Annotated in this window: 53 protein-coding genes, 1 tRNA gene and 1 pseudogene (1 of these 55 running past the window's edge); 25 read left to right on the top strand and 30 right to left on the bottom strand. The window is 73.9% G+C overall.

The genetic code is table 11. From position 1 onward, the window contains the following. Window positions 1-1423, bottom strand: a 1423-nt coding sequence (locus tag HPT28_RS02655) for an ATP-binding protein (protein WP_374226908.1), incomplete at its 3' end; no start/stop codon positions are given. Between the two features lie 266 nt (window positions 1424-1689). Continuing rightward, window positions 1690-2370, bottom strand: coding sequence for an alpha-ketoglutarate-dependent dioxygenase AlkB (locus tag HPT28_RS02660; protein ID WP_219088812.1), 681 nt, complete (start codon window positions 2368-2370; stop codon window positions 1690-1692). Window positions 2371-2464: 94 nt separating this feature from the next. Here HPT28_RS02660 and HPT28_RS02665 point away from each other — a divergent pair, with 94 nt between their 5' ends. Beyond that, window positions 2465-3280 carry a tyrosine-protein phosphatase gene (locus tag HPT28_RS02665; RefSeq protein WP_219088814.1) on the top strand — a complete coding sequence of 272 codons (816 nt, stop codon included), beginning with the start codon at window positions 2465-2467 and terminating at the stop codon, window positions 3278-3280. A gap of 79 nt (window positions 3281-3359) precedes the next feature. On the opposite strand, the gene HPT28_RS02670 is transcribed toward HPT28_RS02665, so the two are convergent. The 11 genes from HPT28_RS02670 to HPT28_RS02720 all read right to left on the bottom strand — a co-directional run bounded on the left by HPT28_RS02670 (window position 3360) and on the right by HPT28_RS02720 (window position 15210). After that, window positions 3360-4424, bottom strand: coding sequence for a polyprenyl synthetase family protein (locus tag HPT28_RS02670; RefSeq protein WP_219089093.1), 1065 nt, complete (start codon window positions 4422-4424; stop codon window positions 3360-3362). A 5-nt stretch (window positions 4425-4429) separates the two neighbouring features. Then, a complete protein-coding gene (gene hpnE / locus HPT28_RS02675) occupies window positions 4430-5911 on the bottom strand; it encodes a hydroxysqualene dehydroxylase HpnE (RefSeq protein ID WP_219088815.1) in 1482 nt (493 codons plus the stop codon). After that, a complete protein-coding gene (hpnD, locus tag HPT28_RS02680; protein ID WP_219088817.1) occupies window positions 5908-6936 on the bottom strand; it encodes a presqualene diphosphate synthase HpnD in 1029 nt (342 codons plus the stop codon). Before hpnD ends, hpnE begins: the two co-directional genes overlap by 4 nt. Next, entirely contained in the window at window positions 6933-7916 is a 984-nt protein-coding gene (gene hpnC, locus HPT28_RS02685; RefSeq protein ID WP_219088819.1) for a squalene synthase HpnC, read from the bottom strand. The genes hpnD and hpnC overlap by 4 nt, the downstream gene beginning before the upstream one ends. Before the next feature lie 248 nt (window positions 7917-8164). Continuing rightward, a complete protein-coding gene (locus HPT28_RS02690) occupies window positions 8165-8980 on the bottom strand; it encodes an ABC transporter ATP-binding protein (protein ID WP_219088821.1) in 816 nt (271 codons plus the stop codon). After that, window positions 8967-9911 (bottom strand): ABC transporter permease, encoded by a 945-nt coding sequence (locus HPT28_RS02695; protein ID WP_219088822.1) that lies wholly within the window; start codon window positions 9909-9911, stop codon window positions 8967-8969. The genes HPT28_RS02690 and HPT28_RS02695 overlap by 14 nt, the downstream gene beginning before the upstream one ends. A 63-nt stretch (window positions 9912-9974) precedes the next feature. Further along, window positions 9975-10856: a glycosyltransferase family 2 protein gene (locus HPT28_RS02700; protein ID WP_219089096.1), complete on the bottom strand. Its 882-nt coding sequence runs from the start codon at window positions 10854-10856 to the stop codon at window positions 9975-9977. A 17-nt stretch (window positions 10857-10873) separates the two neighbouring features. Then, window positions 10874-11656, bottom strand: coding sequence for a CDP-alcohol phosphatidyltransferase family protein (locus HPT28_RS02705; RefSeq protein ID WP_219088824.1), 783 nt, complete (start codon window positions 11654-11656; stop codon window positions 10874-10876). Further along, on the bottom strand, window positions 11634-12695 hold the full coding sequence (locus HPT28_RS02710; protein ID WP_219088826.1) for an iron-containing alcohol dehydrogenase family protein: 1062 nt from the start codon (window positions 12693-12695) through the stop codon (window positions 11634-11636). The genes HPT28_RS02705 and HPT28_RS02710 overlap by 23 nt, the downstream gene beginning before the upstream one ends. Then, window positions 12683-13417: a sugar phosphate nucleotidyltransferase gene (locus HPT28_RS02715; protein ID WP_219088827.1), complete on the bottom strand. Its 735-nt coding sequence runs from the start codon at window positions 13415-13417 to the stop codon at window positions 12683-12685. Before HPT28_RS02715 ends, HPT28_RS02710 begins: the two co-directional genes overlap by 13 nt. Continuing rightward, window positions 13414-15210: a DUF5941 domain-containing protein gene (locus HPT28_RS02720; RefSeq protein WP_219089097.1), complete on the bottom strand. Its 1797-nt coding sequence runs from the start codon at window positions 15208-15210 to the stop codon at window positions 13414-13416. Before HPT28_RS02720 ends, HPT28_RS02715 begins: the two co-directional genes overlap by 4 nt. 423 nt (window positions 15211-15633) lie before the next feature. Here HPT28_RS02720 and HPT28_RS02725 point away from each other — a divergent pair, with 423 nt between their 5' ends. After that, window positions 15634-16566, top strand: coding sequence for a cation diffusion facilitator family transporter (locus HPT28_RS02725; protein WP_219088829.1), 933 nt, complete (start codon window positions 15634-15636; stop codon window positions 16564-16566). Window positions 16567-16619: 53 nt separating this feature from the next. Beyond that, window positions 16620-17180, top strand: a complete 561-nt coding sequence (idi, locus tag HPT28_RS02730; protein WP_219088831.1) for an isopentenyl-diphosphate Delta-isomerase — start codon at window positions 16620-16622, stop codon at window positions 17178-17180. A gap of 101 nt (window positions 17181-17281) precedes the next feature. Here idi and HPT28_RS02735 read toward each other — a convergent pair whose 3' ends face one another. Further along, window positions 17282-17752, bottom strand: coding sequence for an ATP-binding protein (locus HPT28_RS02735; RefSeq protein ID WP_219089099.1), 471 nt, complete (start codon window positions 17750-17752; stop codon window positions 17282-17284). A 298-nt stretch (window positions 17753-18050) separates the two neighbouring features. Between HPT28_RS02735 and HPT28_RS02740 the strand changes: the two genes are divergently transcribed. The 3 genes from HPT28_RS02740 to HPT28_RS02750 all read left to right on the top strand — a co-directional run bounded on the left by HPT28_RS02740 (window position 18051) and on the right by HPT28_RS02750 (window position 22167). After that, window positions 18051-18851 (top strand): enoyl-CoA hydratase/isomerase family protein, encoded by an 801-nt coding sequence (locus HPT28_RS02740; protein ID WP_219088833.1) that lies wholly within the window; start codon window positions 18051-18053, stop codon window positions 18849-18851. A 24-nt stretch (window positions 18852-18875) separates the two neighbouring features. Further along, a complete protein-coding gene (locus HPT28_RS02745) occupies window positions 18876-19736 on the top strand; it encodes a hypothetical protein (protein ID WP_219088834.1) in 861 nt (286 codons plus the stop codon). Between the two features lie 61 nt (window positions 19737-19797). After that, window positions 19798-22167, top strand: coding sequence for a Tex family protein (locus HPT28_RS02750; protein ID WP_308119048.1), 2370 nt, complete (start codon window positions 19798-19800; stop codon window positions 22165-22167). 73 nt (window positions 22168-22240) lie between these two features. Here the strand turns inward: HPT28_RS02750 and HPT28_RS02755 are convergent, their stop codons facing one another. After that, entirely contained in the window at window positions 22241-22912 is a 672-nt protein-coding gene (locus HPT28_RS02755; protein ID WP_219088838.1) for a nitroreductase family protein, read from the bottom strand. A gap of 325 nt (window positions 22913-23237) precedes the next feature. Between HPT28_RS02755 and HPT28_RS02760 the strand changes: the two genes are divergently transcribed. Both HPT28_RS02760 and sph read left to right on the top strand, forming a co-directional pair. Then, window positions 23238-24878, top strand: a complete 1641-nt coding sequence (locus HPT28_RS02760) for an ABC-F family ATP-binding cassette domain-containing protein (RefSeq protein WP_219088840.1) — start codon at window positions 23238-23240, stop codon at window positions 24876-24878. Window positions 24879-25056: 178 nt separating this feature from the next. Then, window positions 25057-26046, top strand: a complete 990-nt coding sequence (gene sph / locus HPT28_RS02765; protein ID WP_308119049.1) for a sphingomyelin phosphodiesterase — start codon at window positions 25057-25059, stop codon at window positions 26044-26046. A gap of 354 nt (window positions 26047-26400) precedes the next feature. Here the strand turns inward: sph and HPT28_RS02770 are convergent, their stop codons facing one another. Both HPT28_RS02770 and HPT28_RS02775 read right to left on the bottom strand, forming a co-directional pair. Continuing rightward, window positions 26401-27282 (bottom strand): AraC family transcriptional regulator, encoded by an 882-nt coding sequence (locus HPT28_RS02770; RefSeq protein WP_219088842.1) that lies wholly within the window; start codon window positions 27280-27282, stop codon window positions 26401-26403. A gap of 132 nt (window positions 27283-27414) precedes the next feature. Continuing rightward, a complete protein-coding gene (locus HPT28_RS02775) occupies window positions 27415-27954 on the bottom strand; it encodes a YbhB/YbcL family Raf kinase inhibitor-like protein (RefSeq protein WP_219088844.1) in 540 nt (179 codons plus the stop codon). 606 nt (window positions 27955-28560) lie between these two features. Between HPT28_RS02775 and HPT28_RS02780 the strand changes: the two genes are divergently transcribed. After that, the gene (locus HPT28_RS02780; protein ID WP_219088845.1) at window positions 28561-29343 is read left to right on the top strand and encodes a MerR family transcriptional regulator; all 783 of its coding nucleotides are present in this window, start codon (window positions 28561-28563) and stop codon (window positions 29341-29343) included. Here the strand turns inward: HPT28_RS02780 and HPT28_RS02785 are convergent. From HPT28_RS02785 to HPT28_RS02805, 5 genes are all read right to left on the bottom strand, one after another. Continuing rightward, window positions 29333-31516 (bottom strand): 3-hydroxyacyl-CoA dehydrogenase NAD-binding domain-containing protein, encoded by a 2184-nt coding sequence (locus HPT28_RS02785; protein ID WP_219088847.1) that lies wholly within the window; start codon window positions 31514-31516, stop codon window positions 29333-29335. The two genes, HPT28_RS02780 and HPT28_RS02785, sit on opposite strands and share 11 nt — an antisense overlap. Before the next feature lie 50 nt (window positions 31517-31566). Next, window positions 31567-32781, bottom strand: coding sequence for an acetyl-CoA C-acetyltransferase (locus HPT28_RS02790; RefSeq protein ID WP_219088849.1), 1215 nt, complete (start codon window positions 32779-32781; stop codon window positions 31567-31569). Between the two features lie 136 nt (window positions 32782-32917). Next, complete coding sequence (locus HPT28_RS02795; RefSeq protein ID WP_219089101.1) at window positions 32918-34060, bottom strand: acyl-CoA dehydrogenase family protein; 1143 nt, start codon at window positions 34058-34060, stop codon at window positions 32918-32920. A 17-nt stretch (window positions 34061-34077) separates the two neighbouring features. Next, the gene (locus tag HPT28_RS02800; protein ID WP_219088851.1) at window positions 34078-35211 is read right to left on the bottom strand and encodes a CaiB/BaiF CoA-transferase family protein; all 1134 of its coding nucleotides are present in this window, start codon (window positions 35209-35211) and stop codon (window positions 34078-34080) included. A gap of 134 nt (window positions 35212-35345) precedes the next feature. Beyond that, window positions 35346-35726, bottom strand: coding sequence for an MmcQ/YjbR family DNA-binding protein (locus HPT28_RS02805; RefSeq protein ID WP_219088853.1), 381 nt, complete (start codon window positions 35724-35726; stop codon window positions 35346-35348). 64 nt (window positions 35727-35790) lie between these two features. Between HPT28_RS02805 and HPT28_RS02810 the strand changes: the two genes are divergently transcribed. Next, window positions 35791-36963, top strand: a complete 1173-nt coding sequence (locus tag HPT28_RS02810; RefSeq protein WP_219088855.1) for a trans-acting enoyl reductase family protein — start codon at window positions 35791-35793, stop codon at window positions 36961-36963. Between the two features lie 47 nt (window positions 36964-37010). On the opposite strand, the gene HPT28_RS02815 is transcribed toward HPT28_RS02810, so the two are convergent. From HPT28_RS02815 to HPT28_RS02830, 4 genes are all read right to left on the bottom strand, one after another. Then, the gene (locus HPT28_RS02815) at window positions 37011-37703 is read right to left on the bottom strand and encodes an endonuclease V (protein WP_308119050.1); all 693 of its coding nucleotides are present in this window, start codon (window positions 37701-37703) and stop codon (window positions 37011-37013) included. An 11-nt stretch (window positions 37704-37714) separates the two neighbouring features. Next, window positions 37715-38809, bottom strand: coding sequence for a DUF2332 domain-containing protein (locus HPT28_RS02820; protein ID WP_219088858.1), 1095 nt, complete (start codon window positions 38807-38809; stop codon window positions 37715-37717). Between the two features lie 137 nt (window positions 38810-38946). Beyond that, window positions 38947-39591: a DUF1707 domain-containing protein gene (locus HPT28_RS02825; protein WP_219088860.1), complete on the bottom strand. Its 645-nt coding sequence runs from the start codon at window positions 39589-39591 to the stop codon at window positions 38947-38949. A 71-nt stretch (window positions 39592-39662) separates the two neighbouring features. Next, window positions 39663-40028, bottom strand: a complete 366-nt coding sequence (locus HPT28_RS02830) for a hypothetical protein (RefSeq protein ID WP_219088862.1) — start codon at window positions 40026-40028, stop codon at window positions 39663-39665. 117 nt (window positions 40029-40145) lie between these two features. Here HPT28_RS02830 and HPT28_RS02835 point away from each other — a divergent pair, with 117 nt between their 5' ends. Together HPT28_RS02835 and HPT28_RS02840 are read left to right on the top strand one after the other, a co-directional pair. Continuing rightward, window positions 40146-41012, top strand: coding sequence for an Fpg/Nei family DNA glycosylase (locus tag HPT28_RS02835; RefSeq protein WP_219088864.1), 867 nt, complete (start codon window positions 40146-40148; stop codon window positions 41010-41012). Between the two features lie 15 nt (window positions 41013-41027). Further along, window positions 41028-41447 carry a (2Fe-2S) ferredoxin domain-containing protein gene (locus HPT28_RS02840; protein WP_219088865.1) on the top strand — a complete coding sequence of 140 codons (420 nt, stop codon included), beginning with the start codon at window positions 41028-41030 and terminating at the stop codon, window positions 41445-41447. Window positions 41448-41989: 542 nt separating this feature from the next. Here the strand turns inward: HPT28_RS02840 and HPT28_RS02845 are convergent. Further along, on the bottom strand, window positions 41990-42892 hold the full coding sequence (locus HPT28_RS02845) for a universal stress protein (RefSeq protein WP_219088867.1): 903 nt from the start codon (window positions 42890-42892) through the stop codon (window positions 41990-41992). A gap of 211 nt (window positions 42893-43103) precedes the next feature. On the opposite strand from HPT28_RS02845, the pseudogene HPT28_RS02850 reads away from it, so the two are divergent. The 5 genes and pseudogenes from HPT28_RS02850 to HPT28_RS02870 form a co-directional block, all read left to right on the top strand. Next, a pseudogene (locus HPT28_RS02850) lies at window positions 43104-43379 on the top strand (MarR family transcriptional regulator); the annotation flags it as partial. Window positions 43380-43754: 375 nt separating this feature from the next. Further along, window positions 43755-44138: a hypothetical protein gene (locus tag HPT28_RS02855; protein ID WP_219088868.1), complete on the top strand. Its 384-nt coding sequence runs from the start codon at window positions 43755-43757 to the stop codon at window positions 44136-44138. Further along, the gene (locus HPT28_RS02860; RefSeq protein ID WP_219088869.1) at window positions 44135-44893 is read left to right on the top strand and encodes a transcriptional regulator; all 759 of its coding nucleotides are present in this window, start codon (window positions 44135-44137) and stop codon (window positions 44891-44893) included. Before HPT28_RS02855 ends, HPT28_RS02860 begins: the two co-directional genes overlap by 4 nt. A gap of 79 nt (window positions 44894-44972) precedes the next feature. Next, window positions 44973-45440: a roadblock/LC7 domain-containing protein gene (locus HPT28_RS02865; protein ID WP_306824569.1), complete on the top strand. Its 468-nt coding sequence runs from the start codon at window positions 44973-44975 to the stop codon at window positions 45438-45440. 2 nt (window positions 45441-45442) lie between these two features. Continuing rightward, window positions 45443-45817, top strand: coding sequence for a hypothetical protein (locus tag HPT28_RS02870; RefSeq protein WP_219088871.1), 375 nt, complete (start codon window positions 45443-45445; stop codon window positions 45815-45817). Between the two features lie 106 nt (window positions 45818-45923). On the opposite strand, the gene HPT28_RS02875 is transcribed toward HPT28_RS02870, so the two are convergent. After that, window positions 45924-46008 (bottom strand) — tRNA-Leu (locus tag HPT28_RS02875). Window positions 46009-46265: 257 nt separating this feature from the next. On the opposite strand from HPT28_RS02875, the gene HPT28_RS02880 reads away from it, so the two are divergent. Then, complete coding sequence (locus tag HPT28_RS02880; RefSeq protein ID WP_219088872.1) at window positions 46266-46715, top strand: phage holin family protein; 450 nt, start codon at window positions 46266-46268, stop codon at window positions 46713-46715. Between the two features lie 88 nt (window positions 46716-46803). Continuing rightward, complete coding sequence (locus tag HPT28_RS27560) at window positions 46804-47844, top strand: DUF2382 domain-containing protein (protein ID WP_219088873.1); 1041 nt, start codon at window positions 46804-46806, stop codon at window positions 47842-47844. A gap of 70 nt (window positions 47845-47914) precedes the next feature. On the opposite strand, the gene HPT28_RS02890 is transcribed toward HPT28_RS27560, so the two are convergent. Then, the gene (locus HPT28_RS02890) at window positions 47915-48415 is read right to left on the bottom strand and encodes a hypothetical protein (RefSeq protein ID WP_219088875.1); all 501 of its coding nucleotides are present in this window, start codon (window positions 48413-48415) and stop codon (window positions 47915-47917) included. A gap of 65 nt (window positions 48416-48480) precedes the next feature. After that, a complete protein-coding gene (locus HPT28_RS02895; protein WP_219089102.1) occupies window positions 48481-49539 on the bottom strand; it encodes a bile acid:sodium symporter family protein in 1059 nt (352 codons plus the stop codon). A gap of 279 nt (window positions 49540-49818) precedes the next feature. On the opposite strand from HPT28_RS02895, the gene HPT28_RS02900 reads away from it, so the two are divergent. The 6 genes from HPT28_RS02900 to HPT28_RS02925 all read left to right on the top strand — a co-directional run. After that, window positions 49819-51678: a long-chain fatty acid--CoA ligase gene (locus HPT28_RS02900; RefSeq protein WP_219088876.1), complete on the top strand. Its 1860-nt coding sequence runs from the start codon at window positions 49819-49821 to the stop codon at window positions 51676-51678. A 124-nt stretch (window positions 51679-51802) separates the two neighbouring features. Then, window positions 51803-52690 (top strand): hypothetical protein, encoded by an 888-nt coding sequence (locus HPT28_RS02905; RefSeq protein ID WP_219088878.1) that lies wholly within the window; start codon window positions 51803-51805, stop codon window positions 52688-52690. A gap of 178 nt (window positions 52691-52868) precedes the next feature. Continuing rightward, window positions 52869-53705 (top strand): aldo/keto reductase, encoded by an 837-nt coding sequence (locus HPT28_RS02910; protein ID WP_219088880.1) that lies wholly within the window; start codon window positions 52869-52871, stop codon window positions 53703-53705. A gap of 270 nt (window positions 53706-53975) precedes the next feature. Then, a complete protein-coding gene (locus tag HPT28_RS02915) occupies window positions 53976-54560 on the top strand; it encodes a sigma-70 family RNA polymerase sigma factor (RefSeq protein ID WP_219088882.1) in 585 nt (194 codons plus the stop codon). Continuing rightward, entirely contained in the window at window positions 54557-55312 is a 756-nt protein-coding gene (locus HPT28_RS02920) for an anti-sigma factor domain-containing protein (RefSeq protein ID WP_219088884.1), read from the top strand. The genes HPT28_RS02915 and HPT28_RS02920 overlap by 4 nt, the downstream gene beginning before the upstream one ends. 57 nt (window positions 55313-55369) lie before the next feature. Continuing rightward, window positions 55370-56102, top strand: the 5' portion of a protein-coding gene (locus HPT28_RS02925; protein ID WP_219088886.1) for a deoxyribodipyrimidine photo-lyase. It continues 614 nt past the right edge of the window; only the first 733 of its 1347 coding nucleotides appear in the window; its start codon is at window positions 55370-55372; its stop codon lies off the right edge, out of view.

Genomic DNA, 56102 nt, shown 5'->3' on the forward strand with positions numbered 1-56102 from the left:
GAGCAGCGTGATGCTCGGGCGTGGGGCGGGGCGCGGGGGGCCCGGGCGCGGGGGCCTCCGCGGCGGGGGCGCGGCCCGGCGCGGTGAGGGGCGCGGCGTCCGTCCGGGCCGGGTCGAGTGGGAGAAGCTCGTCGTCCTGGGAGTCGTCGGCCGGGTCCCCGAGCAGGACCTTCGGCAGGACGAGCACGGCCTGGACGCCACCGTAGATGTTGGCCTGGAGCTGTACCGCGATCCCGTGGCGCCGCGCGAGCTGGGAGACGACGAACAGGCCGATCCGGCCGTCCTGGAGGAGGTGGCCGATGTCGATGTGCTCCGGGTCGCCGAGGAGCGCGTTCATGCGGGCCAGCTCGGCGCCCGTCATGCCCAGCCCGCGGTCCTCGACCTCGATCGCGAGGCCCGAGGTGACGTACTGGGCGCGCAGCAGGACGGAGCTCTGGGGGGCGGAGAACACCGTGGCGTTCTCGATGAGTTCGGCGAGCAGATGGATGACGTCGGCCACGGCGTGCCCGCGCACGGTGCCCTGGATCGGCGGGACGAGCTTGACCCGCGGGTACTGCTCGACCTCGGCGATCGCCGAGCGCAGCACCTCGGTGGCCGTCACCGGGCGCGTCCACTGGCGGCGGGACACCGCGCCGCCGAGCACGGCCAGGTTCTCCGCGTGCCGCCGCACCCGGGTGGCCAGGTGGTCGACGTGGAAGAGCCCCTTGAGGAGGTCGGGGTCCTCGACGTCGTTCTCCAACTCGTCGAGGATCTCGATCTCGCGGTGGACGAGGGACTGCAGCCGCCGGGCGAGGTTGACGAACACCTCGACCTTCTCCTCGCTGCCCGGCTCGCCGCCCCGGGAGAGCACCGCGGCCTCCACGACGGCCGCCTCCGCCGTGCGCTGGGCCAGGGTGACCTCGTGGGCCAGCAGGCCGAGGGCGTCCCCCGGGGGCTCGGGCAGCGGCGGGAGGTCGGGGCGGACGGGCCGCTCGCCCCGTTCCAGCCGGGCGAGCAGGCGGTGCAGGGCCGCCTGGTTGCGAGCCGCCGCGCGGCGCAGGGCCGCGTACCGCCCCGCGGTGTCGCGGGCCTGGGTCCAGGCGGCGTAGGCGCCGCCCATGATGATGAGCGAGCAGAGCAGCACGCCGACGCCGAGCGCGCTCCAGACCGTCGCGGCACCCGGGCCCGCAGCTCCGAGAAGGTCACCGGCCCGCAGCAGCCAGCCGATGACGAGGGCGGCGGCGACGGCGGTGAGCCCGGCCGGGAGTACGGCGAGCCCCAGCAGCCGCCGCGCCTCCGGGGTCTCCGGGGTCTCCCGTGCCGTCCGTCCCCGGCCGGGCCCGCGCCCGTGCCGGGCCGTGCGGCCAGGCCGGGGTGCGGCGGCCTCCGCGGAGGCCTGGGCCGGGCCGTGGTGGGCCGGCCGGGACACGGGAGCGGCTGACACGGAAGAGGAAAGTCCCATTCCGTTTCGGGCCGCGTAGCGCGGGAGTTCAGGCATCACAGTCCTCTGGCAGTCAGGGGATCCCGTGCCCGCGGGGGAAGTTCGTCACCCCACCGGCGACCGGCGCCCCTCACGCTAATAGCCGTCAGCGGGTGCCACGGGCTCAGTCGGCACAATCGCCACCCCTCGCCAACCCTTCCGGGTGAAGGTCCTGGACGTCCGTTCGGGCAGGCCGGAAGCAGGTTCAACGACCGGCGCCCAGACGGAGGTCAGCGGCGGCGCACCGTGACGTTGAGCCTGCCGCGCAGCCCGAGGGCGGCCGGCGCGGTGCCGGGCCTGGTCCGGGGGACGCCGTGGTAGGCGTGGCGCGACGGCCCCCCGAACACGAAGGCGTCCCCGCTGACCAGCTCCACGTCCGTCCAGGGCCCGCCCCGGCCGGAGGGAGTGGTGCCGTCCCGCCCCTCGGAGTGGGGCAACCCGAACCGGAAGACACAGGTGTCACCGAGGCTGAACGAGACCACCGGGGCGTCGGAGCGTTCGTCGGTGTCCCGGTGCATCCCCATCCGGGCCGACGCGTCGTAGAAGTTGACCAGTGCGACGTCGTAGGCCGTGTCCACCACGTCCGTGTCCCGCCCGTAGGCCCGGGCCACCGCCGCCCGCGCCCACTCCCCCAGCCACGGCGGGAAGGGCTTCACCGGCGCGCCGTCCCCGTCGACGACCGTACGGGCGTACCCGTAGGGGTACCAGTGCCAGCCCAGGCTGAGCTGCCGCACGGACATGCGGCCGCCCCGCGGCATCCGGACCGTCCGCAGCCCGGCGGGCGGCCTCGCCCAGGCGCGGCAGGCGGCCAGCAGCTCCGCCTGGGCGTCCTCGTCCAGCCAGCCGGGCAGATGGACGGCCCCCGGCGCCACCTCGGACGCCGGGCGGGGGAAGAGTCCGCCACCGGTCACCCGGCCAGCCTACGGCGCATGACCCCTGACCGGGCACGATCCGATTACCGTATCGTCGGGTGTCGCCGCCCCCGGTACCCGTAAAGGAGCGCCTGTGACGTCCGAAGCCCTTGAGCCCGTCCTCGCCGGAGTCCGCAATTTCCGCGATGTCGGCGGCCTGCCGACCACGGACGGACGCCGGGTCCGCCACGGCGTGCTCTACCGCAGCGGCCACCTCGCGCGGGCCACGGCCGAGGACGCGGAGTTCCTCGCCGGCCTCGGACTGCGCACCGTCTACGACTTCCGCAACGAGGCCGACCAGGTGCTCGACGGCCTGGACGTCGCCCTGCCCGGCGTGCGCAACGTGAACATACCCCTCACCGACCCCGCGCACGGCGCGGAGTTCTGGCAGCTCGTCCGGGAGGGCGCGGTGGAGCTGCTGCGCGCGGAGCTGGCCGACGGCCAAGCGGTGCTGCGGATGCAGGCGTCCTACCGGGACATCGTCCGCAGCCGGACCGCCGAGCACAGCCGGGTGCTGCACGACCTCGCCGGGGGCGGCGTCCCGGTGCTCATGCACTGCGCGGCCGGGAAGGACCGGGCGGGTCTGTCCGTCGCGATCACCCTGATGGCCCTCGGCGTCGAGCGGGAGGCCATCGAGGCGGACTACCTGCTCTCCAACGATCCGCACCGGCGCTATCCGATGCACCGCGGCGGCGCGAACGGCCAGCCGGGCCACAGCGGGGGGCAGAAGAGCATCGACCCCGAGGTGCGGGAACTGCTGAAGCCCTTCTTCGACGCGCGGGTCGAGTACCTCGCCGCCGCCTACGCCACGATCACCGAGGAATGGGGCGACGTCGACACCTACCTGCGCAGCGGCCTCCGGCTCAGTGACGAGACCCGCGCCGCCCTGCGCGCACGCCTCCTGGACTGAGCGCCGGGGCGAGGACACCGGCCCCGGCTCAGCCGGGGCCGGGTGGGCCGGCGCTCCGGCCTGCGCGCCGGTGCCGGTTTCAGCGGCTGCGTTCGATCACGAAGTCCGCGAGCGCCACGAACTGCGCCCGCACCCCGGGGGCCATCGCGACGCCGTCCAGGGCCCGCACGGCCACGGCGTGCTGCCGCCGCGCCTCGGCCTCGGCCCAGGCGCGTCCCCCGGCCTCCTCGATGAGTGCCGCCCGGGTGGCGAACTCCGTCTCGTCGAAGTCCTCGAACTCGGCCTGGGACTTCTTCGCGTCCGCCGTCAGCAGCTCCCCCAGCCGTTCGGCCGCGACCCCGGGCGCGGCCAGCGCCGCCGCGACCGGCATGGACTTCTTGCGCCGGCGCAGGTCGCTCCAGGCGAGCTTGCCGGTCGCGAGCGGATCGCCCCAGATGCCCAGGACGTCGTCGACCGCCTGGAAGGCCAGCCCCAGGTGGTAGCCGTAGGCGTGCAGGGCGTCGGCCGCGGCCTCGTCGCCACCGCCGAGCACGGCTCCGACGGAGCAGGCGCAGGCCAGCAGCGCGCCCGTCTTGTTGCCCTCCATCTCCAGGCACTCGGTGACGTCGACGCGCTCGCGGTGCTCGAAGGAGATGTCCTGCGCCTGGCCGTCGATCAGGGCGCGGCTGGCCGTGGTCAGCCGCCGGGCGGCGCGCGCGGCCTCCGCGGTGCCCAGCTCCAGCAGGACCTCCTGGGCCAGGGCGAACAGCGCGTCCCCGACGAGGACGGCCAGCGCGGGCCCGTGCACCTTCCAGACGGTGTCGCGGTGACGGCGCTGCTCGTCGCCGTCCATCAGGTCGTCGTGCAACAGGGAGAAGTTGTGGACCAGCTCGACCGCCACGGCGCCGGGGATCGCGGCCTCGGGCGCCGCGCCGACCGCCTCCGCTGACAGCAGGGCCAGGGCCGGGCGAACGGCCTTGCCACCGTCGCCCTCCGAGGGGCGGCCCTGCGCGTCGATCCAGCCGAAGTGGTAGGCGGCGACCGTGTCCATCGGGGCCGCGAGACGCCCCACGGCAGCCCGCAGATCCGCCAGGGGGAGCGTGCGTCCACGGCCGAGCAGGGCGGTCACTCCTGCGGTGTCGATGCCGGCGTCGGCCGGTTGCACCGGGTTCACATGGTCTCCTTAGCGTTCAGCGGTCTTCCCGCCGGGGACTCCCAGGGGGTGTCACCGGCCGGCCGCCCCAGGCGGTCCAGGGCCTCACGTGCGGCGGCGTGGCCGCTGCGTACCGCACTCTCCATGGTCGCGGGCCACCCGGTGGCGCACCATGCGCCCGCCAGGTATACACCCGGCGCACGGGTGTGCGGGGTGGGCCTGAGACGCTCGACGCCCGGGGCGGGTGCGAAGGTGGCCTCCCGTTCACGGGTGACGAAGAAGTCCCGCACCCCGGCGCCGCGCGCTCCGGGCAGCAGCCGGGACAGCTCCGGCAGGTACCGCTCGCGCAGCGCGGCCACAGGCTCGTCGATCTCGTCGTGCACCGCGGACTGGGACAGTGCCAGGTACTGCCCGCCACCGGGCGGGAGCCCGGAGGCTTCGGTCCGGTCGAAGACCCACTGGACGGGGCTGCCGATCGCGGCGAAGAAGGGGCGGCGCAGCACCGGGCGGTCGTAGACGACGTGGACGTTGAGAATCGGCGCGGCGCCGATCCGCTCCAGCCGCCCGGGGACGTCGAGGGCTCCCGGGGGCAGCAGGGCGCCGGCCTGGTCGGGCGGGACGGCCAGCACCACGGTGCCGGCCGCGGGCACGGCCTCCCGCGCGCCCTGGCGGGCGCCCACCGCCTCCCAGGCACCGTCGGCACCGGGGCGCAGGGCCGCGATCCGGGTGCCGGTGAGGACCCGGACGCCGGCGCGTCCCAGGGCGCGGCGGGCGAGGGTGTCGTGCAGTCGGCCGAGCGGTACCCGGGCCCAGCCGAGGTCCGCGGCCCCGGGGGCGGTGAGGAGCCCGGTGCGGAAGACCATGGCGGCCAGGGCGAGTGAGACGTGCTCGGCGCGGGCGTTGAGCGTGGCGACGCCCACGAGGTCCCACAGGGCCCGCACGCTGCGGGCGGACTGGCCGCGCGCCCGCAGCCAGGAGCCGAAGTCCACGGCGTCCAGCGCCGGGTCGGCCGGGTCGAGGCCGCGCAGGGCGAGGGCCGCGCGTGCCGCGGCGATCCGTTCGGCGGGGCTGAGGTGCGGGTAGGTGGCCAGAGAGGCCGTCAGATGGAGTGGCACGGGTGCGGCGCTGCGGCGGATGCGGCCGAGGCGGTGCCGGGCCCGGCCGGCGTCCAGGACGGGGATGTCCAGCCGCCGTTGCAGGGGCGCGAGCGCCCGTGCTCCCACCCGTTCCAGCAGCCCCTGGTAGGCCGTGCAGCAGCGCAGGTAGACGTGCTGGCCGTTGTCCACGCTCAGCTCTCCGGCCGGGGACGAGCGACGGAAGGAGAAGGCCAGCCCGCCCAGCCGGGGACGCGACTCGACCAGAGTGGTCCGCAGACCCGCCTCGGCGAGCCTGAGGGCCGCGGTGATCCCGGCGAGACCGCCGCCGACGACGGTGGCACGCCCGCTCTCCGCTCCCTGGCACGCGTCGGCTTCGGCAGGGCCCGGGCGCGTGGAGCTCACGCGGGGCCCCCACCGGGCAGCCGGGCGAGCCGTCGGCGGACGGCCAGGCTGTCGACTCCGGACAGCCCGCGGGCGACGGCGAGCGCCTTGCGCCGGGTGGGCACGCTGACCCGCCCGCGCAGCACGGCCTCCGGGTCGGCGGTGATCCGGTCCAGCAGGGCCCGGTAGATGCCGGCCATCGCGGCCACGCAGGCCCCGGAGCGCCGGTCGAGCAGCGGCAGCAGCCGGTAACCCTCGGCGAAGAGCCTGCGGGCGCGCCGGGCCTGGTACTGGACGAGCCCGGCCAGGTCGGCGCCGGGCGGGACTGTGGCCGAGCCGAACACGCCGACACAGCCGAAGTCGGCCAGCTCCTCCTGCGGCAGGTAGCTGCGGCCGAACTGGGCGTCCTCGCGCAGATCGCGGAGGATGTTGGTGAGCTGGAGGGCGAGGCCGAGGGTGTCGGCGTAGTGGGCGGCCTTCGCGGCCTCCGGCGAGCCCGGTGTCGTCGTGCCGAAGACGCCGAGGGACAGCCGGCCGATGGCGCCGGCCACGCAGCGGCAGTAGTCGCTCAGGTCGTCCCAGGTGCGGTAGGTGCGCTCGCGGACGTCCATGAGGACGCCGTCGATGAGCTCGTCGAAGGCGTCCAGCGGCACGGGGTAGCGTCGGGCGGCGTCGGCCAGTGCGACGGCGACGGGGTCGGTGTCGTCCTCGGCCACCTCGCCCGCCCGGACGCGGGCCAGCAGGGTGCGGGTGCCGTGGAGCCGCGCGGTCTTGGTGTCGGTGTCCAGTTCGCCGTCGCCGATGTCGTCCACGCGGCGGGCCAGGGCGTACAGGGCGGACATCGCGCGCCGTTTGGGCGCGGGCAGGAGCCGGATGCCGAAGGCGAAGTTGCGGGCCTGCTGGACGGTGACGGCCTCGCAGTAGCCGTAGGCGGCGCGCACGGGCGGCGATCCGCTCTCCGGCGCCCCGGTCGCGGGCGGGCCCGCGGCGGGTCCGGGATCCCCGGCGGGGGTGCGGGTGGGCTGGGGCGTGGGTGTCGCGGTCATCTCAGGTTTCCTCGCCGGGCGGCGGCCAGGACCGCCGTCGTCTCGCGCAGCAGGGTCGGGCGCCCGGCCGTGGGCGGCCCGGCCAGGACGTCGTGGCGGGCCGCGGCGATGGCGCGCAGCGCGGCCCGGCCGCCGCCGGTGAATCCGGCGAGCAGGAGGCGCAGCCGGCCGTGGACGCTGGCCACGAGCGGGATGCCCTCGTCCAGGAGGGCGCGCGAGCGGTCCGCCTCGACGGCGACGAGCGTCCGCACCGCGGCGCCCGCGCTGGGGGCGGCGAGGTCGCGCTCGCGGACGCCGAAGCGGTCCATGTCCTCGGCGGGCAGGTAGACCCGGTCGCGGCGCAGGTCCTCGGCGACGTCCTGGAGGTGCTCGACGATCTGCAGGGCCGTGCAGACGGCGTCGGAACGGCGGACGCGTTCGGGGCTGGTGGTACCGGTGACGGCGAGGACGAGCCGGCCGACGGGGTTGGCGGAGAGCGCGCAGTAGTCCAGCAGCTCCTGCCAGGTGGCGTAGCGGCTCCGGCGCTGGTCGAGCCGGTTGGCCTCGATGAGGTCGAGGAGGGGCGCGTGGGGCAGGGCGCCGCGCCGGGCGGCGGGCAGCAGGGCGCGCAGCAGCGGGTGCCGCGGCCCGGGCTCCCCGGCTTTGGCGGAGTGGAGCCGGAGCACGTCGGCCTCGACGGCGTCGAGCAGGGCGAGCCGGTCCTCGGAGTGCTCGGGCGGGACGCCCAGCAGCCGGGCGTCGGCGCCGCCGGGGGCCAGGTCGCCGTCGCCGATGTCGTCGACGAGCCGGGCGTAGCCGTAGACGGCCATGAGGTCCGCGCGCCAGGCGCCGGGCAGGAAGCCGGGGGCGACCGGGAAGTTCTCCCGGGCCGACTTGGCCAAGAGCCCCACCGCGACGTCGGCGTCCGCGGGCGTCGTGGCGGGCGCGTCGGTGCCGGTGGCGCGGTCGCGGGACCCCGCCGCGTTCGGAACCGTCACCATGGGCTGCCAGCCGCCATTGCCGTCACGACTCCGTTTCTAACTCAATAACCTGATCATCGTCATATCGGACACGCCATACCGGTGCCCCGATCCGATCACCTTATGTCGTATGTGCCGCTCCTCCGGCAGCACCCCCGACCAGGGGGCGTACCGGGCGCCCACCCCGCGGCGGGCCGGGACGCACGAGGCCCCCGCCCGGAACCAGCCGGACGGGGGCCTCAGCGAAACCATGCCCAGGGACGCACCGGCTACCGGGCGGTGAACTCCTCGTACGCCTTCATGACGGTCTCCGTGGGGCCGTCCATGCGCAGCTCGCCCTTCTCCAGCCACAGCACCCGGTCGCAGGTGTCCCGGATGGACTTGTTGTTGTGGCTGACGAGGAAAACCGTGCCCGCCTGCGCGCGCAGCTCACGGATGCGCTGCTCCGAACGGCGCTGGAACTTCTTGTCGCCGGTGGCGAGCGCCTCGTCGATCATCAGCACGTCGTGCTGCTTGGCCGCCGCGATGGAGAACCGGAGCCGAGCCGACATGCCGGAGGAGTAGGTGCGCATGGGGAGCGTGATGAAGTCGCCCTTCTCGTTGATCCCGGAGAACTCCACGATGGACTCGTAGCGCTCCCGGACCTCCTCCCGCGACATGCCCATGGCCAGACCGCCGAGCACCACGTTGCGCTCGCCGGTGAGGTCGTTGAGGAGGGCGGCGTTGACACCCAGCAGGGAGGGCTGGCCGTCGGTGTAGACCTTGCCGCGCTCCACGGGCAGCAGCCCGGCGATGGCCCGCAGGAGGGTCGACTTGCCCGAGCCGTTCGAGCCGATCAGCCCGATGGCCTCGCCCCGGTAGGCGGTGAAGCTCACGCCCTTGACGGCGTGCACCTCGCGCACCCGGCTGCCCGGGCTGCGGCGGAGGATTCGGTTGAGCGCGGCGGTGGCGCTGCCCCGGCCGCCGCCCCCGCCGTACACCCGGTAGACGATGTGCACGTCGTCCGCGATCACGGTCGGCGTCCGCGCGGCCTCCGGCCCCACGCCCACCGTGTCCGTCGGGTTGGTCGGTTCAGCCACGGCCATACCGCTCCTCGGCCTTCCAGAAGTAGACGAAGCCCAGCCCGCCGGCGAGCAGAGCCCAGCCGAGCGCGAGCAGCCAGGCGTGCGGGGCGATGGCGGCGGTCGTGTAGTCGTCGATCAGCGCGAGCCGCATCAGGTCCATGTAGACGGCGGCCGGGTTCATGGCGACGAGGTCGGCGGCCCACAGCGGCAGCTTCGCGTTCTCGACGAGCATGTAGTGCAGCGGGAACATGACGCCCGAGGCGTACATCCAGGTCCGCAGGATGAACGGCATGAGCTGGGCGAGGTCGGGGGTGTTGCTCCCCAGCCGGGCCATGACCAGGGCCACGCCGCTGTTGAAGACGAACTGGAGCAGCAGGGCCGGCAGCACCAGCAGCCAGGACCAGGCCGGGTACTGGCCGAAGGAGAGCAGCACCACGAGCAGGACGACCATCGAGTACAGCAGCTGCTGGAGCTGCTGCAGGGCGAAGGAGATCGGCAGGGACGCGCGCGGGAAGTGCAGCGCCCGGACGAGCCCCAGGTTGCTGGAGATCGCCCGCACCCCGGAGAGAACCGACTGCTGGGTGAAGGTGAACACGAAGACGCCGATCACCAGGAACGGGATGTAGTTCCCGGGGCCGCCCGGCACGCCTTCGCGCGCTCCCATGATCCAGCCGAAGATGATGAAGTACACCAGCGCGTTGAGCAGCGGGGTGGCGACCTGCCAGAGCTGGCCGAGCTTCGCCTGGCTGTACTGGGCCTGGAGCTTGGCGCGGGAGAAGGCACCGATGAAGTGCCGCCGGGCCCACAGCTGCCGGACGTACGCGGGCAGGGAGGGCCTCGCCCCGCTGACGGTCAGGCCGTACTTGGCCGCCAGCTCTGCGGGGGTCAGCCCGTCGTCGGGGCAGGGCGGCGCGTTCACGGCGACCGCACGATCGTGTGCTGACTCGCTCACGGGGAAACTTACGTCCTCTTGTGTAAAAGGAATCGGGTGCTGATGTTCTCAGACCCGAGCTTGTCAGATGACGGGAGGTCGCCCCAGCCGGGTCATGCGCCACACCGTACGCCAGCGAAGGGGGCGACGGGGACCGCACGGAGTGCGCCAGCCCTCGCGGAAACCGCCCAGCCAGGCCCGCAGCGCCGCCCGGGACGGCCGCCGGGCCAGCGTGAGCAGAATCCACACCCCCAGGTAGACGGGGACGAGGAGGGCGGGCAGGAGCCGACGGGCCAGCCAGACCCGGTTGCGCGCCACCATCCGGTGGTAGACGGCGTGCCGGCTGGGGGCGGTCGTCGGGTGGTGCAGGACGAGGTCGGCACGGTAGACGATGTCCCAGCCGGCGTCCAGGGCCCGCCAGGCGAGGTCGGTCTCCTCGTGGGCGTAGAAGAAGTCGTCCGGCAGGCCGCCCACCTCCTGGACGACGGCGGTGCGCACCGCGCTCGCGCCGCCGAGGAACGTGGTGACCCGGGAGGAGCGCATCGGGTCGGCGGCGCGCAGCCGGGGCACGTGCCGCCGCTGGGTGGCGCCCGTGTCGGGGTCCGCGATGCGGAAGCTGACGATGCCGAGCTTCTCGTCCTCGGCGAAGGCCTCCCGGCACAGCCGGGCGGTGTCGGTGCGCGGCAGCAGCCCGTCGTCGTCGAGGAAGAGGATGACGTCGACGTCCCGTCCGCCGGGGCCGAACGCCTCGATGCCCGCGTTGCGTCCGCCGGGGATGCCGAGGTTCTCCGGCAGTTCGACGGTGCGCAGGCCGCCGGGCGGCTTCGGCAGCCGCGGCAGGGGGGCGCCGTTGCCGACGACGACGACCTCGACGGGCTCGCCCTCCTGCCGCGCCACGGACTCCAGCAGGGCGCGCAGCTCCTCGGGGCGGTCGCCCATGGTGAGCACGACGGCGCCGAGCCGCAGCGGGCGCCCGGCGCCGCTCATCGCAGCCTGCTGGAGGCGAGGACGGACACCAGGTGCAGGACCGTCTGCAGGACGGCGATGGCGGCCAGCACCGCCACGCCCAGCCGGGTCCAGAACAGCCCGCCCGCGGCGGCGTCGGCGACGGCGACGAGCAGGATCAGCAGCGAGGCCTCGACGCCGCCGACCAGCCGGTGGAACTTCAGCGCGGCCGCCGCCCGCCGGGCCACGGCCAGGCCGGAGGAGCGGGGCACGGCGGCCTCGTCCCGGACGGCGGGCAGCCCGCTGCGGGCCCGGGCGACGTCCACCAGGTCCGTCTCGGCCTTGATGAGGATGGCGCCGAGCGCGGCCATGCCGCCCAGGAACGCCCACATCCAGTTCGCCTCGCCCTCGGCGCCGAAGAGGTCGGCGGCGCGCAGGCCGAAGCCGGTCAGCAGGGCGGCCTCGGCCAGGTAGTGGCCCACGCGGTCGAGGTAGACGCCGGTGACCGAGGTCTGCTGCCGCCAGCGGGCGATCTCGCCGTCCACGCAGTCGAGCAGCAGGTACAGCTGTATGAGGAGGGCGGCGAGGATCGCGCCCCCGAGGCCGGGCAGCAGGAGTGCCGCCCCGGCCAGCACCCCGGCGACGACCATGAGGTACGTCAGCTGGTTCGGGGTGATGCGGGTGTCCACCAGGTACCGGTCGCACCGCAGCGAGAGTTCCCGCATGTACAGGCGCCCGGCCCAGTGTTCACCGCTGCGCCGGTCCTTGACCCCCTCGGGGTGTACGACCGGCCGGAGTTCAGCTACCGATGGCTTTGGCATAGTCGGCGTAGGCGTCCCTGATCTGGTCGGTGGACAGGTCGAGGTGCTCGAGGATCGTGTAGCGGCCGGGGCGCGTCTGCGGAGCGAACTCCACGGCCTTGACGAACTCCTCCACGCTGAAGCCGATGTCCTGCGGGAGCACGGGCTGGCCGTGGCGGCGCAGGACCTGGGCCATCAGCCCGGCGTCCTCGGCCGCGCCCCGCAGGTGCATGGCGAAGGCCGCGCCGAGGCCGCACTGCTCGCCGTGGCTGGCGGCCCGGCGCGGGTAGAGCAGGTCGAAGGCGTGGTTGATCTCGTGGCAGGCGCCGGAGGCCGGGCGGCTGTCGCCCGCGACGGACATGGAGATGCCGGTGAGCACCAGGCCCTCGGCGAGGACGGTGAGGAAGCCGTCGTCGTCGATGTCGCCGGGGTGGCGCAGCACGGCCTCGCCGGCCTGCCGGGCCATGGCGGCGGCCAACCCGTCGACCTTCTCGCCGGTCACCCGGTGGGAGAGCTCCCAGTCGGCCACGGCGGAGATGTTCGAGATCGCGTCCCCGATGCCGGAGCGGACGAAGCGCGGCGGCGCCTGCCGGACGACATCGAGGTCGATGACGACGGCGATCGGGTTGGGCACGCCGTAGGAGCCGCGGCCGGCGTCGTTGTCGAGGGTGGCGACGGGCGAGCACAGGCCGTCGTGCGAGAGGTTCGTGGCGACGGCGACGAGCGGCAGCCCGACACGCGCGGCGGCGAACTTCGCACAGTCGATGATCTTGCCGCCGCCGAGCCCGACGACGGCGTCGTAGCGGCCGGACTTCATGGCGTCGGCGAGCTGGACGGCGTCGTCGAGGGTGCCACCGCCGACCTCGTACCAGCTCGCGCCGGGCAGGGCGGGTGAGAGCCGCTCGCGCAGGGCCGCGCCCGAGCCGCCGCTGATGGCGACGGCGAGCTTGCCGGAGGCGGCGATGCGCTCGTCGGCGAGGACGCAGCCGAGGTCGTCGATCGCACCGCGCCGGATGTCGACGACGACCGGCGAGGGGATCAGCCGGGTCAGTACTGGCACGCGATCTCCCGGCCCTTGGCGAGGTCGTCGTGGTTGTCGATCTCGACCCAGCGGACGTCGCCGATGGGCTCGACGTCGACGGTCACGCCACGGTTGACGAGCTCCTGGTAACCGTCCTCGTAGTAGAGGTCCGGGTCCCGCTCGAAGGTGGTCTTCAGGGCGTCGGCCAGCTCCTCGGCCACCTCGCCCTCGATGAGCGTGACGCCGATGTACTCACCGGTGGCCGAGGCGGGGTCCATCAGCTTGGTGATCTTCTGAACGCCGCCCCCGTCGCCGGTGACGACCTTCATCTCCTCGTCCGCGAGCTGCTTGACGGTGTCGAGGGCGAGGATGATCCTCCCCTTGCCACGGGCGGCGAGCAGGGTCTTCTCGACGGAGACGGGGTGGACGGTGTCACCGTTGGCGAGAATCACGCCCTGCTTGATGACGTCCCGCGCGCACCACAGGGAGTAGGCGTTGTTCCACTCCTCGGCCTTGTCGTTGTCGATGAGGGTCAGCTTGACGCCGTACTTCTCCTCCAGCGCCGCCTTCCGCTCGTAGACGGCCTCCTTGCGGTACCCGACGACGACCGCGACCTCGGTGATGCCGACCTCGGCGAAGTTCCCCAGGGTCAGGTCGAGGACGGTGGTCTCGCCGTCGACGGGCACCAGGGCCTTGGGAAGCGTGTCGGTGTAGGGACGCAGACGCCGTCCGGCGCCGGCGGCCAGCACGAGGCCGATCATGCGGGTACTCCTGTCTCGTCGTGAACTGCGGGTGCCGCGGAGGACACCCAGAAGCGGACACTCTCGGTGAGCACCGCGCACGCCACCAGCCCGGCGAGGGCTGTGAGCGCCAGAGGGAAGCCGGTCGAGCCGGACCACAGGGCGGAGGCGAGGGCGACCAGCACGGTCCGCCCCTCGTGCCCGCCGACCGCGCGGACGAGTACCGAAGGCGGCGCCCCGGTCCCGCCGCGGATGCGGTACACCGTGTCGTAGTGATGGTAGGCGACGGCGGCCACCAGCCCGAAAGCCGCCGGCAAGGCGCCGTTCACCTCCGAGCGGGCGGCGAGCACGAGCACGGTGCCGTACTCGGCCGCCCGGAAGAGCGGGGGCACCAGCCAGTCGAGGGCCCCGGTCAGCGGACGGGAGATGGCCCAGCCGGACAGGAGGGCGTACCCGCACGCGGCGAGGGCGGGCCACCAGCTCCCAGCCGGGGCCCACAGCGCGGCGCCCAGGACCAGGACCGCGGCGGCACCGGCCCACACCGGGGCGGACAGCGGGGGTCTCGCGGTCCGGGCGGCCAGGGTGGCGAGGGGGCCGCTGTCCGCCAGGTCGGCCAGGGCCAGCGCGGCGCGCTCGGTGCGCCGGGCCCGTCGCGTCACCGAGCGCAGGACCCGTCCGGCGGTGGTGTAGCAGGCGGCCAGCACGCAGCCCGCGATGAGCACGACGAGCGTGGTGCGGGGCGTCGTCAGCGCGGTGAGGACGGCGATCAACGCCCAGCGTTCGCCGATGGGCAGCACGATCATGCGCCGGGCCCACACCGTCCAGCCGACCGCGTCCAGCCGGCCGGAGAGCGCCGCCGTCGGGCTGGTGTTGCCCGTCGCGTCGTGCTGAGCCTCGGTGAAGGAGAAGTCGACGACGTGCCGCACGGTCTGGACGACCATGGCGGCCAGCGCGAGCCCCCACACGTCGTCGCCGCCGCGCGCGGCGCCGAGCGCGAGCCCCGCGTAGAAGGCGTACTCCTTCGCCCGGTCGAAGGTCGCGTCCAGCCAGGCGCCCAGCGTCGAGTAGCGCAGGGCGTAGCGGGCGAGCTGGCCGTCGGCGCAGTCGAGGACGAAGGACGCGAGGAGCAGCGCCCCGGCCGCGACGAACCCGCCCCTGGTGCCGGTGGCCGCACAGCCGGCGGCCAGGAGCGCGGTCAGCAGGGAGGCCGTGGTGACCTGGTTGGGGGTCAGCCCGCGGCGGGCGCACCAGCGGGCGACGTAGCGCGAGTAGGGGCTGACGCAGAAGGTGGTGAAGAAGCCGTCGCGGGACTTCACGGCCGAGCGCAGCCGCACCGACTCCTCGTCCACGGCCTCGGTGCGCTCCTGGGCGGCGGCGGCCGCGGCCGCGTCGGCGGGCACGGCGGCGACGAGGGTGCCCAGCTCGGGCCGGTGCACGGGCTCGCCGTCGGCGTCGAGCAGGTCGGCGAGCCGGTCCGGCAGCGGGCTGGGCCCGTCGGCGAAGGACTCGCCCGCGGTCTCGGCGGCCGCCACGGCGCGGGCCAGCCGGCTGCGGGCGGCCGGCTGGGCGGTGACGGCACCGGGGACGGCGGCGGCCGGGAAGCGGGGGTCGGTCAGGCCGAGGCGGAGGCTGTGCAGGTGCCCGGTGAACCGGTGGTCGACGACGGCGACGCGCTCGCCCGGCGCCGCGGCGGCGAGCAGCCCGGCGATCTCGCCGGCTCCGGCGGCGGCGCGCACGGTGAACCCGAGCGACCGCAGATGCGCCTCAAGGGGCGATCCGACGGCCGGCTGACCGGTGAGAATGGCGGTCGACAGACGAACTCACTCCTTGGCAGCGTTTCCCCGTCCGGGCTCCGGCCGGTGCCGGACCGTGGCACGGCAGGGCACACGGGCGCCCCTTCACCTGTTCGGGGCAGCGCCTCGCGCAGAGGCTATCCGATAGCCGGAAGCTGCTGTTCATCGCAGATTCACCCCTGGGGGCTTGTGTACGCGACAAACGGGTCGCGAACCGGCACCGGGCCCGGCGCGGCACAGGTCTCTCACGGCACCCCCTCCCCCTGGCCACACCACCCCCACACCGGCGTCCTCGCTGGTCACCGGTGCTGGCAAAGTCGCAGGTCATCGCATATGACAACGGGTTTCAGCGCCGCGTTGCACATACCCCCCGCCCGTAGTTCACTGGACGATCGTGGGCGGCGGTCCCGCCGTCCGCGGTCGCAAACGGGAGGCTGGGTTCACATGGGTGCGGGCCATCATCACGGCGGACCACCGACAGGCGGCGGCACGGCCTCGAACGCCCACCGCGGGCGTCTGCTGACCGCGCTGGTGATCGCCCTCACCCTGCTGGTGGTGCAGATCACCGGCGCCTGGTTCACCGGCTCGCTCGCCCTGCTCGCCGACGCCGGGCACGTGGCCACGGACGCGACCGGCATCGCGGTCGCGCTCACCGCCATCCACTTCGCCAACCGGCCCGCGGCGGGGCGGCGCACCTTCGGGCTCGCCCGGGTGGAGATCCTCGCGGCCCTGTTCAACTGCCTGCTGCTGCTCGGGGTCGGCGGCTACATCCTCGTCGAGGCCGCCCGGCGGCTGCGCGAACCGGCCGAGGTGCCGGGCGTGCCGACCGTCCTCATCGGCCTGCTGGGCCTCGCCCTCAACCTGGTGTCGCTGGCGCTGCTCATGCGGGGCCAGAAGGAGAGCCTGAACGTGCGCGGCGCCTTCCTGGAGGTGCTGGCGGACGCCCTCGGCTCGCTGGCCGTGGTGGCCGCCGCGCTGGTCATCATCGTGACGGGCTGGACCCGCGCCGACGTGATCGCCTCCCTCGTCATCGCGCTGATGATCGTGCCGCGCACGGTGAAGCTCGCCCGGGAGGCGCTGGACGTGCTGCTGGAGGCGGCCCCGAAGGACGTGGACGTCGACGAGGTACGGCGTCACATCCTCGACGTCGACGGCGTGGAGGGGCTGCACGACCTGCACGTGTGGACGATCACCTCGGGGCTGCCCGTGCTCTCCGTCCACGTGGTGGTGGACGACGACGTGCTGGACGCCGGCGGCCACGACCGCGTCCTGCGCGCCCTGCGGTACTGCCTGGGGGACCACTTCGACGTCGAGCACTGCACGTTCCAGCTGGAGCCGCACGGCCACGCGGAACACGAGGCCCGGGTCTGCCACTGACAAGATCGCCAACTCGCGGCGCCGGGGCCCCGTCCAGCGATATAAAGGCCCATATGAGCAACGACACCGCGGCACCCATCATGCTGGAGCTCGTCGACGAGCAGGGCACGACGATCGGCACGGCGGAGAAGCTCTCCGCCCACCAGGCGCCGGGGCGGCTGCACCGGGCGTTCTCGGTCTTCCTCTTCGACGACGACGGCCGGCTCCTGCTCCAGCGCCGGGCCCTGGGCAAGTACCACTCCCCCGGCGTGTGGTCCAACACGTGCTGCGGGCACCCCTACCCCGGGGAGTCACCGTTCGCCGCCGCCACGCGCCGCGTCCAGGAGGAGCTGGGCGTGGCCCCGACCCTGCTGGCCGAGGCCGGGACGGTCACCTACAACCACCCCGACCCCGCCTCGGGGCTCGTGGAGCAGGAGTACAACCACCTGTTCGCCGGGCTCGTCCGGGCGCCGCTCTCCCCGGACCCGGAGGAGGTCGCCGAGACGGCGTTCGTCACCCCGGAGGAGCTCGCCGCCCGGCACGCCAGGGACACGTTCTCGGCGTGGTTCATGACCGTCCTGGACGCCGCCCGGCCCGGCATCCGCACCGCCGTCGGCAGCCGCGGCGGCTGGTGACCCTCGCGCGGCTCCACGCCCGGGGCGGGCCGACTGCCGGCCGCACGGCGGTTCCGCCGGGTGGCGTACGGCGTCTTCCGGCCTGATCCGCCGGACGGGCCTCAGCGCTCCGCCAGCGGCAGGGCGGCCCACACGACCTTGCCACCCGCGGCCGTCTGCTCGACGTCGCAGGCCCCGCCGTACTCGGCGACGACAGCTTTCACCAGCAGCAGCCCGCGCCCGCCGAGGTGCTCCTCGGCGGGGTCGGACACCAGCGCCTTGGGTCGGTAGGGGTGGCCGTCCTCGACGGCCACGCGCACCCATCCGTCACCCAGCGAGACCTCCACCCCGAGCTGCGGGGAGAGCAGGGCGGCGTGGCGGACGGAGTTCGTCACCAGCTCGGAGACGATGAGCATCAGCCCGTCGAGGTGGTCCGGTGGCACGGGTGCCCGCTGCCGCCGGATCAGGTCGCGTACGGCGTGACGCACCCGCGGCACCGAGGAGTCCAGCGCGGGGGCGGTGAACCGCCAGGCTCCTTCATAGGCCACCCCGCCCTGCGGCGGTGGCTGCAGGGCTCTCCCGCTGCTCTCCATCGTGATCGGCACCCGCCCTCTTCTCCGTCGCGGCGCGGCCCGTCGCGCCGGGCGGGCCGCCTGTTCCCTTCGAGTGTTGACCCACGCCGTTACCCAAGGGCAACCTGCCTGGAATTGACCTTCTTTATTTCCTTATCCGCCTTTTACGAACGGACCAACGGTGAGAACGATCGGAAGCGATCGACTTCTGGGGTATTCCGGGCCGCATGCCCGGATTCGTACCTAAGTCCGGGGATTCCCCTTCCAGACGTAGCGACCCACACGGCTCCCCCGCCGACGCGGGGCATAGCATCCGGGCATGGAGTCAGGTCTGCTGTGCACGGTGTCCGACGCCGTCGCGACCGTACGTCTGCACCACCCCGCCAAGCGCAACGCGATGACGGCGGCGATGTGGCGGGATCTGCCCGTGACCCTGGACCGCCTGGCGGCCGACCCCGGGGTCCGCGCCCTGGTGCTGACCGGCTCGGGCGACACCTTCTGCGCCGGGGCCGACATCGCCGACCTGCGCGGGGACAGCACGCCGCAGGGCCTCGCCGTGGCCGCCGAGGAGGCCCTGGCCGCCTTCCCCAAGCCGACGGTCGCCGCCGTCCGCGGCTTCTGCGTCGGCGGCGGCTGCCAGCTCGCCGTCGCCTGTGACCTGCGGTTCGCCGCCCAGGACGCCCGGTTCGGGATCACCCCCGCCAAGCTCGGCATCGCCTACCCCGCCCCCTCCACGCGCCGGCTGGTCGGGCTCGTCGGCCCGGCCACGGCCAAGTACCTGCTCTTCTCCGCCGAGCTCATCGACTCCGGCCGGGCTCTGCGCACCGGCCTGCTGGACGAGGTCCTGCCCACGGCGGAACTCGACGACCGGGTGGCCGCCTTCACCCGCACCCTCACCGGGCGCTCCCGACTGACCCAGGCGGCGGCCAAGGAGTTCGCGGCCGGGCCGGTGCCGCCGGAGCGGGCGGCCCACTGGCTGCGTGAGTCCGAGGCCAGCGGGGAGGCGCAGGAGGGCGTGGCCGCGTTCCTGGAGCGGCGCACCCCGCGGTTCGCCTGGCCCGAGACGTCCGGCGGCGACCGGGGCCCGGGAAACCCGGGCCAAGCGGGCCTAGCCAGATAAGCAAGCGCTCAGTAGCGTGTCGGCATGACGACACTCCACGAGCGTGCCGGGCGACGCTGCCACAACGTCCTCAACCCGCTGCACTCCACCGTCTACTTCACCCCCGAGACGCGCGAGGAGATGGGCGCCCTCGGCCTCACCGACTGGTCGTCCGCCTACTTCACCAGCCGCTCCGCCGCGCTCGGGGCCGTCGGCCCCGGCACCGTCGCCGCGACGTTCTACAGCTTCAGCTACGACCTCATCGCCCGCCACCTGCCCGCGGCCTGGGAGACGGCCACGCCGGGGCAGGTCCTGGACGCCCGGCTCCGGGCGGCCGACCGCAGCCTGCGCCGGCTCCTCGGCCCCGAGGCCATCGCCTCCCCCGAGCTCGCCGAGGCCGCCACGCTCGCCCTGCGCGCCACCGAGGCCTGCGAGCGCGGAGCCCGGCCGCTGTACGCCGCGCACGCCGACCTGCCCGTGCCGGAGGAACCCCACCTGGCCCTGTGGCACGCCGCCACCCTGCTGCGGGAGCACCGCGGCGACGCCCACCTCGCCGTCCTCCAGGGCGCGGACCTCCCGGGGCTCGACGCGCAGGTCACCCACACCGCCTCCGGCAAGGGCATGAGCCTCAAGTGGGCGCTTGGGACCCGCGGTTACACCGAGGACGACTGGAGCGCGGCCCAGGAGCGGCTGCGCGCCCGGGGACTTCTGGACGCCGCGGGGGAACTCACCGACGAGGGCGTCGCCCTGCGCCGCGAACTGGAGGTCGAGACCGACCGCAGGGACCGCGCACCCTACGAACACCTCGGCGCGGCGGGCGTGGAGCGCCTCACCGAGCTCGGCACCGTCTTCAGCGGCGCCGTGATCGGGGCGGGCGGCTTTCCCGACGACCTCATCGGCGGCTGAGCGGCCACGGCCACGGCGGGGGTTCCCCACGCCGTCACGGCGGCCTGCCACAATGCGGGGCGTGACCGCAACGACCCAGTCCATCGAAGCCAGGATCGCCGACGAGCTCGGCGTCGCAGAACGCCAGGTCAAGGCCGCTGTCGACCTTCTCGACGGCGGCTCGACCGTGCCGTTCATCGCCCGCTACCGCAAGGAGGCCACCGGCACGCTGGACGACGCGCAGCTGCGGACCCTCGAGGAACGGCTCCGCTATCTGCGGGAGTTGGAGGAGCGGCGCACCGCCATCCTCGACTCCGTGCGGGAGCAGGGCAAGCTGGACGACGCCCTGGAGGCGCGCATCCGCGCGGCCGAGTCCAAGGCCCGGCTGGAGGACATCTACCTGCCCTACAAGCCCAAGCGCCGCACCAAGGCGCAGATCGCGCGCGAGGCGGGTCTCGAGCCGCTCGCGGAGGGGCTGCTCGCGGACCCGACGGTGGCGCCCGAGGCCGCGGCCGCCGCGTTCGTCGCCCCGGAAGGCGGGGTGGCCGACGCGGGCGCGGCGCTCGAGGGCGCCCGGGCCATCCTCACCGAGCGGTTCTCCGAGGACGCCGACCTGATCGGCGAGTTGCGCGAGCGCATGTGGCAGCACGGGCGGCTGACCGCCAGAGTGCGGGAGGGCAAGGAGGAGCAGGGCGCGAAGTTCGCCGACTACTTCGACTTCGCCGAACCCTTCACCGAGCTGCCCTCCCACCGGGTGCTGGCCATGCTGCGCGGTGAGAAGGAGGAGGTGCTCGACCTCGCCCTGGAGCCCGAGGCGGCCGAGAGCACCGAGACGACGGGCCCCGGTCCCTACGAGCGGGCCATCGCGGCCCGCTTCGGTATCGTCCACCGGGGGCGCCCGGCGGACGACTGGCTGGCGGGGACGGTCCGCTGGGCCTGGCGCACCCGCGTCCTGGTGCACCTTCAGATCGACCTGCGCACCCGGCTGCGGCAGGCCGCCGAGGACGAGGCCGTCGGCGTCTTCGCCGCCAACCTGCGGGACCTGCTGCTGGCGGCCCCGGCGGGCAGCCGCGCCACGATGGGGCTGGACCCGGGGCTGCGCACCGGGGTCAAGGTCGCCGTGGTGGACGCCACCGGGAAGGTCGCCGACACGGCGACGATCTACCCGCACGCCCCCGCGCGCAAGTGGGACGAGTCGCTGGCCACCCTCGCCCGGCTGGCCCGGGCCCACGGGGTGGAGCTGATCGCCATCGGCAACGGCACCGCCTCCCGGGAGACGGACAGGCTGGCCGCCGACCTGCTGGCCCGCGAGCCCGGGCTGGGGCTGACGAAGGTGATGGTCTCCGAGGCCGGGGCCTCGGTGTACTCCGCCTCGGCGTTCGCCTCGCAGGAACTCCCGGAGCTGGACGTGTCGCTGCGCGGCGCCGTGTCCATCGCGCGGCGCCTCCAGGACCCGCTGGCCGAGCTGGTCAAGATCGACCCGCGCTCGATCGGCGTCGGCCAGTACCAGCACGACCTGTCCGAGGTGAAGCTCTCCCGCTCGCTGGACGCCGTCGTCGAGGACTGCGTGAACGGCGTCGGCGTGGACGTCAACACCGCCTCCGCGCCGCTGCTCTCCCGCGTCTCCGGGATCGGGGCCACACTCGCGGAGAACATCGTGTCCCACCGGGACGCCAACGGGCCCTTCGGCAGCCGCACCGCGCTCAAGTCCGTGCCGCGCCTGGGCCCCAAGGCCTTCGAGCAGTGTGCGGGCTTCCTGCGCATCCGGGGCGGGGAAGACCCGCTGGACGCCTCCAGCGTGCACCCCGAGGCATACCCGGTGGTGCGGCGGATGGCGCGGGCCGAGGGCGGCGACGTCGCGACGCTCGTCGGCAACACCAAGGTGCTGCGGTCCCTGAAGCCGGCCGACTTCGTGGACGAGGCCTTCGGCCTGCCCACCGTCACCGACATCCTGGCCGAGCTGGAGAAGCCCGGGCGCGACCCGCGGCCCGCGTTCCGCACGGCGGCGTTCAAGGAGGGCGTGGAGAAGCTCGGCGACCTCCGCCCCGGCATGGTGCTCGAGGGCGTCGTCACCAACGTGGCGGCGTTCGGGGCGTTCGTGGACGTGGGCGTCCACCAGGACGGCCTGGTCCACGTCTCGGCCATGTCGAAGACGTTCGTGAAGGACCCGCGCGACGTCGCCAAGCCCGGAGACATCGTGAAGGTGAAGGTTCTGGAGGTCGACGAGAACCGCAAGCGCATCTCGCTGACGCTGCGGCTGGACGACGAGCCGGGCAAGCCCGACGGGGAGCGCCGTGGCGGCCGACCGGCGGGCGTCCCGCAGCGGCGCGAGGGCGAACGCCGCGGGCAGCGCGGCGGCCGCAAGGACGGCCGGCGCGAGGGCCGACGCCAGGACGCGCCGCCCGCCAACGACGCGATGGCCGACGCCCTGCGCCGCGCCGGCCTGGCCTGATCCGTCGGTATGGCCTGAGCTGAACACCGGGGCGCCCGGGGCCGGGTTTCCGGCCCCGGGCGCCCCGGTGCCGTCACAGCCGCACGACGACCTCGTCCAGGCTCTTGCGGCTCAGGTCCGGCACCCGCGCGTCCGGGGCCGGGTAGCCGACGGGGATGACGTAGGCGGCGCGCTCCTCGGGCGGGCGCTCGCACACCTCGCCCAGGAACCGCATCGGGCTCGGTGTGTGGGTGAGGGTGGCCAGGCCCGCCTGGTGCAGCGAGGCCAGCAGGAGTCCGACGGCGATGCCGACGGACTCCTTGGTGTAGTAGGGCCGCGGCGTCTGCGGCCCCTTGTGGACCTCGAAAACGACGATCACCACCGGGGCCTCTTCCAGGAACGGCTTGCGCCAGTCGGTGCCCAGGGGGGCCAGCGCCTCCAGCCATTCCGCGGAGGCGCGGCGCTCGTAGAACTCCCGCTCCTCCGCCTCGGCGGCCTCGCGCAGCCGCCGCTTGCGGTCCGGGTCGGTGATGACGACGAAGCGCCAGGGCTGAACGTGGGCACCGCTGGGCGCGGTCGCGGCCGTACGGATCGCCCAGTCGACCACGGTGTCGGGAACGGGCCGGGAGTCGAAGTCCCGCACGGTGCGGCGGCGGGCCATGACGGCGTGGAAGGCACGGCTGCGGTCCGCCGCCTCGTGGGCGGGGACGGTCATCGGCCGCAGCGGCACCGTCGGGTGAGCGGCATGCGCACTGGTATGGACCATGGACGGCAGCACAGCACAGTTCCCGGCCCCGCGTAAATCCCTTGCACACTCCCGGGTCCGCCCCTACCTTCTACCTCGGCCGTGATGTCGTCGATCGGAGAAGGCCGTTGCTCGTCTGAGGTCGGAAGACACCGTGTGCACACCGGCGTACCCGCGTTCCGGGTCGTCGGCGCCGTCCGGCGCGTGCCACGGGTGCGACCTCGGAGGCGAGCCCGCCTGACGCTCCTCTCCCGGCCTCTCCCCCTCCTGGCCCGGTCCGCGGTGTCTTCCCCACGTCGTCCACCGCTCCCCCGCGACTCGCTCGCACGGCTCCCCGGAGGCGCCCATGTCTACCTCACGCCTGTCGTCCACCGCCCGAACCCACCTGTCGGTCACGGCCTCCGGGCTGGCCTTCACCTGGCCCGACGGCACCACCGTCTTCGACGGCCTCGATCTCCTCTTCGGCACCGGACGCGTCGGGCTCATCGGCCGCAACGGCTCCGGCAAGTCCACGCTGCTGAAGCTGATGGCCGGTGACCTCGAACCCACGGAGGGGACGTTGCGCGTCGTCGGCGAGGTCGGCTATCTGCCCCAGGACGTCACGCTGGCGACGGGGGTGCGGGTGGACGAGGCCCTCGGCGTGGCGGAGCGCCGCGCCGCCCTGCACGCGATCGAGTCCGGTGACGCGCGCGAGGAGCACTTCACGGTCGTCGGCGACGACTGGGACGTCGAGGAGCGCGCCCGCGCCACGCTGGACTCGCTCGGCCTCAGCGGCGTCCAGCTCGACCACACGATCGGTGAGATGTCCGGCGGCGAGTGCGTGCTGCTCCGGCTCGCCGCGCTCCTGCTGCGCCGTCCCGACGTGCTGCTCCTGGACGAGCCGACCAACAACCTCGACCTGACCGCCCGGCGGCGGCTGTACGAGGCCGTCGACGGCTGGCCGGGGTTGCTCGTCGTCGTCAGCCACGACCGCGAACTGCTGGAGCGCGTCGACCGGATCGCCGACCTGGACGACGGCTCGGTGCGCGTCTACGGCGGCGGGTACTCGGCCTACGAGGAGGCCCTGGCCACCGAACAGGCGGCCGCCGAACGGATGGTGCGGGTGGCCGAGGCCGACGTCCAGCGGCAGAAGCGGGAGTTGATCGAGGCCCGGCAGCATCTCGCCGCCCGGGACCGGTACGCGAAGAAGATGTACGCCAACAAGCGCGAGCCGCGAGCCGTCATGCGGATGCGGGCACGCACCGCGCAGGTCTCGGCGGGCAAGCACCGCATCCTGCACGAGCAGCGGCTCGCCGAGGCCCGGGAGCGGCTGACGGAGGCGGCCGAGCAGGTGCGGGAGGACAAACGCATCCGGGTGGACCTCCCCGCCACCGCCGTGCCCCCGGCCCGGCAGGTGCTCACCCTGCGGGAGGTGGAGCTGCGCTGCGGCGTCCAGGCCACGTTCGACGTGCACGGGCCCGAGCGGATCGCCCTGATCGGGGCGAACGGCGCGGGCAAGTCGACGCTGCTGCACACGATCGCCGGGCGGCTCCCCGCCGCCGCGGGGACGATCACGACGCACGTCCCCGCACGGCTGCTGCCGCAGCGCCTGGACGTGCTGGACGAGGAGCTGAGTATCGCCGAGAACGTGACACGGCTGGCTCCCCGGGCCGGGAACAACGGCGCCCGCGCCCAACTCGCCCGGTTCCTCTTCCGGGGCCGGCGGGCCGACCAGGTCGTGGGCACGCTCTCGGGCGGCGAGCGCTTCCGGGCCACCCTCGCGGCGCTCCTGCTCGCCGAGCCCGCCCCGCAGCTCCTGCTCCTGGACGAACCGACGAACAACCTCGACCTCGCCTCCGTCGAGCAGCTCACCACCGCGCTGGAGGCCTACGAGGGCGCGCTGGTCGTGGCCGGACACGACCTGCCGTTCCTGCGCTCCCTGGGCATCACGCGCTGGCTCCGGGTGGACGGGGAGGTGCGCGAGGTGAACCCGGCGACGCTGGAGTGAGCCCTGTCCGGACACGTGGCCGTGCTCGCCCCGCCGGAAGGCCTTCGGCTCCGGCGGGGCGTGCGCGCCGAAAAATCTTGGTCAGGCGTCCATTTTTCGCATCCCTGAGGGTTACCCGCAGGTACTCTCCGCTGCTTTCATTTCCGGCACCGTCCCCACACCCTCAAGGGAGTTCACCGTGCCGAAGCGCCTGCGGCTTCACCCCACCCGGTCGGCTGCCGTCGCCACCGCCGCCGTCGCCGCCACCCTGGCGGCCACCGTGTCCCCTGCCGCCGCCGCCCCGACGGCGTCCGAGTCCCCGAACCTGCGGGTGCTCACCTACAACGTGTTCCTCATGAGCCAGAACCTCTACCCCAACTGGGGCCAGGAACACCGGGCGACCGAGATACCGAAGACCGGCTTCTTCCAGGGCAACGACGTCGTCGTCATCCAGGAGGCCTTCGACAACGCCTCCTCCGGCACGCTCATGAACGGCGCCGCCGCCGAGTACCCCCACCAGACCCCGGTGCTCGGCCGCTCCCGCGACGGCTGGGACGCCACCGGCGGCTCCTACTCCGCCATGACGCCCGAGGACGGCGGCGTCACCATCCTCAGCAAGTGGCCGATCGTGCGCCAGGAGCAGTACGTCTACGCGGAGGGCTGCGGCGCCGACTGGTGGTCCAACAAGGGGTTCGTCTACACCGAGCTGGACGTGAACGGCACCCCGGTGCACGTCGTCGGCACCCACGCCCAGTCCACCGACTCCGGCTGCGACGCGGGTGAGCCCGCCCGGGTGCGCAGCAGTCAGTTCAGGGAGCTCGACACCTTCCTGGACGCCAAGAACATCCCGGCAGGCGAACAGGTCATCGTCGCCGGTGACTTCAACGTTGACAGCCACAGCGCCGAGTACGCGGACCTGCTGGCCGACGCCGATCTGGTGGACGCCGACAGCCGCTCGGGCCTGACCTACTCCTTCGACACCGAGCGCAACTCCATCGCCGCCTACCGCTACCCGGACGACCCCAAGGAGCACCTCGACCACGTGCTGTACCGGGCGGGCCACGCGCGTCCGGCGGACTGGAACAACCACACGGTCGATGAGCGCACCGCCCCGTGGACCGTCACCAGCTGGTGGGTCTCCTACACCTACGACAACCTCTCCGACCACTACCCGGTGATCGGCTCCTGAGCGTCGTCCCCGTCCGCACGCGGCGCCCGCCCCGGCCGGCGCGGGCGCCGCGGCCTTCCGGCCTCAGCCCACGAGCCCACGCCCCGGGTCTCGGGCCGTCGCTCCCCCACCAGCTGCTCCAGGCCCCCACGGCCCCCTGTTCCCCTGGGCGCGGGGCTGTTCACGCGCCCGGCCTCCTGTTCGTGCCTGAACTCGCCGTCCTGGCCCTCCGCCTCGTTCTCCGCTCCCTCCCCAGCGGATCGGGCAGGTGGATCGCCGGCATGCAGCCGGAAGGGCGTCCGGGTCCGTCTTCGCTCACCGTCAGCGGGCGTGTTCGGCCATGGTCGGGGCCAGCAAGGACATCACGCTCTGCATCTACGTGAGCGACGCACTCGCACGCGTGCGTGCCGCGTCGATGCTTGGTGGCACGCCGAACTGGCGCTTGTACTCCCGGCTGAACTGCGAGGGGCTGTCATACCCCACGCGGTAGCCGACTCCGGTCACATCGTGCGGACGGTTGGCCAGCAGCAGCCGCGCCGCCTGCAAGCGGATCTGCTTCTGGAACTGGATCGGGCTCATCGACGTCACCGACTGGAAGTTCCGGTGGAACGCGGAGACGCTCATGCCGATGGAGCGTGCCAGGTCCTCGACCCGGAAGGCCTCGGCGTAGTTGTCCCGAATCCAGTCGACCGCCCGGGTGATGTGGCTCAGACTGCTGTCCGCGAGGCCCAGTTGGCACACCGCCTCGCCCTGTTCCCCCGTCATGAGCCGCCACAGGATCTCACGCTTGGCCAAGGGGACCAGCACCCGGCGGTCACGCGGCCGGTCCAGCAGCCGGAGCAGGCGGACGATCGCGTCGATCAGCTCCGCCGAGGCCTCGCTGACCGTGATCCCCGGACGAGGCAGCCCAGGCGAGCGCGGCAGGTCACCCGGCCCGGCCCGGAGCATCAGCTCCGCGATGACGGCGGGCTCCAGCGTCATCCCGAAACCGAGCTGCGGCCCACCCGGTGCGACGCGTCCGGTCACCGGCAGATCGGCCGAGGTGACCAGATACTGTCCGGCCCCGTACTCGTACACGCGATCGCCCAGCGCGAGCCGCTTGCCACCCTGCGCGATGACAGCCAGCATCACGCCGGACATCACGTACTCCGGCTCAGCGCCCGGGTCGGCCCGGCAGATCCGGACGCCGTCAACCGCCGTGGTCAGGCCAGGCCGCGCGTGCCGTTCCAGCAGATCGCGAAGCTCGTCGAGGGACATGGCCCCATCCCACCACGGACTGACACGTTCCTCCTTGCCAGGGAGAGGATCGTGCAAGGACACGCGAAGATCGTGCGGGCGTCCCACGCGGCGCGGGGACGCCCTGACGAACCGCTCTCGTACCGTGGAGGCCTACTCTCCGGTGTCCTCATAGTCGGCGATCAGCTGACCGCGGGCGATCGCGTGGAACCGGAGGTGGAAACCGACGAAGGCGGGCGCCGCGTCCTCATCCGGCCCCAGCTTCTCCCGGTCCACTGCGTACACCGTGAACACATAGCGGTGCGGACCGTCCCCCGGCGGCGGCGCGGCCCCGCCGAAGTCCCTGCTGCCGTAGTCGTTCCGAGCCTGCAGGGCACCCGTCGGCAGTCCCCTGAAATCCCCGGTTCCGGCCCCGGCCGGCAGTTCGGTGACATCCGCCGGAATGTCGAACACCGTCCAGTGCCAGAACCCGCTGCCCGTCGGCGCGTCCGGGTCGTAGCAGGTGACCGCGTAGCTGAGGGTGCCGGCCGGCCCCGCCGACCAGCTCAGCTGAGGTGAGGAGTTCCCCTTCGCGTACACCTGCGCGTCCGGCAGGGTTCCACCGTCCGTCAGATCCTCGCTACTGACGGACAGCTCGGGCACAGGCGGGTGAAAGTCATGCGGCAGCGGAGGTCGATTTGTCGGGTTGCTCATTCCTGATTCCTTATTCCGTGTTCTCGGTGAAATCGCCCGAACGGGGCCTGATCCCCATCTGACCACGCTTCAGCGGGCAGCGACCGTCCCGCGAGAGGATCATGCAAGGAATCGCAACCTTTGTGAACGTATCTCCGAGGCTCTGCGGCCACGGAGAAGCGGACGGGCCCGCTTCTCGCGCCCCGCGGCCCACCGGCTGGCGCGCTTGCCCCGCCGATCCGCGGCGGGACGCCGAATGCCCCGGCCCTCAGAGGGCATGATGTCCCGTTCCTGATGACGTGGGCCCGTCCGTGGTGGGACGGTTCCGCGCTTGCTCGGCGCTGGTGAGCGCGGGTTTGACCGCTGTCGCCGTCCCGCCAGCGCCGGGCCTGTGGCGGGTCCGGCTCCCCGCGTCCCGCCAGCGTGAGTATCCCGGCCACGCCCGCCGGCGCCCACCGTCTGCCCGGCACCATCCGGCGTCCCTCTTCCTGAGAGCCGGGCAACCCTGGACCACTCACCTGGGGGGCTCCCCCGGGGGACGGCTCCACAGCGTGGGTCCCCGCTGCGTCGGCGATCCGGAGCGTGGACGGCTTCACAGTTCTGGTGAGACAGCAATAGTGTTGAACCATGAGCAGCATGACCGTCGACGAGCTGGCCGCGCGTGCGGGCGTCACCGTGCGCACGATTCGTTTCTACAGCACGCGCGGTCTGCTGCCGCCGCCGGAGATCGGCCCGCGGCGGGTGGGCCGGTACGGGCCCGACCACGTGTCGCGGCTCGCGCTCATCGAGGAGCTGCAGAGCCAGGGCATGACGCTGGCCGCGATCGAGCGGTACGTGCAGCGGCTGCCGGAGGGGCTGAGCGCGGCGGAGCTGGCCATTCACCGTGCCCTGGTGGCGTCCTGGATGCCGGACACGGCGGACGAGGTGACCCGGGAGCAACTGGAGCGGCGGTGCGGGAGGGCGCTGGCCGACGCGGACGTGGAGCGGCTGGCCGCGATGAGCGTGCTGGAGCGCACGGACGACCCGGGGGTGTTCCTGGTCGACCCGGGGCTGCTGCACCTGGGCGTGCAGTTGCTGGACGTGCCGTTCTCGCTGGAGTCGATCACGGCTGCCAGGGCGGTCGTCGTCGAACACGCCCGGGGGGTGGCCCGGGAGTTGAGCCAGCTGTTCCGGGACGAGGTGTGGGAGCCGTACCGGGCGTCGGGGCCCGGCCCGGACGAGGTGGAGCGGATGAAGTCACTGTCCGCGCACATGCAGCCGGTCGTCGTGCAGGCGCTGCTGACCGCCTTCCAGCGCTCCCTGAAGGCGGAGCTGCGGGACGCGTTCCCCGGGGAGCGCGCCCCGCAACTCGGGCCCGCAGCCGCAGCGGCCACGGACGACGGCAAGGACGACGCGGACGTCAGTCGCTGAAGCGTTCGCCCTTCTCGGCCTTGGCCAGCAGGAGCGCCGGCGGGTCGAAGCGCTGGCCGTAGCGCTCGCTCAGCTCGCGGGCGCGGGCGACGAAGCCGGGCAGGCCGCCCGCGTAGCCGTTGATGTACTGCAGGGCGCCGCCCGTCCAGGGCGGGAAGCCGATGCCCATGATGGAGCCGATGTTGGCGTCCGCGACAGTGGTGAGGATGCCCTCCTCCAGGCAGCGCACGGTGTCGAGCGCCTCGGAGAAGAGCATGCGCTCCTTCATGTCCTCGAAGGAGACCTCGGGCTGCTCGCCGCCGGGGCGGCCGAAGTGCTCGCGCAGGCCGGGCCACAGCCGGGTGCGCTTGCCGTCCTCGTAGTCGTAGAACCCGGCGCCGCCGCTGCGGCCGGGGCGGCCGAACTCGTCGACCATGCGGTCGATGATCCGCTCGGCGGGGTGCTCGGGCCACTGAAGACCCTCGGCCTCCAGCGCGGCGCGGGTCTCGTTGCGGATCTTGCGGGGCAGCGTGAGCGTGAGCTCGTCGATGAGGGAGAGCACCTTGGCGGGGTAGCCGGCCTGGGCGGCGGCCTGCTCGACGGAGGCGGGCTCGATGCCCTCGCCGACCATCGCCACGCCCTCGTTGAGGAACTGGCCGATGACGCGGGAGGTGAAGAAGCCGCGGGCGTCGTTGACGACGATGGGCGTCTTGTTGATCTGCCGGACCAGGTCGAAGGCGCGGGCGAGGGCCTCGTCGCCGGTCTTCCTGCCGCGCACGATCTCGACCAGGGGCATCTTGTCCACGGGCGAGAAGAAGTGCAGCCCGATGAAGTCGCCCTCGCGCTCGACGCCCTCGGCCAGGCCGGTGATGGGCAGGGTGGAGGTGTTGGAGCACAGGAGCGCGTCGGGCTCGACGACGTGCTGGACCTCCTGGAACACCTTGTGCTTGAGCTCGGTGTTCTCGAAGACGGCCTCGATGACGGCGTCGCAGCCCGCGACGTCGGCCGGGTCGGCGGTGGGGGTGATGCGGGCGAGGAGGGCGTCCCGCTTCTCCTGGGTGGTCCGGCCCCGGGCGAGGGCCTTGTCCACCAGACCGACGGAGTAGTCCTTGCCCTTCTGGGCAGCCTCGGGCGAGACGTCCTTGAGGACGACGTCGATGCCGGCCTTGGCACAGGAGTAGGCGATCCCGGCGCCCATCATGCCGGCGCCGAGCACGGCGACCTTGCGGACCGTGCGCTCGGGGACGCCGTCGGGACGGCTGGCGCCCGCGTTGACGGCCTGGAGGTCGAAGAAGAAGGCCTGGATCATGTTCTTCGAGGTCTGGCCGATGACGAGTTCGGTGAAGTAGCGGCCCTCGATGAGCTCGGCGCCGGCGAAGTCGACCTGACTGCCCTCGACGGCGGCGGCGAGGATGTTGCGCTGGGCCGGGTAGGGCGCGCCGCCGGTCTGCTTCTTCAGGTTGGCCGGGAAGGCGGGGAGGTTCGCCGCGAACTTGGGGTGCGCGGGCGTGCCGCCGGGGATCTTGTAGCCGGGAGCGTCCCAGGGCTGCTGTGCCTCGGGGTTGGCCTCGATGTAGGCGCGCGCCTGGGCCAGCATGTCCTCCTCGGAGGTGGCCAGGGCGTGCACGAGCCCCTTGTCGAGCGCGGCGGCCGGGACGTGCTGCTGGCCCTGGAGGAGGACGTTCAGCAGAGCGTCGGCGATGCCCAGCAGCCGCACGGTACGCACGACGCCGCCGCCGCCGGGGAGCAGGCCGAGGGTGGCCTCGGGCAGGCCGATCCGGCTGCCCCGCACGTCCAGGGCGACGCGGTGGTGGCAGGCGAGAGCGATCTCGTAGCCGCCGCCGAGGGCGGTGCCGTTGATGGCCGCGACGACGGGCTTGCCCAGCGTCTCGATGCGGCGCAGATCGCGCTTGATGCGCATGCCCGCGTCCATGACCTCCTGCGCCGTCTCCGGCGTGGCCTGGATGAGCAGGCGCAGGTCGCCTCCGGCGAAGAAGGACTTCTTGGCGGAGGTGATGATGACGCCGCGGACGGAGTCGCGCTCGGCCTCCAGCCGGTCGGCGACGGCGGACAGGGACGCGGTGAAGGCCGCGTTCATCGTGTTGGCGGACTGGTCGGGGTCGTCGAGGGTGAGGGTGACGATGTCGTCGGCGTCTCGGTCCCAGCGGATCGTCGAGGGCGTGGGCTCGGGCATGGCGGTGGGTCTCCAGGGAGTGTGTCGGGTCCGGGCGGGGCGCGGGGGCGTCAGAGGCGTTCGATGACGGTGGCGATGCCCATCCCGCCGCCGACGCACAGGGTGGCCAGCCCGTACCGCTGGTCGCGCCGCTCCAGTTCGTCGACGAGGGTGCCGAGGATCATGGCGCCGGTGGCGCCCAGGGGGTGGCCCATGGCGATGGCTCCGCCGTTGACGTTGACCTTGTCCAGACTCAGGCCCATGTCGCGCACGAAGCGCAGGACGACGGCGGCGAAGGCCTCGTTGATCTCGACGAGGTCGATGTCGTCGATGGTCAGCCCGGCCTTGGCGAGCGCCTTGCGCGACGCGGGCGCGGGGCCGGTGAGCATGATCGTCGGCTCGGAGCCGGAGACCGCGGCGGAGACGATGCGGGCGCGCGGGGTGAGGCCGTAGCGGCGGCCGGTCTCCTCGTTTCCGATGGCGACCAGCGCGGCGCCGTCCACGATGCCGGAGGAGTTGCCCGCGTGGTGGACGTGGTCGATCCGCTCGACCCAGTGGTACCGCTGGAGCGCGACGGCGTCGAAGCCGCCCATGTCGCCGATGGCGGCGAAGGAGGGCCCCAGCGCGGCGAGGCTGTCGGCGGTGGTGCCGGGGCGCATGTGCTCGTCGTGGTCGAGGATCGTGAGCCCGCTGCGGTCCCTGACCGGGACGACGGAGCGGGCGAAACGCTCCGCCTTCCAGGCCTCGGCCGCGCGCTCCTGGGAGAGGGCGGCGTACTCGTCCACGTCCCGGCGGCTGAAGCCCTCCAGAGTGGCGATGAGGTCGGCGCCGATGCCCTGCGGCACGAAACCGGTGTCGGTGTTGGTCATCGGGTCGGCGAACCAGGCGCCGCCGTCGCTGCCGATCGGCAGCCGGGACATGGACTCGACGCCGCCGGCCAGCACCAGGTCCTCCCAGCCGGAGCGGACCTTGGCTGCGGCCATGTTGACGGCTTCGAGGCCGGAGGCACAGAAGCGGTTCTCCTGGACTCCGGCGACCGTGTCGGGCAGCCCCGCGGCGATGGCGGCGATCCTGGCGATGTCGGAGCCCTGGTCGCCGTGCGGGCTGACGACGCCGAGGACGATGTCGTCGATCGCGGCCGGGTCCAGGTCCGGGAAGCGGGACCGGATCTCGTGGATGAGGCCGACGACGAGGTCGATCGGCTTGGTCGTGTGGAGGGAGCCGTTGGCCTTTCCGCGCCCGCGCGGGGTGCGGATGGCGTCGTAGACGAACGCTTCGGTGCTCACGGTGCGGCCTTTCGGTGGTGAGTGTGGAGGGGCGGGTGACCGGGGCGCGCCACCCGCGGGTTCGGGGCGGAGCGGCGGGCGAACTCGGGGCGGGCGGCCCGGCGGACTCGGGAGGCGTGGCCCGGGGGCCGGGCGGTCAGCCGAGGAGGGAGCGGCCGATGATCTCCTTCATGATCTCGGTGGTGCCGCCGTAGATGGTCTGGATGCGGCCGTCGGTGAACGCGCGGGCCACCGGGTACTCCAGCATGTACCCGTAGCCGCCGTGCAGTTGCAGGCAGCGGTCGGTGACGCGCTTCTGCAGCTCGGTGGACCACCACTTGGCCATGGACGCGTGGACGGCGTCGAGCGCGCCCTCGGCGTGCTCCCGTATGCAGCGGTCGACGAAGCTGCGGGTGACGGCACACTCGGTGGCCATCTCCGCGATCTCGAAGCGGATGTGCTGCAGACGGGCGAGCGGGCGCCCGAAGGCCTCGCGCTCCTTGACGTAGGTCATGGTGGTGTCGAGCAGGTGCTCGGCGACGGTGATCGCGGCGACCGCGATGGCCATGCGCTCCTGGGCCAGGTGCGTCATCAGGTGGATGAACGCGCCGTCGAGTTCGCCGAGCAGGTTCTCCTTGGGCACCTTGACGTCGCGGAAGAACAGCTCGGCGGTGTCCTGGGACTTCTGGCCGATCTTGTCGAGGTTGCGGCCGCGTTCGAAGCCCTCCATCCCCCGCTCGACGACCAGCAGGCTGAGGCCCTTGGCACCGCCCTCCGGGGTCGTCTTGGCGACGACGACCACCAGATCGGCCAGGATGCCGTTGGAGATGAACGTCTTGGAACCGTTGAGCAGCCAGTGGTCGCCACGGTCCTCGGCGGCCGTGCGGATGCCCTGGAGGTCGGAGCCGGCCCCGGGCTCGGTCATCGCGATGGCGGTGATCGTCTCGCCGCTGCAGAAGCCCGGCAGCCAGCGGCGCTTCTGCTCCTCGGTGGCGAGGCTGAGGAGGTAGGGCCCGATGATGTCGTTGTGCAGGCCGAGGGCGAGACCCGAGGCGCCGCACTTGGCGAACTCCTCGGCCATGACGGCGCTGAAGCGGAAGTCCGGCTCGCCTCCGCCGCCGTACTCCTCCGGCACGGCCATGCCCAGCAGGCCCTGCCGCCCGGCGGCGCGCCAGGCCTCGCGGCTGACGATGCCCTCGCTCTCCCACGTCTCGTAGTGCGGCGTGACCTCCTTGGCCAGGAACGCCTTCACCGTCTCGCGGAACGCCTCGTGTTCCGCGGTGTAGATCTCGCGCTGCATGCTGCTCCTGCCGCTGCTCATGTCGGAATGGCGAGGGTCACGGGGTCGATGCCCCAGTCCCGGGCGACGGACTCGGTGTCGGCGCCGGGCTGTGCGGGTGCGGTGCGCACGGCACCGGGGGTACGGGAGAAGCGGGGCGCGGGGGCGGGCTGGGTGATCCCGGAGTGCTCGGTGAACGTCCCGCGGGCCGCGAGGTGGGGGTGCGCGGGCGCTTCCCGGAGCGAGAGCACGGGGGCGACGCAGGCGTCGGAGCCGGCGAAGACCTCCGCCCACTCCGCGCGGGTGCGGCTGCGGAAGCGCTCAGCCACGGCCGCGCGCAGAGCGCCCCAGTTGCCGATGTCGGAGCGGTCGGCCGTCTCCTCGTCCAGCCCCAGGAGCCGGGTGAACTCGGCGTAGAACCGCTCCTCCAGGGCGCCCACGGCCATGTGGCCGCCGTCCGCCGTCTCGTAGACGCCGTAGAAGGGGCTGCCACCGTCGAGGAGGTTCACCCCGCGGGCGTCCTGCCAGGCGCCGGCGGCGAGCATGCCGTGCAGCATGGCCGTCAGGTGGCTGGCGCCGTCGACGATCGCGGCGTCCACGACCTGCCCCTCACCGTGCTCCCGGGCGTGGTGCAGCGCCGCGAGGACGCCGACGACGAGGTAGAGGGAACCGCCCGCGTAGTCCCCGAGGAGGTTCGCGGGGAAGTGCGGCGGGCCGTCCGCGGCGCCGCTGAGGCCCAGCGCTCCGGTGAGGGCGAGGTAGCCGATGTCGTGGCCGGCGCGCGGGGCGAGCGGCCCGTCCTGGCCCCAGCCCGTCATCCTCCCGTAGACCAGGGCGGGGTTGCGCCGCAGGCACTCCTCGGGGCCCACGCCGAGCCGCTCCGCGACGCCGGGCCGGTAGCCCTCGATGAGGACGTGGGCCCGCTCGACGAGGCCGAGCACGGCCTTCCTCCCGGCGTCGGTCTTGAGGTCGAGGAGGACGGAGCGCTTGTTGCGGCCGGTGACGTCGCGGCAGGGCTCGATGCCCAGCCCGGGGCCGCCGGGGCGGTCCACCCGTACGACGTCGGCCCCCAGGTCGCCCAGGAGCATCGTGGCGAACGGGCCCGGCCCGATGCCCGCCAGCTCCACCACGCGCACCCCGGTCAGCGGTCCCGTTCCGCCGCGCTCCCTCATCAGACCCCCAGCCGTATGACACAACTGATGTAACACCGACGATGTTAAGAACGTGTTCTCGATTCCACAAGCCCCGCGGGCCAAGGGATTACCGGCGGGTACAGGTCGCGGAACCCGGCGGGCGGGCGGCCCCGTCAGCCGTCCAGTTCGGCGAGGAACCGCTTGGGGGCGACGGCCCGGTAGCTCTCCTCCACCCAGTCGCACAACAGGTCCGCCCCCGGCCCGCCGCGCGCGTCGAGCGGCAGGGCCACCCAGCCCGAACGCCCCAGCCCGTACCCGGCGGGCGCGGCCCCGGGGCAGCTGAGCGCGTGGGCGTGGGTCAGCTCGTCGGTCAGCTTCACCGTCAGACCCGGCGGACGCTCGCCCTCCTCAGCCCCGAGGAACACGAACACCTTCCGGTTGACCTTCACCACGCTCTCGCCCCACGGGAACTCCTCCACCGCACCGGGGAGGGTGAGCGCGAACTCACGCACCGCTTCCCGCACCGCCATTGGATCTTCGGCTGTCTTGGCCATACGGTCACGGTAGACGCGGCCACCGACGTCCGCCCGCCCCGAACCGACCGGCCCAGGAGGCCACGTGCCCGCCACCCACGACCTCGTCCTCTACGGTGCCACCGGCTTCACCGGCCGGCTGACCGCCCGCTACCTCGCCGAGAACGCCCCGGCCGACTGCCGGTGGGCGCTCGCCGGGCGGGACAAGACGAAGCTGACCGCCGTCCGCGCCGAGCTCACCGCGATCGACCCGGCCCTGGCCGAACTCCCCCTGCTCCACGCGGACGCCGCCGACCCGGAGTCCCTGCGCGACCTGGCCGCCGACACCCGGGTCGTCATCAGCACCGTGGGGCCCTACCTGCGGTACGGCGAGCCGCTCGTCGCCGCCTGCGCCGCCGCCGGGACCGACTACGTCGACCTCAGCGGCGAACCCGAGTTCGTCGACCGCATGTATCTCGCCCACCACGCGACCGCGCGGGAGACCGGAGCCCGCCTCGTCCACGCCTGCGGCTTCGACTCCGTCCCCCACGACCTGGGCGTGCTCTACACCGTCGAGCAGCTGCCCGAGGGCGTGCCGCTGCGCGTCGACGGCTACGTGTGGAGCAACGCCACGTTCTCCGGCGGCACCCTCGCCTCCGTCCTCGGCGCCTTCTCCCGGGTCCCGCAGATGCTGGCGGCCGCCCGGGAGCGCCGGGAGGCCGAGCCCCGCCCCCGGGACCGGCGCGTCCACCTCCCGCTCGGCGGCATCCGGCGTCAGGGCCTCCTGGGCCGCTGGGCGGTACCGCTGCCCACCATCGACACGCAGATCGTGGGGCGTTCGGCCGCCGCGCTGGACCGCTACGGCCCGCACTTCACCTACCGGCACGCCGCCGTCACCGGACGGCTGTCGCTCGCCCTGGGCGGCGTCGCGGCCGTGGCGGGCCTCTTCGCGCTCGCCCAGGTGCCCGGCGTGCGCCGACGGCTCTCCGCCCGCCTCGCACCGGGCCAGGGGCCGAGTGAGGAGCGCCGCGCCCGCAGCCGCTTCTCGGTCCGCTTCCTGGCCGAGGGCGGCGGTCGACGGGTGGCCACCGAGGTCTTTGGCGGCGACCCGGGCTACGACGAGACGGCGAAGATCCTGGCCGAGTCGGCGCTGTGCCTGGCCTTCGACACCCTCCCCACGACCTCCGGGCAGGTGACCCCCGCGCAGGCGATGGGTCCCGCGCTCATCTCCCGGCTGCGCGCGGCGGGCCTGACCTTCCGGGTGACCCACACCGGCTGACCGGACGACACGCCCCTGCCGCCGCGCCGGTGCCGACAGCGGGGGCGTCAGCCCGGCGCGGCTTCGGCGGCGCGGGACAGGGCGAGCCTGCACAGGCGGTCCGCCCGGCGCGTCGTCTCGGGCTGCCGGTAGTCACGGGCGAGATGGAGGACATGGGCACATGCGGCGTCCAGCGTCGTGCGGTGCCCCACGGAGACGTAGAGCGGCTTCACGCCCTGCCGGGTTCGCAGTGCCGCACCCACCTCCTCGTCGCCGTCCACGAGCGCGGCCACAGCGCCCCGCTCCCGGCCCAGCTCCCCGTGCCGGTAGCCGAAGGGGTTCTTGGCCACGCCGATCGTCGGCAGTCCCGTCAGCACGCCGAGGTGGCTGGCGAGCCCGAACCGGCGCGGATGGGCGAGCCCGTAGCCGTCGCAGACCACGAGACCGGGGGTGCTCCGCAGCCGCCCGAGGGCGGCCAGCGCCCCCGGCAGCTCCCGGAACGCCAGCAGCCCCGGGACGTAGGGGAAGGCCACCGGCCCCACCGACGTCGCCTCCTCCACCGGCTCCAGCGTGACGGCGTCCAGCACCACCACGGCCGCGGCCACCAGGTTCCGGGCGTCGTCGTAGGCGACGTCCACCCCGGCGACCAGGGTGTCCGGCTCCCCGGGCGCGGGCGCCTCGTCGATCACCACGACGCGCGTCCGCAGGGCACGCTGGACGGCGAGGGCCTCCTCCTCCGAGCCCGGCGTCGTGTGCGTCACCGCGGCCCCGGTCACGCCGCCCGCCCCGTCACCTCGCCCGCCGGGAGGGCGGGCAGGCCGTGCGGATGCGCCTCGGCCAGCGTCGTCGTCGGGCCGTCGTTCAGCCGGGCGAGCAGCCGGAAGGGGTGCCCGGTGCCCACCCGGACCGGCTCGAAGGCCAGGTGGAGCACGGCACTGCGCTCGTCGGCGGCCTCGGCGAGCCGGTCCAGCGCCGCCCGCACCCGTGTCCACTCGGGCTTCGGCACGTACTGCCGCATGACCGAGTGCCACACCACGGTCAGGGTGCCCTCGCGCAGTCCGACGCCGTCCAGGAAATCGCCCGCGCCGAGCGCGACGACCTCGGCGGGCTCGCGCGCGGCGAGCCGGAGCGCGCCCGCGAGCCGCTCGTGACGGGCCGTCTGGTCGGGCCAGACGTAGGACCGCAGGGCCAGGACGCCGTCCTCGGAGCGGGGGTCGACGGGTGCGAGGTCGCACCCCCGGCGTTCGACGACGTCGAGGGCGGGGTGTCTGCGGGCCGCCCCCGTCAGCCAGGCGGGGGGCGTGCCCCGCCAGGTACCGGCCAGCTGTACCTCGGCGTCGCGTGGGCCCCAGTCGAGGCCCTCGGCCGTACAGCGGAAGCGGTCGGCCCGGAGCATGAGGCCCGCGCTCGCCCCCAGCTCCAGCAGCCGGATCGGCAGCGGCGCCCGGTCGCTCGCCCACAGCAGCCCGGCGACCAGCAGGTGCGCGCGGCCGACCTCGTTGGTCTGCGGGGAGCGCGACAGCCACGTCCGCACCTCGTCGGGCCGGTTGGAGACGGCCGCGCGGAAGGCCCGCCAGGCGGGCTCGGCCTCGACCGGGTCGAACCGGCCGCCCGCGCTCGGGTAGTACCGGGCCAGCTCGGGGGCCCGGCCGCTCAGGACGAGGGCGTGGACGGCGCCGGCCAGCCGCAGGGCGAGCCCCTGCGGCCCCGAGTCCGCCTCGTGCCCGGCCAGCGCCCGTGCGCACGGCCCTCCGGTACGGACGTCCTCCGCCGCCCGGGCCAGCAGCGCCCCGTACAGCGGCGAGCCCAGCTCGGCGCAGTACCGGCCCTGGAGGGCGACCATGTCCGCCATGTGCTCGCGGGTCATGTGCTCCCGCCTTCCTCCTGTGCTCCCGCCTTCCACTTTCCCGCGGGCCCGCTTTCCCGAGGGCCCGCGCCCGGGGGACTCCCCGTCCCGGCTCCTCCGCCCCGGGGCCGGAGAGACGCCCGGCCCGGCGAGTGCGCTCAGTGCAGGGCGTGCGGGCCGCCCTTCCCACCGTCGCGTGGCTGCCGCTCGCCCCTGGGCGCCTTGCGCTCCACCGACACCCCGCCCCAGAAGGCCAGCCCGGTCACGGAGACGCGGACGGCTCCCGGAGCGCCGGTGCCCGAGGCCGAGGGGTCGAATCCGCCCATGATCCCCACGCCGCCCACGGTGACCTCGGCGTCGTGCGGCACGACGATGTGCACGCCGCCCATGACCGCGGTGGCCCGGATGACGATCTCCCGGTCCTCGAAGCGGGCCTCGCGCAGGTCGATCTCGCCGCCGCCCCACACGGCCACGGCGTTGAACCTCCGGGGCGCCACCCACGGCCCCCTGCGGACGAAGCCGCACATGAGCGCCAGCGCGCTCCGGGAGGTGGGAGTGCCGCCGAAGCGGGCAGCCCAGCCGGCGGCGGGACGTGGGTCCGGAGCCCGGCCGCCGGACGTCTCCGGGAGGTCCGCCACCAGCGGCTTCAGTTCACCCCGAGTGCGGGCCTGATAGACGGCGTCGAGGCGTTCGCCGAACTCGTCCACGTCGAGCCGCCCCTCGGCCATGGCGTCACGCAGGATCTCGGCGATCTGGTCGCGCTCCGCATCCGAGGCCCGCACGTCGGGCAGCTCACCGTCCATGCCCGCAGCCTACTCACCCGCACGGCCCACCGCGAAGCGGCCCGTTCCGTGCGCCCAGCGGCCAGCGGCCTCTAGTTCACCAGGGGTTCGGCGAGGACGGCGACGGCGAGACCGCAGCCGAGAACGACCGTGGCGACCCGGGTGCGGCCCATGCGGCTGAGGACGATCGCCGTGCCGGAGAGGATCAGGGCGACCCCGTAGAGGCCGAGGGTGACCAGGGAGGGCTCTGCCGCGAAGCGGATGCTCATCGCGGCGGCGACCGCCACCATGACGACGGCGGCGGCGACACCGCGCACCAGTCGCGCCTGTCGTGGCGTCAGCCCGCCGCCGGCGGGAGCCCCGGCCCCGGACATCCCGCTCTCGTCGCCGTTCTCCCCCCTGTTCGCGTCGCTGCTCTCATCGATGTGCTCGTCGATGTCGTCGCCGGTGACCGTCATAGCTGGAGGGTAATGCTTTCCCCTGGAGTCATGACGGGCGGGACGATCTTGGAGCCGCCCCACCCCGGCCGGCCGTCAGCGCGTGCCCGCGCGGCACGGCCGCGGGACACTGGGCACATGCCCGAACTGCCCGAAGTGGCGGCCCTCCGCGACTTCCTGGCCGACCGGCTCACCGGCCGGACCGTTGCGGACGTGCGGCCGGTCGCGGTGAGCGTGCTCAAGACGTTCGACCCGCCGGTCACCGCCCTGGAGGGCGCCGAGTTCACCGGCGTCGACCGGCACGGCAAGTTCCTGGACCTGGCCGCCGGCGAACTGCGTCTCGTCGTCCACCTGGCCCGTGCGGGCTGGCTGCGCTGGCAGGACTCCCTGCCGCAGACTCCGCCGCGCCCCGGCAGGGGGCCGCTCGCCGTGCGCGTGCGGCTCAGCGGGCCGGGCCGGGCCGGGTTCGACCTGACGGAAGCCGGCACGCACAAGCGGCTCGCCGTCTACGTCGTACGCGATCCGGCCGAGGTGCCCGGTATCGCCCGGCTCGGCCCGGACCCGCTGGCCGAGGGCTTCGCCCTCGCGGACTTCCGCGCGCTCCTGCGTGGCAAGCGGCACCGGATCAAGGGCGTTCTGCGCGACCAGAGCGTCATCGCGGGCATCGGCAACGCCTACTCGGACGAGATCCTGCACGCCGCCCGCATGTCCCCCTACCGGCTCGCCGCGGAACTGACGGAGGAGGAGACGGCGAAGCTCTACGCCGCGCTCGAGGACACGCTGCGGGAGGCCGTCGACCGCGCGCGAGGGCTGACGGCCGCCGAGCTCAAGGCGGGCAAGCGGCTGGGCCTGCGGGTGCACGGCCGGACCGGCGAGCCGTGCCCGGTGTGCGGAGCGACGATCCGCGAGGTGTCCTTCGCAAACTCCTCGCTCCAGTACTGCCCGCGCTGCCAGACCGGTGGCCGGGTGCTGGCCGACCGCCGCATGTCGCGCCTGCTCAAGTGACCGTAGGCTGCGGGGATGACCACCGCGCCCACTCCTTCCCGCCCCGCGTCCGCCAGCCCCTGCACGCTCGTGGTGTGCCGCGGCTGCTGCTGCGGCGTCCCGGCCAAGCACCCCGGCTCCGACCACGCGGGGCAGCTCGCGCGGCTGCGTGCGGCGGCCGCCGCCTCTCGGGGCCGGATCAAGGTACTGACGTCGGACTGTCTCGGCCCCTGCGACCAGGCCAACGTCGTCGTGGTGCGCCCCTCGCCCGCCGGGCGCCGGGCCGGCGGGCGACCGGTGTGGGTGGGCTGGGCCATGGGCCTGGCCTGCACGGACGAGCTGCTGGCCTGGGTCGGGGCGGGCGGGCCGGGACTGGCCGAGCCGCCGCCCGCGCTGGAGCTGCAGTTCATCCCGGCGCCGCGGGCGGGCCGGGCCCGCTCCCGCGTCGTCGGGTGACGCGGGGCCGTCGGATCACCGCCGTCCGCGCGGGCGGTGATCCGGCGCGGAACGCACGCGTCCCCCGGAGCCCGTGGGTCTCCGGGGGAACGGTCGCGGACGTCCTCGGGTACCGGAGACGGGCCATCCGCCGTCACCCCCGGCCTGCCGTCGGGCCACCGGCCGGCGGCACGGCCACGGCCGTTCCCCCCGGCCGGTACCCGTCAACGCACCTGAACGCTGCCTGGGGGCACTCCCGGCACAGGGGCCGCGACCGGGAGCGGGCGGAGGCGCCGCCCTCCGCGACCACACCGGGGCTTACCGGCGTCGGCAGCGAGCGCGGGGGCGGCTGGCGCGGCTATGAGACATGCGGTGCCCGCCCGCGGCACGGACACCAGGCGCAAGGGGCGCATCAGGACTACTCCAGGTTCCCGGGCATGGCCGCGGCGGACCTCTCCGCGCGCACACGACGACCACGCTCCGTCACCACCGACGTTAGGGCGGTCACCGGTGGCGCGCACCTCACACGCCGCTATCCGTGGCGCACCGCCACCCGGACGTGGTCAGTGCGGCGGAGGCGGCACGACGGCGATCGGGCAGTGGGCGTGCAGCAGGACGGCGTTGGTGACCGAGCCGAGGAACATCCCGCCGTGCCGCAGGCGGTGCCGGTGCCGGCCGACGACGACGAGATCGGCGGAGTCGGAGGCGTCCACGAGCCGTCCGGCGGCGTCGCCCGCGGCCACCACCCAGTCGACGTCCACCTCGGCGAAGCGGCCCCGGAGCGCGTGCTCGACGCGGTCGCGCTGGGCCTGGCCCGTCTCCCGGGCCACCTGCGGGCCCTCCGGATCGGTGAGGTCCATCTGCGAGGCCCCCAGCAGGGCGAGCGTGGAGAACGGCACCGGGTACGTGGTGACGACCTGGAGCTGAGCCCGGCGCAGCTCCGCCTCCTCGAAGGCGAAGTCCACGACGGCGTCCACCGTCTCCTCCGGCTCCAGGCCGAGGACGACGCGCCCGGCCGGCTCGGCCAGGGCTCCGCGACCCCGCTCGTGGTGCGGCACGACGACGACGGGGCAGGCCGCGTGGGCGGCACAGGCCCGGCCGTTGGAGCCGAGCAGCAGGCTCGCGAAGCCGCCCCGGCCCCGCGAGCCCAGGACCAGCATCCGCGCCTGACCGCCGAGTTCGGGCAGGGCCGCGGAGGGTGTTCCGCTCAGCGTGGCGAACCGGATCTCCGGCAGGTCCGCGCGCCCCGCGAGGCGTTCCCGCACCTCCCGGAGCAACGGGTCGTCGTCGGCCGACGGCGCGGCGGGGGGCGGTTCGGGGGAACCGTGGATGTTGGGCGGCCACGGCCACACGTGGACCACGAGCAGCTCGGCGTCCCGTACCCGGGCCGCCCGGATGGCCCAGTCCAGCCCGCGCAGGCTGGGCTCCGAACCGTCGACCGCGGCGATCACCGGCAGAGCTGCCATGGCTCACCACTCCCTTCACCCCTCCCCAGCGTCCCTCCACCCGGGGGGCTCCGTCGAGTGCCGCGCCCGCCGAACGGGTGAGCTTCCCGCCGACGACGCCTGGCGAGGGCTACTCGGCCCAGGGCAGCGGCACCTTCCCCTCCTGCCCCGCCGCCCTGACGCGGCCCCCGCGGGCATGCACACCAGGGCCTGGGCCGGACCGCCGAAGGCGGTGACCCTGCGGTCCACCCCGGCCGGAAGGACCACCGCCTCCCCGGCCTTCCAGTCCGTCCTCACGGAGTTCACCGCCCACCTCGAAGCGGCCGGACACCACGGCCTCCGCCCCCTCCACGGCATGCTGTTCCAGGCCCTGAGGGCGGGCCCGGCGACCAGCACGGAGCCGGCCGAGCACCTGGGCATCACCAAACAGGCGGCCGGGCAGATCGTCGACGGCCTCGAAGGCCGCGGTTACGTCGAACGCCTGCCCCACCCGGCCGGCGGTCGCCGGCCGTCGACCGGGTACCACCGCTCCGGCCCCACCGGTGAAGCCCTGACGCCACAGCCCGCCGGGTCGGTCCGCCTCGCCCCGAAGCCTCAGCCGCTTCGCTCCCCGCCCCGCGCCGGCGACCCGCCCCCTCCCGCCCTGTCACGCAGCGCGCACCAGGAGCGGGACCACGGCCGTCAACACCGGCGGCCCGGGCGAGCGGCCACGAGGCCGGGAACTCGACCGACTTGCATATTCAGTACGAATATTCTTGACATCGAATGCTCACTTACGGGCTCTTGTGGTCAAAACCGCTCGCAAACCCCAACTTCTTCCTGACGTTCCGTAGGCTCACGGTCACCGGTCCCCCGAACGGGGGAATACAGGGAGGACGCCGCGGTGCCCGGAATCGACGCATGCCTGAGCTTGGCCATGGACGTGCCGGGGGCGCGCGGGGCCGCCGTCGTCGACTGGATCAGCGGGTTGGCCCTCGCAACCGCCGGTGACTCACCGACGGGGGACCACGAGGTGACCGCCGTCGAGGCGGCCGAGCTGGCCCGACTGGCCGCCGAGCACGGGGCCTTCGGCGCCGGCGCGGACGGTGCGCCCGCGGTCGAGGACGTCATCGTGACCACCGCCGAGGGTCACCACCTCCTGCGGTTCGCCCGGGCCCTGCCCGGCGAGACCGTGTTCCTGCACCTGTGGATCGACGCGGAGCGCGGCAACCTCGCCCTCGCCCGGATCCGCCTGCGGGACATCACCGACCGGCTGGTGGCCGCATGACGCCGGCGGCCGAGCGGATCCTCGGCGAGCTGTCCGCCGACCGGGCCACCGGAGCGCTGACCGGCACCGGAGGGACCCTCTACCTGTACGAGGGCGAGATCGCCTACGCGGAGAGCCCGCTCGCGCCGGGTGTCGAAGCCCTCCTGGCCGCCGAGGGGCGCGTCGCGCGCGCCGCGGCACGGACGGGCCACCGGCGCACGGTCGCCCGCCGGCTGGTGGAGAGCGGCAGCATCCCCCGGGGCGAGCTGGAGATCCGGTGCGTGTCCGCGCTCTTCGACGCGGCCTACTTCGTCCTGGCGCCGGAGTCGGACGGAGGCCCGGGCCGCTTCCGGCCGGGGGCGGAGCACTGGCTGGGCGCCGTGCGCCCCGTGGGAGCGGCGGTGCTGGCCCGGGAGATCAGACGCCGCAGACGGCTGCTCGAGGACCTGTGGCCCGGCCCCGGGATCGACACCCGGCCCGTGGTGATCCGGCCCGGCGGCACCGACCGGGTCAGCCCCCGGCAGCGCGCCGTGCTCGCCGCCGCGGACGGTTGCCGCACCCCCGCCGAGATCGCGCGCCTGCTGGGCCGGCCGGCCTTCCACACGCTCGTCGACATCCGCCGGCTCGCCGCCGCGGGACATCTCGCCCCCGGCCCGGAGCCGCCCGACGAGCCGGTACGGGCGCCGCGGTGGGTGACCGAAATCTCCGCCGGTTCCGGAGCGGACGACATCGCCCTTCTCCGGCGGATTCGCGACGGATTGGAGGCACGCCTGTGAGACCCCGGGTTCCCCCTGCGGCCCGGCCCCCGGATTCATGAGGCGGGGGCGCAGACAGCGGGCCGAAAGGAGACAACTGATGACCGTCGAGCCCGAGATCCTCGAGGTGCTCCGCGGGCTGCGGGCCCGGGTGCCGATGGCGAGCGGGGCGATGGCCGCCAGCACGGACGGACTGGTGCTGGCGCAGGCCTGTGACGAGGTGGAGCCCGAGCCCGCCGCCGCCCTCACCGCCGCCGCCCTGGGCGTCGCCCTGCGGCTCGCCGAGAGCGGATCGTGCGGCGACTTCCGGGAGTTGGTGGTCCGTGGAGACCTCGGCTACGTCGCCACCTACGCGGCGGGACCGTCGGCCGTCCTCACGGTCTGGGCGGGACCGCAAACCAACGTGGGCCGCCTCCACATGGAGGCACGCCAGGCGGGCTCCCGCGTGGCCCATCTGCTCCAGGGAGCTCTCGACCGCGTGGCGGTCTCCCTGGCCACGACGAAGGACCGACCGGACCGCGGACCGCGGCGCCATTCCCTACACACCAGCCAGGAAAGCGAGAAGTGAGCATGGCGGACACCGAAGCCGCACTGAAGGAAGCGATGACGACGATCGAGGGGACCGTGGGCGTCGCCCTGGTCGACTACGGCAGCGGCATGGCCCTGGGTACCGCGGGCGGGGGCAAGGACCTCGACCTCTCGGTCGCGGCGGCCGGCAACACCGACGTGGTGCGGGCCAAGCTGCGCACGATGGAGATGCTGGGGCTCAGCGAGTCCATCGAGGACATCCTGATCACCCTGGGAGGCCAGTACCACCTGATCCGGCTGATGACCGGCCGGGGGAACTCGGGGCTCTTCCTCTATCTGGCGCTCGACCGGTCCCGGGCGAACCTCGCCATGGCCCGCCACCGGCTGAAGGCGATCGAGGCCAAGCTCGAGGTCTGAGCCCGCGGGGGCGGGCCCCGGCCCGGGCCGGGGCCCGCCCCCGGTCCGGGCTCGGTGCCACGGCGCGCACAACAAGAAGACCCCAGGATCCCTGGGGTCTTCGCCGTGTCCGAGGGGGGACTTGAACCCCCACGCCCGATAAAGGGCACTAGCACCTCAAGCTAGCGCGTCTGCCATTCCGCCACCCGGACCTGGTGCGTGTTCGCGGGGACAACGATACCAAGGATTCCGGGGTGCTCTCACCAGGGTTCACCTGCACCGTCGCGCGCGGGGCCGGGAGGCCCGACGGGGCGGGAGAGCACCGGGTGACCGCCGGGGCTCGTGTTGCGGAACCGGTGATCCGTTTTACACCATGAGGGGTGGGATACCCGAATAGCGGCGTATGGGAGGGACGACGGCACCTGACCGGGTCCGTGGTCGCGACCGACGCACCCCGAGGAGGGTTGCTATGAGACGCGCGGTGAGGTCCCCCGCCGGGCGGCCCGAGTCACGGCCGGCCGCATCGCCCTCCGAGCCCGCCTCCGCGGAGACGCAGCGGAGGATCTTCCGGGAGGAGTTCGGGCGTGCCAAGGCCGAGCTCCGGGAGGAGACGCTGAGAGCGGGCAGGAACGCCCGGGCGATCGGCGGGGCCGTGTTCGCGGGCTACATGGTCGCCTGCTTTTTCTCCCTGACGTTGATGTTCCTCCTGTGGGGCGCCATGGACCTGCGCTGGTCGGCTCTCATCGTGACCGGGCTGTGGGCGGTGGTCGGCCTCGTGCTGATCTCCAGGGCACGGGGGCGGTCAGCCGCGAGCTCCCCCGGGGGCGAGGACGGCGAGAGCCCGCCGGACAGGGCGGCCGAGGACGCCGGGGACGCCGAGGAAGGAGGTCCGGCACGAGCGGGCCGCCCGGCCGACTGAGCGCCGAGGGCCGCCCCGGGGCCGCGATCCGGCCCCGCAGGACGCCTGCAAGGGGCTCACCCCGTACCCGACAGAGGGAGTGGATGAAGTGATCACCCGAGACCAGATCCCCAACGTGCTCGACCACCCGGTGTACTCCTCGGACGGCAGGAAGATCGGCGAGGCGAAGCACGTGTTCGTCGACGACGCGACCGGCGACCCGGAATGGGTGACGGTGCGGACCGGCGTCTTCGCGTCACACGAGACGTTCGTACCGATTCGCGAGGCGCAGGCGGTCGAGGACCACCTGGAGGTGCCCTACTCCCGGGACACGATCAAGGGAGCCCCCCAGGTCGGCGTCGACACCGGCGGTCACCTCTCCGAGCACGAGGAGCACCGGCTCTACGACCACTACGGCCTCGAACGGGACGCCCCGCGGAGCCGCGCCGGCGGGCCGGGTGAGGGCACGGCCGCGGGCGCGGCCGGGGCCGCCGGAGCGGCGGCCGGAGCGCGCGGACGCCACCGCCGGGGCGCCCCGGAGGCAGCCGGGGACACCGGGATGCCGGGGGCGCCGGGAATGCCGGGACGTGAGGGGCTGAGGGGCCGCGAGGGGCCGGGGCCCGTGGAGCGCAACAAGATGCAGGACGCCGAGCGCGGCGCCCCCCGCGCCCGGGAGGGCACGCGGACCGGCGCGGCGGAGGGCCCCGCGCGGCGGCCGGACGCCGCGGCGGAGCGCAGGGGCACGGAGGACGACTTCATGACCCGCTCCGAGGAGCACCTCAACGTCCACACCGAGCGCCGCGAGTCCGGACACGCCCGGCTCCGCAAGTACGTGGTGACGGAGGAGGAGCAGATCTCGGTGCCGATCCGCCGGGAGCGGGTCCGCCTGGAGCGTGAGCCGATCACGGAGGCCAACCGCAAGGCGGCGACGGCCGGATCGGACTTCGCCGAGACCGAGTACGAGGTGACGCTGCACGAGGAGCGGCCGGTGGTGGAGAAGCGGGTCGAGCCGGTGGAGCGGGTGCGCCTGCGGGTCGAGGAGACGACGGAGAACCAGACGGTGCGTGGGCGGGTGCGCAAGGAGCGCATCGACGCGGAGTCCGACACCATCGACGAGCAGGGCAGGAGGCACGGCAACCCGAAGCTGTGACACGGCGGGGCGCGTCCGGTGACCCGGTGGCGGGGAGGTGTGCCTCCCCGCCACCGGTGTGCCGGAGGGCTCAGGTGCGCCCCTCGTCCTCCTGTGCCTCGGCCAGGGCGGCGCCGGCCTCCGGGGCGGTGGCCATCCAGTCGGCCTCGACGACGTCGAACCCGGCCTGCCGGTAGGCCGCGCAGACCTCCGCGTCGTCATCGACGGCGACGGCGACGGTGCGGGTGGCGGCGAGCTCCCGCAGCAGCTGGAGCTTGGCCTCGCGGGCCGGGCGGTAGTCACGGTCGCCGCGCATCCACAGCTCGCCCGTGGGCAGTCCGTGCCGGGCGAGCCAGCGCACGGTGTCGCGGCGGCAGCGCTCGGGGCGTCCGGTGACGTAGCCGAGGTCGCACTCCTCGGCCCACCGCAGCGCGAGCTCCACCCCGTCCGTCAACGGCGGATCCTGCGGGGCGGCCCGGAGGAAGGCGTTCCAGTTCTTCGGCCGCCCGGTGAGGAAGTGCAGGCGGTGCCGGGCGTCGCTGAGGGTGCCGTCGAGGTCGAAGACGGCGACCGGGCGGAGGGGATCGGCCATGCCGCGAGCCTACGGCGTGGACCCGGGACCCGCGCCCCTTGGCAGACGGCAGGCGGCCGGGACGGTCATCCGGCGCTTCCGCGGCCCGGTGAGGCGCCCGCACCGGCCCGGTCCGGCTCGGCTCCGTCCCGGCGGCCCGGGGCCCCGGCGGCCTCCTCCGCCGGGACCCGGCGGGCGACCCGGCGGGCGATGACGGCGCAGACCACGAGCTGCGTCTGGTGGAACAGCATCAGCGGCAGCACGGCCAGGGCGGCCTCGTCCCCGAACAGGACGGCGGCCATCGGCAGCCCGGCCGCCAGCGACTTCTTCGACCCGGCGAAGACGATGGCGGTACGGTCCGCCCGGCGGAAGCCGAGGGCCCGCGAACCCCAGACGGTGAGCGTGAGCATCACGGCCAGCAGCACGATCTCGACGGCGAGGAGACCGGCCAGACGCCAGGGCGAGAGCTGCTGCCACACGCCCTCGGTGACGCCTCGGCCGAAGGCCGCGTAGACGACGAGCAGGATGGCCCCTCGGTCGACGAGGCCGGTGGCCCCACGGTGCCGGGCGACGAGGCCGCCCACGCGGCGGCGCAACAGCTGACCGGCGAGGAACGGCGCGAGGAGCTGGAGGGCGATGGCCGTCAGCCCGTCGGCCGAGAGGCCGCCCCCGGCGCCGGAACCGATGAGGAGTCCCGCGAGCAGCGGGGTGAGGAGGATGCCGAGCAGGCTGGAGTAGGTCCCGGCGCAGATCGCGGCGGGGACGTTGCCGCGGGCCATCCCCGTGAAGGCGATAGAGGACTGGACGGTGGACGGCACCACACACAGGAAGAGCAGCCCGCGGCCCAGCTCGGCGCTCAGGACGTGCGGCACGACGAGGGCACCGGCGGCCAGGCCGAGCAGCGGGAAGACGAGGAAGGTGCAGGCCAGGACGGTCAGGTGCAGCCGCCAGTGGCGCAGCCCGGCCACGGCCTCACGGGGGGCGAGGCGGGTGCCGTAGAGGAAGAACAGCAGCCCGACGCCGACCTGTGCGGCACCGTCGACGGCCTCGGCTGCCGCCCCCGTGGCCGGCAACAGCGCCGCGAGGACGACGGTGCCGGCGAGCAGCGCGATGAACGGGTCGACCAGACGGGCGAGGCGGTGCATGACGGTCATGGAACCAGAGCGCGCCCGCCCGCCGGGGTGCCGTCCGCAGGAAGAGACGGGAGGCGTGAAGATGCGGTGGCGATCTTCTGGAGGAACGTCGCGCGGGGGCGAAGAGCCGGTGACCCCCGGGTGTCGCGGGCTCTCGAAACTCGCCGTATTGACCGCGATTGACCTGCGCTGACGGCCTTCCCGACGCTGTGTCGGATCGGGTACGGTCAGTGCGCCGCGTGGCCTCGCGCGCCGGGAGCGCACCGCGCAGGCACCGAGGAGGACGGCCCGTTGCGCGAGATCTCCGTCCCGCCCGTGGCGTCGAAGCCACCGGTCGGCGGACTGGCCGACTGCCTCTTCGAACGCGCCGAGGCGGCCCCGAAGGCAGCCGCGCTGGCCCGCAAGGGCACCGACGGCCGCTGGCGCGACGTGACCGCGGCCGCCTTCCGTGACGAGGTGACGGCGGTCGCGAAGGGGCTGCTCGCCGAGGGGGTGCGGTTCGGCGACCGCGTGGCACTCATGTGCCGGACCCGCTACGAGTGGACGCTGCTGGACTTCGCGCTGTGGTCGGTGGGCGCGCAGCCCGTGCCCGTCTACCCCACCTCGTCGGCCGAGCAGGTGGGCTGGATTCTCCACGACGCCGACGTGAGCGCCGTCATCGTGGAGGACGAGGGCAACGCCATGACGGTCGGCTCGGTCATCGACCGGCTGCCCGGGCTGCGGCGGCTGTGGCAGCTGGACGCCGGTCTGGAGGCCCACCTCGTGCGGGCCGGAGCGCAGCTGCCGGACTCCGTGGTGGAGCGGCACCGCATGGCCCTGACGCCCGACACCCCGGCGACGATCCTCTACACCTCGGGCACCACCGGCCGGCCCCGGGGGTGTGTGCTGTCGCACGGCAACTTCATGGCCGAGTGCGACAACATGCTCGGCGCGTTCGAGAAGGTCATCCGGCCCCGCCCCGCGGCCCGCCCGGCCACGCTGCTGTTCCTGCCGCTGTCCCACGTGTTCGGTCGCATGGTCCAGGTGGCCGCCCTGCGCTCCGGGGTCAAGCTCGGCCACCAGCCGGCGCTCAGCGCGGCCGAACTGCTGCCGGACCTGGCCGCCTTCCGCCCGGACTTCTTCCTGGCCGTCCCCTACGTCCTGGAGCGGCTGTTCCACGCGGCGCGGCGGCGGGCCGAGCGCGACGGGCGGCTGAACGGCTTCGACCGGGCGGTGCAGGTGGCCGTGCGCTACGCCGAGGCCGTGGAGGCCCGGGCGTTCGGGGAGGGGCCGGGACCGAGCGCCGCCCTGCGACTGCAGCACCAGTTCTTCGACCGCGTGGTGTACTCCCGATTCCGGGCGGCCCTCGGCGGGCGCTGCGCCTCCGTCATGTCCGGGGGCTCGGCGCTGGAGCGGCGGCTCGGGCTGTTCTTCGACGGCGCGGGCATCCGCGTCTACGAGGGCTACGGCCTGACGGAGACGACCGGCGCGGCCGTCGCCAACCCGCCGCGGCGCACCCGGTTCGGCACCGTCGGACGGCCGATCCCCGGCACGTCCGTGCACGTCGCGGACGACGGCGAGATCTGGCTGCGCGGCGCCCAGGTGTTCCAGGGCTACCACAACGACCCGACGGGCACGGGCGAGTCGTTCTACGAGGGCTGGCTGGCCACCGGGGACGTCGGCAGGCTGGACGAGCACGGCTATCTGACGATCACCGGCCGGAAGAAGGACATCCTGGTGACATCGGGCGGAAAGAGCGTGTCGCCGGGGCCGCTGGAGGACCGGGTGCGCACGCATCCGCTGGTGGCGCAGTGCGTGCTGGTCGGCAACGACCGGCCCTACGTGGCAGCGCTCGTCACCCTGGATCCGGAGGCGGTGGCCCACTGGCTGGCCATGCGGAACGGCCCCGCGCTCGCCCCGGAGCAGGCCGTGCGCAGCCCGGAGCTGGAGGCGGAGGTCCAGCGCGCGGTCCTGGCCGCCAACTCCGCCGTTTCGCAGGCGGAGTCGATCCGTGCCTTCCGTGTCCTCCCGGCCCAGTTCACCGAGGAGAGCGGGCTGCTGACGCCCTCGCTGAAGGTCCGTCGGGCCGCCGTCGAGCGCGCCTTCGCCGCCGAGATCGAGGAGCTCTACCGGTCGAGGCCGCCGCGTCCCCGTGCCGGAGCGGACGGCTGACGGGCACCCGGCGACCGCCCCACCGCCGCCCGGATCGACCCGACGCACCTCTGGGGTGCGGGCCCGGAGGTCTCACCACTCCGGGCTGGATGACCAAGGGCGCCCCCGCGTATACACACCGGGCATGAGCTTCCACACCTCGCTGCGGTTCGCCATCGCCGCCCAGGCGATGAGTCTCCAGGAGCTGGTGGACGAGTTGCGTGCGCGCGGCGTCCGGATCAGCGTCAGCACGCTCAGCGCCTGGCAGACGGGACGGAGCAGGCCGGAGGGCGTCCGCTCGCTGGAGGCGCTGCCGTTCCTGGAGGAGCTGCTCGGGCTCGACCGCGGCACGCTGCGCGCCGGGCTGCCCGCCCGGCGCCCCCGCGGCCGGCGGCCGGCCTGGGAGGCGGCGCTCGCCACCCGTCACGCGACGCTGTGGCGCAGCTCGGACGCGGTACGGCGGCTGCTGGCCAAGGTGGACGCCGACTGGAGCGCACTCGCCTCACCACAGCCGCTCAGCCAGCGCAGCCAGTGCTGGGTCAACCGCGACGGCCGGGAGGCGGCGGCCAGGACGAGCCGGCTCCTGCGGGCGGGACCGGGCGGCGCGGAGCGGTTCGTCTCCGTGTACCGCTTCGCCGCGCTCAGCCAGGCGCCGCGGATCACCACGGTCGGGGGCTGCACCCCCGCCCGCTTCCGCGCCGACCCGGAGAGCGGCCTCGCCGTCTTCGAGTTCCTGCTCGACCGTCCGCTGCGGGAAGGGGAGTCCGCGGTGGTGGATGTCGGACTGCTGTGCCCGTCGGGCCGGGGGGAGAGCCACTTCACGTGCCGTGTGCACAGCGGGGCCCGGATGGTCTGTCTGGAGGCGGTGTTCGACTCCGGCCGGATCCCGGACGGCTGTTTCGCGTACTACCAGGAGCACAGCGGCGGTCGGCCCAGGGTGCTGCGCCGGGTGTCGGACGCGGAGAGGGGGGCGCGGTTCCAGCATGTGGAAGTCGATCCCGTGCCCGGCATCTACGGAGTCCGCTGGGGCTGAGCGCCGCTGTGGGGGACGTGCCCGGGGTGCCCGGGTCCGCGTGCCCGGGAATGGTTGGCGCCCCGGGTACGTTCACGTTCGAGGACGTGAGGCGCTCGCCCGTGACACCCGCGAGCGGCCGCGGCGCTTCACGCCGCCCACGCCCACCGTGACGGACGACGTAAGGATTCCTCGCTCGATGAGCAGCGTTCCCAGCATCACCCTGAACAACGGCGTCACCATGCCGCAGCTCGGCTTCGGCGTCTGGCAGATCCCGGACGACGAGGCGGCCACCGCCGTCACCCACGCCCTGGAGGCCGGCTACCGCAGCATCGACACCGCCGCGGTCTACGAGAACGAGAAGGGCACGGGTCAGGCCATCGCCGCCTCCGGGCTGCCGCGCGAGGACGTCTTCCTGACGACGAAACTGTGGAACAGCGAGCAGGGCTACGACTCCACGCTGCGCGCCTTCGACGCCTCGGTGCGCCGGCTGGGCGTGGACTACGTGGACCTGTACCTCATCCACTGGCCCCTGCCGATGTTCGACCGCTACGTGGAGACCTGGCGGGCTTTCGAGAAGCTCTACGCCGACGGCCGGGTGCGCGCGATCGGGGTCTCCAACTTCCAGCCGCCGCACCTGCAGCGGCTGCTGGACGAGACGTCGGCCACTCCCGCGCTGAACCAGATCGAGCTGCACCCGCGCCTCCAGCAGGAGCAGGTGCGCACGTTCCACGCGGCGCACGACATCGCCACCGAGGCCTGGTCCCCGCTGGGCCAGGGCAAGGAGATCCTGGCCGAGCCGGTGCTCACCCGGATCGGCGAGAAGCACGGGAAGTCGGCGGCTCAGGTCATCCTGCGCTGGCACCTCCAGGTGGGGAACGTGGTCATCCCCAAGTCGGTCACGCCGTCGCGCATCCGGGAGAACATCGAGGTGTTCGACTTCGAGCTGGACGCGGGCGACCTCGCGGCGATCGCGGGCCTGGAGTCGGGCGGGCGGATCGGTCCGGACCCGTCCACGATGGACTGGCGGGGCTGAGCCCGCCGCCCCGTGCCGACCGCTGAACGCGCCGGGGCCCGGGAACGGGCTCCGGCGCGTCCGGCCCGGCGCGTTCACTCGTACGAGGGCACTCAGGACGGAATTCGAGGAAACTCGCAGGCGGACCAATCCGTCCCGGCGCACGCTCCGAAGTCCGGATGACGTCGCCTCCGGGAGGAATCAGATGCTGTCCACGTGTCCGCTCTCCGTCGCGTGGCCCCCAGGGGCCCCGCGACGCCCGAGCCCGCGCCGGGTCAGGAGGGGAAACGGATGAGGGAGCCCGTGTCCATCTCCGGCCCCACCGCCCCGCAGCCGGACCTCCAGGAGCTGATGGGCTCGGTGGCACGGGGTGACGGCGACGCGTTCGCCGCCCTCTACGACCGGGTGGCCGGTCCCGTGCTGGGGCTGGTCCGCAGCGTGCTGCGCGATCCGGCCCAGGCGGAGGAAGTGGCGCAGGAGGTCCTGGTGGAGGTCTGGCGCCGGGCCGCGCACTTCCAGCCGCACAAGGGCAGCGCCATGGCGTGGATCATGACGATGGCCCACCGGCGCGCGGTGGACCGGGTCCGGTCCGCACAGTCGGCCACCGACCGGGAGCACAAGGCGGCGCTCCTCGCCCGCACCCCCGCGTTCGACGAGGTCACCGAGGAGGTGGAGGCCCGCCTGGAGCGGGAGCAGGTGCGCCGTTGTCTGCGGGCCCTCACGGAGCGGCAGCGCGAGTCCGTGACGCTCGCCTACTACCGGGGCCTCACCTACCGGGAGGTGGCCGAGCTGCTGGCGCTGCCGCTCGGCACCGTCAAGACCCGGCTGCGGGACGGTCTCATCCGCATGCGCGACTGTCTGGGGGTCGGCACATGAGCACCGTGGATCTGCACACGCTGACCGGGGCGTACGCCCTGCACGCGCTGTCCGGCGCGGAACGCGAGGAGTTCGAGCAACACCTCGCGGTGTGCCCGGCCTGCGCACAGGAGGTACGGGAGTTCGCGGCGACGACGGCGAAGCTCGGACTCGCCGCCGCGGTGCGGCCCCCGGACGCCCTGCGCGAACGCGTGCTCGGCCGCATCGCGACGGTGCGCCAGGAGCCGCCGAGGGTGCCCCGGCAGCCCCGGGCGACGGGCGGGCTTCCCCGGGGCGGGCGCCTCCTGGCGAGGCTGGCACTCGCCGCGAGCCTCGCGGCGGCCGTCGCGTTCGGCGGCGTCGCGGTCTGGCAGCACCAGTCGGCCGAGGACGCCCGGCAGCGGGCCGAGCAGAGCGAGCGGCGGTCGGCGGAGTTGACGCGGGTGCTGGCGGCGGGCGACGCCGAGGTGACCACCGCGGAGCTCGCCGGGGGCGCCACGGCCACCGTGGTGGTGTCCCGGGAGCGGGACAAGGCCGCCTTCCTCGCCTCCGACATGCCCGCGCCGCCCAGCGGCCGCGTCTACCAGCTCTGGTTCGACGAGGCGGGGACGATGCGTCCGGCCGGGCTGATGGACCCGGGCGCCGGGGACACGGCGATGCTCATGGACGGTCCGCTGCGCGACGCGACGGGCATGGGCATCACCGTCGAGCCGCCGGGCGGCTCACCGCGGCCCACCTCGGAGCCGGTGGCCGTCATGTCCTTCACCTCCTGAGCCGGTCCCGGCTCGAACCTCTCGGGAAAGTCGAACCCTCTTGGGAAGGGAGCCCGTGTGACGTCCGTTTCGGTCGTCCTGTTCACCTCCGACCTGCGGGTGCACGACCATCCTCCGCTGCGGGCCGCGCTGCGCGCGGCGGACCGGGTGGTCCCGCTGTTCGTGCTGGACGAGGCTGTACGGCGGGCGGGGTTCGACGTACCCAACCGCCGCGCCTTCCTGGCCACAGCCCTCGCCGACCTGGACGCCTCGCTGCGGGAGCGGGGCGGGCGGCTGGTGCTGCGGGAGGGGCGGTTGGTGGACGAGGTGTGCGCCGTGGTCCGGGAGACGGACGCCCGCGAGGTGCACCTCGCCGCCGGGGTCAGCGGCTTCGCTCTGCGCCGCGAGGAGCGGCTGCGCGAGGCGCTGCGGGAGCAGGGCTGCGCCCTGCGGGTGCACGACGGTGTGATCACCGCGCTGCCGCCCGGCGAGGTGACCCCGCAGGGCCGCGACCACTTCGCGGTGTTCACGCCCTACCTGCGGCGCTGGGAGGCCGCGGGGACGCGGAAGGCCCTCGGCGCGCCGCGACGCGTGGAGGTGCCCGACGTGGCCTCGGCCGAGCTGCCCTCCGCCCAGGTCGCGAAGGCGTCACCCGGGCTGCCGGAAGGCGGGGAGAGCGCGGGGCGCGAGCGGTTCGCGACGTGGCTGTCCTCCGGCGTGGACGACTACGCGCGGCGCCACGACGAGCTGGCGGGCGAGGGCACCTCGCGGCTCTCGCCCTATCTGCACTTCGGCTGCCTCTCCCCCGTCG

The sequence above is a fragment of the Streptomyces sp. JJ38 genome (assembly GCF_019303475.1).
Taxonomy (GTDB): Bacteria; Actinomycetota; Actinomycetes; order Streptomycetales; family Streptomycetaceae; genus Streptomyces.

Excerpts from the sequence above, each read along its gene's own strand:
- HPT28_RS02780 (WP_219088845.1), top strand. The coding sequence starts at position 28,561 with ATGAGCAGCATGACCGTCGACGAGCTGGCCGCGCGTGCGGGCGTCACC.
- idi (WP_219088831.1), top strand. The coding sequence starts at position 16,620 with ATGAGCAACGACACCGCGGCACCCATCATGCTGGAGCTCGTCGACGAG.
- HPT28_RS02755 (WP_219088838.1), bottom strand. The coding sequence starts at position 22,912 with ATGGTCCATACCAGTGCGCATGCCGCTCACCCGACGGTGCCGCTGCGG.
- HPT28_RS02905 (WP_219088878.1), top strand. The coding sequence starts at position 51,803 with ATGAGCTTCCACACCTCGCTGCGGTTCGCCATCGCCGCCCAGGCGATG.
- HPT28_RS02825 (WP_219088860.1), bottom strand. The coding sequence starts at position 39,591 with ATGGACGGTGAGCTGCCCGACGTGCGGGCCTCGGATGCGGAGCGCGAC.
- HPT28_RS02795 (WP_219089101.1), bottom strand. The coding sequence starts at position 34,060 with ATGCAGCGCGAGATCTACACCGCGGAACACGAGGCGTTCCGCGAGACG.
- HPT28_RS02805 (WP_219088853.1), bottom strand. The coding sequence starts at position 35,726 with ATGGCCAAGACAGCCGAAGATCCAATGGCGGTGCGGGAAGCGGTGCGT.
- HPT28_RS02745 (WP_219088834.1), top strand. The coding sequence starts at position 18,876 with ATGACGACACTCCACGAGCGTGCCGGGCGACGCTGCCACAACGTCCTC.
- HPT28_RS02735 (WP_219089099.1), bottom strand. The coding sequence starts at position 17,752 with ATGGAGAGCAGCGGGAGAGCCCTGCAGCCACCGCCGCAGGGCGGGGTG.
- HPT28_RS02865 (WP_306824569.1), top strand. The coding sequence starts at position 44,973 with ATGACCGTCGAGCCCGAGATCCTCGAGGTGCTCCGCGGGCTGCGGGCC.
- HPT28_RS02890 (WP_219088875.1), bottom strand. The coding sequence starts at position 48,415 with ATGGCCGATCCCCTCCGCCCGGTCGCCGTCTTCGACCTCGACGGCACC.
- HPT28_RS02725 (WP_219088829.1), top strand. The coding sequence starts at position 15,634 with ATGGGTGCGGGCCATCATCACGGCGGACCACCGACAGGCGGCGGCACG.
- HPT28_RS02915 (WP_219088882.1), top strand. The coding sequence starts at position 53,976 with ATGAGGGAGCCCGTGTCCATCTCCGGCCCCACCGCCCCGCAGCCGGAC.
- HPT28_RS02770 (WP_219088842.1), bottom strand. The coding sequence starts at position 27,282 with ATGTCCCTCGACGAGCTTCGCGATCTGCTGGAACGGCACGCGCGGCCT.
- HPT28_RS02870 (WP_219088871.1), top strand. The coding sequence starts at position 45,443 with ATGGCGGACACCGAAGCCGCACTGAAGGAAGCGATGACGACGATCGAG.
- HPT28_RS02760 (WP_219088840.1), top strand. The coding sequence starts at position 23,238 with ATGTCTACCTCACGCCTGTCGTCCACCGCCCGAACCCACCTGTCGGTC.
- HPT28_RS02840 (WP_219088865.1), top strand. The coding sequence starts at position 41,028 with ATGACCACCGCGCCCACTCCTTCCCGCCCCGCGTCCGCCAGCCCCTGC.
- HPT28_RS02830 (WP_219088862.1), bottom strand. The coding sequence starts at position 40,028 with ATGACGGTCACCGGCGACGACATCGACGAGCACATCGATGAGAGCAGC.
- HPT28_RS02820 (WP_219088858.1), bottom strand. The coding sequence starts at position 38,809 with ATGACCCGCGAGCACATGGCGGACATGGTCGCCCTCCAGGGCCGGTAC.
- HPT28_RS02910 (WP_219088880.1), top strand. The coding sequence starts at position 52,869 with ATGAGCAGCGTTCCCAGCATCACCCTGAACAACGGCGTCACCATGCCG.
- HPT28_RS02705 (WP_219088824.1), bottom strand. The coding sequence starts at position 11,656 with ATGCCAAAGCCATCGGTAGCTGAACTCCGGCCGGTCGTACACCCCGAG.
- HPT28_RS02845 (WP_219088867.1), bottom strand. The coding sequence starts at position 42,892 with ATGGCAGCTCTGCCGGTGATCGCCGCGGTCGACGGTTCGGAGCCCAGC.
- HPT28_RS02740 (WP_219088833.1), top strand. The coding sequence starts at position 18,051 with ATGGAGTCAGGTCTGCTGTGCACGGTGTCCGACGCCGTCGCGACCGTA.
- hpnD (WP_219088817.1), bottom strand. The coding sequence starts at position 6,936 with ATGACCGCGACACCCACGCCCCAGCCCACCCGCACCCCCGCCGGGGAT.
- HPT28_RS02880 (WP_219088872.1), top strand. The coding sequence starts at position 46,266 with ATGAGACGCGCGGTGAGGTCCCCCGCCGGGCGGCCCGAGTCACGGCCG.
- HPT28_RS02800 (WP_219088851.1), bottom strand. The coding sequence starts at position 35,211 with ATGAGGGAGCGCGGCGGAACGGGACCGCTGACCGGGGTGCGCGTGGTG.
- HPT28_RS02715 (WP_219088827.1), bottom strand. The coding sequence starts at position 13,417 with ATGATCGGCCTCGTGCTGGCCGCCGGCGCCGGACGGCGTCTGCGTCCC.
- HPT28_RS02895 (WP_219089102.1), bottom strand. The coding sequence starts at position 49,539 with ATGCACCGCCTCGCCCGTCTGGTCGACCCGTTCATCGCGCTGCTCGCC.
- hpnC (WP_219088819.1), bottom strand. The coding sequence starts at position 7,916 with ATGGTGACGGTTCCGAACGCGGCGGGGTCCCGCGACCGCGCCACCGGC.
- HPT28_RS02920 (WP_219088884.1), top strand. The coding sequence starts at position 54,557 with ATGAGCACCGTGGATCTGCACACGCTGACCGGGGCGTACGCCCTGCAC.
- HPT28_RS02785 (WP_219088847.1), bottom strand. The coding sequence starts at position 31,516 with ATGCCCGAGCCCACGCCCTCGACGATCCGCTGGGACCGAGACGCCGAC.
- HPT28_RS02775 (WP_219088844.1), bottom strand. The coding sequence starts at position 27,954 with ATGAGCAACCCGACAAATCGACCTCCGCTGCCGCATGACTTTCACCCG.
- HPT28_RS02690 (WP_219088821.1), bottom strand. The coding sequence starts at position 8,980 with ATGGCCGTGGCTGAACCGACCAACCCGACGGACACGGTGGGCGTGGGG.
- HPT28_RS02860 (WP_219088869.1), top strand. The coding sequence starts at position 44,135 with ATGACGCCGGCGGCCGAGCGGATCCTCGGCGAGCTGTCCGCCGACCGG.
- HPT28_RS02835 (WP_219088864.1), top strand. The coding sequence starts at position 40,146 with ATGCCCGAACTGCCCGAAGTGGCGGCCCTCCGCGACTTCCTGGCCGAC.